Raw genomic sequence first — 57671 nt, forward strand, 5'->3', positions numbered from 1 at the left:
GGGCCTCCGCCCCCAGGCCCCCGGGGTGGGGGTGTCTGGGGTGGGTTGGCTGGTTGCGGGTGGGTGGGGGCTGGTCGCGCAGTTCCCCGCGCCCCTAAAAACCGGGCAGTCCCCCGCGGCCCTGAAAACCATCCCCGCCCGCGCAAATCCAGCCCCTTGGGGGCACCTCCCAGCGGTAGCTGGGGGAGTTTGAGGAGCGGGGTCCGGGGCGGAGCCCCGGGGATGGGACGGGTAGGGGCGGCGGGGGCGAGGAAAACCCCGTTCCCCTACAGCGTTCTGTGAGCCAGTGACAGTGTGCGGTGGGCGGAGGCCACGACGGCTGGGTCGATGAAGCAGCCGTTGGGGAGGGCCTGGGCGCCGGGCTCCTTGGCGGCGGCCTCCAGGATCTCCCTCGCCGACTCGACCTCCTCCCGCGTCGGCAGATACGCCCGTTCGATGACCGGAAGCTGACGGGGATGGATGGCGGCGCGCCCGAGGAAGCCGAGGGCGCGGCCGTGGTCGCAGGAGCGGGCCAGGCCGTCGAGGTCCCTGGTGTCCGGGTGGATCGACTGGGCGGGGGGCGGGAGGGACGCGGCCCGGGCGGCCAGGACGACCCGGGAACGGGGCCAGTCCAGGGCCGTGTCGGACCGTACCCCTAGGTCGGCCCGGAGATCCGCCTCGCCGAGGGCGATGCCCTTGAGCGCCGGATGGGAGGTGGCGACGGCGTAGGCCTGCTCCACGCCGAGGGCGGTCTCGAGAAGGGCGTAGAGGGGGATCGCTCCGCCTCCGGCGGGAGCGCACCCCTCCGCCACGCGGACGACCTCCGCCGGGGACGTCACCTTGGGCAGGCGCAGGCCCGAGAGGCCCGGGAGAGGGGCCAGGGTGGCGAGGTCCGCGGCCGCGGGCGGGGTGCTCAGGGCGTTCACGCGGACGTGGACCGGGACCGGCGGAGGCTCGGAGAGCAGGTCGGCGGTGGCCGCGCGGGCGTACTCCTTGCGGTCGGGGGCCACCGCGTCCTCCAGGTCGACGAGGACCACGTCCGCGCCGGAGGCGAGCGCCTTCGTCACCACCTCCGGGCGGTCCCCGGGAACGTACAGCCAGGTCAGGGGGATCGTGGGGGCCTCCGTCGACACAGAGGGCACAGAGGGCACAGAGGGCACAGAGGGCACAGGAGTCCTAGGGGTCACAGGGCGCCTTCCGTGCGCAGGTCGGCCAGGTCCCTGTCCGTCAGGCCGAGCTCGGCCAGAACCGCTTCCGTGTCCGCGCCGTGCGGCCGCCCCGCCCAGCGGATCGCGCCGGGTGTGGAGGACAGCCGGAAGAGGACGTTCTGCATGCGCAGGGGGCCCAGTTCGGGGTCGTCCACGGTCGTGACGGTGCCGAGGGCCTCGTACTGGGGGTCCCGCATCACGTCCCGTACGTCCTGAATGGGGGCCACCGCCGCCTCCGCCTTCTCGAAGGCCGCGACGACCTCCTCCCGGGTGCGGTCGGCGACCCACGCCCCCACCGCCTCGTCGAGGACGTCCGCGTGGCCGGCGCGGCCGGCGCCCGTCGTGAACCAGGGCTCGGTGGTCAGCTCGGGGCGGCCCACCAGTCGCATCACCCGCTCCGCCACCGACTGGGCCGAGGTCGAGATCGCGACCCAGCGGCCGTCGGCCGTGCGGTAGGTGTTGCGGGGCGCGTTGTTCTGTGTGCGGTTTCCCGTGCGGGGCTGGACGTGGCCCAGCTGGTCGTACCAGAGGGGCTGCGGGCCCAGCACCGTGAGGATCGGCTCGATGATCGCCATGTCGACCACCTGACCCTCGCCCGTGCGGTCCCGGGCGGCGAGGGCCGTCATCACCGCGTACGCCGTCGTCAGGCCCGCGATGGAGTCGGCCAGGCCGAACGGTGGGAGGGTCGGCGGGGCGTCCGGTTCGCCCGTGATCGCGGCGAAGCCGCTCATCGCCTCCGCGAGGGTGCCGAAGCCGGGGCGGCGCGCGTACGGACCGTACTGGCCAAAGGCGGTGACGCGGGCGAGGACCAGACGGGGGTTCGCGGCGTTGAGGTCGGACCAGCCCAGGCCCCACTTCTCCAGGGTTCCCGGGCGGAAGTTCTCGATGATCACGTCGGCGGTGGCGGCGAGCCTCAGCAGGGTCGTCCGTCCGCCCGGCGTGGACAGGTCGAGCGTCATCGCGCGCTTGTTGCGGCCGAGGAGCTTCCACCACAGGCCCACGCCGTCCTTCGACGGCCCGTGCCCCCGGGCCGGGTCCGGTTTGCGCGGGTGCTCGACCTTGATGACCTCCGCGCCGAAGTCGCCGAGCATCGTGGCGGCGAGAGGGCCCGCGAAGAGGGTCGCGAGGTCGAGGACGCGCAGGCCGGACAGCGGCGCGGGCGTCGCGTTCACGTCGTGCGTCGAGTTGTGCATCGAGGTGTCGTCTCCCGGAGGGTGAGCTGGGCGAGGGCGTCGAAGCCGATGCCGTTGTAGTCGGCCACGGAGGTGGCGAGCCGGTTCTTGAGGGGCCGGGTCCAGCGTTCGGGCAGGGCCGTGGGGGCGCCGGCGAGGAGGCCCGCGATACTGCCCGCCGTCGCACCGTTCGAGTCGGTGTCCCAGCCGCCCGACACCGCACGGCAGACGGAGCCGGTGAAGTCGCCGTCCGCGTGGGTGAGGGCGGCGGCGAGCAGCGCGGTGTTGGGGACGGCGTGGACCCAGTGGTAGTCGGCGTGGGTGGCGTGGAGGGTGTCCACGACCGTGTCGAAGTCCCTGTGCTTCCGCGCCAGTTGGATCGCGTGACGCACCGCCGCGGCGAGGCGGGAGCCCGGCGGGACGACCCGGAGTCCGGTGCGCAGGCAGTGGTGGACGTCGTGGGCGCCGGTGGCGGCCTCGGCGATGGTGGCGGCGGCGAACATGGCCGCGTGGACACCGTTCGCCGTGTGGGTGAGGACCGCGTCCCGGTGGGCCTGTTCGGCCGCGGTCGCCGGGTCGCCGGGGTTGGTCCAGCCATGGACGTCGGCGCGGATCAGAGCGCCGATCCACTCGCGGAACGGGTTGCGGTGGCGGGCCGTGCGCGGTGGCTCGATGCCGGTGAGGAGGTTGCGGTAGGCGACGCGTTCGGCGGTGAAGGTGCGGCCGGCGGGGAGTGCGTCGAGCCAGAGCCGGGCCACGTCGGCCGTGGTGAAGCCGGGGCCGTGGCGCCCGAGCAACAGCAGGCCCAGCAGGGGGTAGTTGAGGTCGTCGTCCTCGGGCATGCCGTCGATGTTCTCGGCGAGCGAGGTGGCGGCCGAGCGGCGGTTCCAGGGGTGGGCGGCCGCGAGGTCGGCGGGCACGCCGCGCGCGGTGAACCAGGTGCTCAGGGGCCAGTTGCCGGTGGACCGGGCGAGCTCGCGGATGGCGTGCAGCGGGAGCTTCTCCACGGGTTTGCCGAGGAGACAGCCCGCGGCCCTGCCGAGCCACGCGGCCTCCAGACGGGCGAGGTGGCCGGCGGGGACGTGGTGGTCCTGTCTGGCCGGCCACTCGGGGCACAGGGCGCGGATACGGTCGAGCTCCGTCGGCTCCGCGTCCCGCAACCCGCTGGGCAGATCGGCCAGTTCGTCCAGCAGGTCCTCGGCGAGCAGCCTCAGGTACGGCGACACGGGCTCCGGTGACGCGCCCGCGCGGTCCGGGGCCGCCGGGCCGCCCGCCGCGACCCAGCGTGCCGCGATCGCCGACGGCTCCCGGCCGTCCTGGGCGGCCTGCCGCAGTTCGTGACCGAGGAGGTCCTCCGGCTGCACCCAGGTCAGGCGCAGGGCGGTCCCCGTCACGGCGGTCACCGGCCGGCCGCCAGGGCCGCGAAGGCCTCCTCGTGCGCCCTCCGGCGGCGTACGTCCCGTGCGAAGACCTCGCGCGCCACCTCCGCGAGGACCGACGCCGGGGCGTGCAGGTCGAGGCGGCTGGCCTCGGCGACCTGCTTCGCCCAGTCGGAGGGGACGTCCGAGCCGAGCGCGCCCGCCAGGGCGCCGGACATCGTGGCGACGGAGTCGCAGTCGCGGCCGTAGTTCACCGAGCCGAGCACGGCGTGCCGGTAGTCGCCGCGCGCCACCACCAGCATGCCGAGGGCGACGGGGAGTTCCTCGATGGCGTGCAGCCGGGAGGGGCGGCGGGCACCCAGCGAGGGAGAGCGGTAGTCGGGGCCGACGGTGTCGTACGGCGTCACCGCCTCGCGCAGGGGCCCGAGCGCCGACTCGAAGTCCGCGTAGCGGGACGCCGTTTCGCAGACCGCCTCGATCGCGGCACGGGTGCCGTCCTTGGCCAGGGACAGACAGGCCGCGACCACCGAGTCCGGGGTGGCGCCCGGCGCGCACGCCGCCGCGACGGCCGCCGCGAACACCCCGGCCGCCTCCCTGCCGTACGACGACTGGTGGGCGCCCGCCACGTCGAGCGCCTCCGCGTACGCGCCGTGCGGATTGGCCGCGTTGACCAGGCCGACCGGCGCCATGTACATCGCCGCACCGCAGTTGACGATGTTGCCGGAGCCGGCCTCGCGCGGGTCCACATGGCCGTAGTGGAGGCGGGCCACCAGCCACTTCTCGGCGAGGAAGATCCGCTGCAGCGGAAGGGCGTCCGCCTCCAGCTCCGGGATCCAGCGCGGGGTCGTCATCAGGTCGGGAACGAGGTGCTCGGCGACGGAGTACGCGTCGAGGTGGTCGCGGACGGTGGCGTACACGCGGACCAGCGCGTGGGTCATGAGGGTGTCGTCGGTGACGTGCCCGTCGCCCTTGTGGTACGGGGCGAGGGGGCGGGCGGTGCGCCACTCGTCGCCGTTCCAGGGGCCGACGACGCCGTGCACGCGGCCGCCGTGGCGCTCGGCGATCTGCTCGGGGGAGTAGCCCTCGACGGGGCCGCCGAGAGCGTCTCCCACGGCCGCGCCGACCAGGGCGCCGGTGATGCGTTCGTCCAGGGTCGGGTTCTGTTCTCGTCCGTCCAATGCCAGGCCCGCTTCCCGTTCATCCGGAGTGTCCTGAGTGCATGTTGTTCCTGAAGTGCGCTTCATGTCCGAATCATTCACCTGGGGTGGCCAGTTCCGTGGCTGCGAGGAGTTCGGCGAGGTGTACGAGATCCGTACCGGTGAGGCGGGGCAGCGCACAGCCGGAGAGGGTGCGGCAGGCGTCCCGCCACGTGGCCGGGATGGCGGCGGCGCCGCCGAGGGCTCCGGTCAGGGCGCCGACGAGGGCGGGGGCGGAGTCGGCGACGCGGGACAGACAGGCGGCGGCGGGAACGGCCTCGGCGATCCTGCCGCGAGCGGCGGTGGCGAGCGCGAGGGCGACGGGGACGGTCTCGGCAGCCGCGATGCCGTAGCTGTAGACGTGGTCGACGATCTGGTGCTCGAGGAGCGGCACGAGAGCGAACGTCCCCTCGCCCGCGTGGTCCCGGGCGAGCCGCAGCGCGTGCCGGGCGTTGCGGCCGATCTCCGTCTCCTCGGGGAGCTCGGCGAGCGCCGCCGCCACACAGGCGTCCACGTCCGCGCCGTCGAGCGCGAGGGCGAGGGCGGCCCCCATGGCGCGGGCGCCGTGCACGCCGTCGCCGTCCTGCGTGTAGCGGGCGTCGAACTCGGCCAGTTCGGCGGCGAGTTGGGGGTCACCGGTGTGGGCGATGGCGAGCACACAGGCCCGTACGCAGGCCGCGTCGTCGAAGTAGTGCGGGTTGTCGTGGCCCGTGGCGGGCGGGCGCAGACCGGTGGCGAGGTTGCCGAGTCCCGCCCGTACCGAGATGCGGGCGCGCAGCGGCAGGACGGCCGACTCGACCTCGGGTGCCCGCTCGGCGGCGGCCGCGACCTCGCTGGCCACGGCGTTCCAGGACAGGTCGATCGCCGCCCGCATCCGCCGGGCGCGGCTGAGGTCGCCCAGTGCGCCGCAGTCCCCGGCCCGCAGCACGGCCTCCGCCGCGAACGCCGCCCACTCCGCGTCGTCGGAGGGGCCCAGCCTGAGGGGCTCCGGGGGCTGGTTGAGCGCGATGGGCACGGGCAGGGTGGTCGTCGCGTTCTGCTCGGCGAACGTGTCGAGTTCGCGGGTGAGGCGTCGTGTCCACTCGGGCATACGGGCGGCTCGGTGCCGTGCGGCCGGCCAGCCGGCGGCATCGCCTGCGGCGAGGCCGAGGAGGAGGCCCTCGATGTGGGTGCCTGTCGGGGGGTGCGGTGTCGTGTCGGCCTCGGCTTCGCCTTCGGCCGGGTTTGTTCTCCCACCCGCACCGCCCGTGCGGCCTTCGTCGTCGGGTGCGGGTGGCCCCTGTGGGGGCTTCTCCGCGTTGGCGGCCGCGGGTGCGAGGAGCGGTCCATGAGGGCTCACGGGCGGGCCTCCTTCTCGTCGCCGGCGAGCACGTACCCGTCCCGGCCCGGGCGTGGTCCGTCGTCCGGCGGGAGGCCCGGCAGCAGTGCGGGCGCCCACTTGGGGGACTCGTCGGGGGTCAGCAACTCCGCGATGTCCAGGACGTGGTGGCCCCGCATCGAGGGCAGGCAGCTGCCCCGCGCCGGGCCGATGGCCGCCGCCCAGGACGGCGGGATCGCCGAGGCGCCCCGGGTGGCGCCGGCCAGCGCGCCCGCGACGGCCGCCGTGGTGTCGGCGTCGCGCCCCATGTTGACGGCCGTGAGCACCGCACTTGTGAAGTCGCCGTCGGCCGCCGCGTACGCGCCGAAGGCCAGTGCGACGGCCTCCGGCGCCAGGTCCGTCCAGGGGTAGCCGCCGATCACCACGGCGGAGCGGACCGCGCGTTCGCCGAGGTGGGCGGCCGCCACCGCTCGGCGCAGGGAGCGGGCGGTCCAGGAGTCGTCCGGGACGACCGCCAGGGCCGAGGCGACCACGGCGATCGTCGGGGCGCCCGCCATCGCGGCCGCCACGCCCGCCGCGACCGCCTGGCCGCCGTAGATGCCCTCGCCGTCGTGGCTCACCGAACCGTCGACGGCGACCAGCCGGGCCGCCTCCGCCGGGCGGCCCGCCGCGAAGACACCGAAGGGCGCGGCCCGCATGGCCAGGCCGTCGCTCCACGCGTGCCGGTGCTGGGCCGAGATCGGTGCCGCGAGGCCGCGGCGCAGGTTCTCCAGCGTGCCGCGCTCGCTGAAGCCCGCGCCCCGGAACGGGCCCTCGTCGCGGTCCGCGATCCACTGGTGCCAGGCCGACTCCACGTGCCGGGCCGTGAGCGCCGACCCGTGCCGGGCCAGCAGCAGCCCGGAGAAGATCGCGTACTCGGTGTCGTCCGTACCGCAGGGGCGCTCGGTCACGTACCCCGTGATCCGGCCCCAGCGCGCACGGATCTCCGACGGCTTCATGTTCTCGGCGGGTGCGCCCAGCGCGTCCCCGACGGCGAGCCCGAGGAGTGCGCCGCGCGCCCGCTCGCGCAGGCCGGCGGCGTCCCCGGGCGCCGGGATCGAGGGAATGCAGGCGATGGCAGCCATACGATGCCTCTCTGAGGGCCTGAGCGACCCCAGGAGGGCGGGCGCGTCCCGGCGCCGCCCGGTGCGCGCCCCGCCCTCGCGAGGGCTTCGCACCCCAGGGTGGGGAGCCCTTCGCCGTACCGCCGAGGGCCCAGGTAGCTCCGCTACGAGAACCCTCGTCCGGCGCGCCGGGAGCGCGCACCGAACGACGCGGGAACGCGACCTGTGCTTCCCCGGCGCCACTCAGCTGCGAGTACTTGATCTGCTCTTCGGATCTTTGACACCGCGCGTCCCACCGGCGTCCGGAATCCCCGCCAATCACCCGGTCGACATCTGTGCGGAACCCTGTACGAATGAGCGGGGGAGGGTGCGTGGCGCCCCGAAACCACCGGGTCGCATGCTGAGACATGCTGAGACGTCGCAGGTAAGTACGGCCTTCCTTGCTGGCAGGAGTGATTTTCCGCGCGTACGTTCGAGATGTTGAGGAGAGTCGGCACCACCCGAGGGGGACCCGAACCGTGGCCATCATCGAGACCGAAGCGACGCTGCACGAAGCGCACCGGGACAACCACACGCACCGCGACGTGAACGGCGGCTGGCTGCGTCCGGCCGTCTTCGGGGCGATGGACGGGCTCGTGTCCAACCTGGCCCTCCTGACCGGTGTCGCGGGCGGGTCCGTCGGTCAGCAGTCGATCGTTCTCACCGGGCTCGCGGGGCTCGCGGCGGGGGCCTTCTCCATGGCCGCCGGCGAGTACACCTCCGTCGCCTCGCAGCGCGAACTCGTCGAGGCCGAGCTCGATGTCGAGCGCCGGGAGCTGAGAAAGCACCCGGAGGACGAGGAGCGGGAGCTCGCCGAGCTCTACGTCAGCCGCGGCGTCGAGCCCGAGCTCGCCCGGCAGGTCGCCGTGCAGTTGTCGCGCGATCCCGAGCAGGCCCTGGAGATCCACGCCCGTGAGGAGCTGGGCATCGATCCCGGCGATCTGCCCTCGCCGACCGTCGCCGCCGTCTCGTCCTTCGGCTCCTTCGCCCTGGGGGCCCTGCTCCCCGTGCTGCCCTACCTGCTCGGAGCGACGGCACTGTGGCCCGCCGTGCTGCTGGCGCTCGCCGGGCTCTTCGGATGCGGTGCCGTCGTGGCCAGGGTGACGGCGCGGACCTGGTGGTACAGCGGACTGAGGCAGCTCGCGCTCGGGGGTGCCGCCGCGGGTGTGACGTACGCCCTGGGCAGTTTGTTCGGTGCGGCCCTATGATGCATCGGCTGCCCGTATGCGAACTACCTATGCGAGGGACCGCATAAGTAATCGTTACTACGCGGTTTCGAATGCTTAACCGCTGGGCATGAGCCGTAAGCGCCGCGGGCAATGACGCCCGCTCCGCACCCGTGGTGGGCGACCACCGCACGTGGTGGGCGACCACCGCACCCGTGGTGGGCGACCTCGCCCCCTGCGCATCCCGGGTCGGCGGACATTGATCTGTCCGTCCGGCTCCCCTTGATTTCGCCGCCGCGCGCGGTATCCGCGCCGCGTGCCAGCGGCGTCCGCATGTTGGAACGAATTATCTCGGTTCCCGAGAAGCGCGCCATCATGTAATCTGCACGAAATTTTGCGCAGAGGGCCAGCGTCGTCCCTCGGCACCTGCTATATGCCACTGACGACGACGGGAGAGCCGATGCGTACGCCGCGCCAGCCGTCCCAGCACTCCGCGAATGGCCAGAACTGGTCCTTCATGGATGCTCGCCCTGCTGCGCAGGGTATGTACGACCCCCGCAACGAGCGCGACGCGTGCGGCGTCGGCTTCGTCGCGACCCTCACCGGCGAGGCGTCCCACACCCTGGTCGAACAGGCCCTCACGGTCCTGCGCAACCTGGAGCACCGCGGTGCCACCGGCTCCGAGCCCGACTCCGGCGACGGCGCCGGAATCCTCTCCCAGGTCCCCGACGCCTTCTTCCGCGAGGTGGCCGGATTCGAGCTGCCCGAGGCCGGCGCGTACGCGGTCGGCATCGCCTTCCTCCCCGAGGACGGGACCGAGAACGCCGTCTCGCAGATCGAGACCATCGCCGCAGACGAGGGCCTGACCGTCCTCGGCTGGCGCGAGGTGCCGGTCGCCCCCGAGCTCCTGGGCGCCACCGCCCGCTCGACCATGCCCGCCTTCCGCCAGGTCTTCGTGACCGACAGTGCGAGCAAGGGCATCGACCTGGACCGCAGGGCCTTCGGCCTGCGCAAGCGCGCCGAGCGCGAGGTCGGCGTGTACTTCCCGTCGCTGTCCGCGCGGACCATCGTCTACAAGGGCATGCTCACCACCGGCCAGCTGGAGCCCTTCTTCCCGGACCTGTCCGACCGCCGGTTCGCCTCCGCGATCGCGCTCGTGCACTCCCGGTTCTCCACGAACACCTTCCCGAGCTGGCCGCTCGCCCACCCGTACCGCTTCGTCGCGCACAACGGCGAGATCAACACGGTCATGGGCAACCGCAACTGGATGCGCGCCCGCGAGTCCCAGCTGGTCTCCGACCTGTTCGGCCCGTCGGAGAAGCTGGAGCGGATCTTCCCGATCTGTACGCCGGACGCGTCCGACTCGGCGACCTTCGACGAGGTCCTTGAGCTGATCCACCTCGGCGGCCGCTCGCTCCCGCACTCCGTGCTGATGATGATCCCGGAGGCGTGGGAGAACCACGACTCCATGGACCCGGCCCGGCGCGCCTTCTACCAGTACCACTCCACGATGATGGAGCCCTGGGACGGCCCGGCCTGCGTCACCTTCACCGACGGCTCCCAGGTCGGCGCCGTGCTCGACCGCAACGGTCTGCGCCCCGGCCGCTACTGGGTCACCGACGACGGCCTCGTCGTCCTCGGCTCCGAGGTCGGCGTCCTCGACATCGACCCCGCCAAGGTCGTCCGCAAGGGCCGCCTGCAGCCGGGCCGCATGTTCCTCGTCGACACCGTCGAGCACCGCATCATCGAGGACGACGAGATCAAGGCCCAGCTCGCCGCCGAGCACCCGTACGCGGAGTGGCTGGAGGCCGGCGAGATCGAGCTCTCCGATCTGCCCGAGCGCGAGCACATCGTGCACACCCACGCCTCGGTCACCCGCCGACAGCAGACCTTCGGGTACACGGAGGAGGAGCTGCGCGTCCTCCTCGCGCCCATGGCCAAGGCCGGCGCCGAGCCGATCGGCTCCATGGGCACGGACTCGCCGATCGCCGCGCTGTCCGAGCGCCCTCGGCTGCTCTTCGACTACTTCACCCAGCTGTTCGCGCAGGTCACCAACCCGCCGCTGGACGCCATCCGCGAGGAGCTCGTCACCTCGCTGCGCTCCTCGCTGGGCCCGCAGGGCAACCTGCTGGAGCCGACGGCCGCGTCCTGCCGTTCGGTCACCCTTCCCTTCCCGGTGATCGACAACGACGAGCTGGCCAAGCTCATCCACATCAACGCCGACGGCGACATGCCCGGCATGAAGGCCGCGACCCTCTCCGGCCTGTTCCGGGTCTCCGGCGGCGGTGACGCCCTCGCCGCGCGCATCGAGGAGATCTGCGCCGAGGCCGACGCGGCCATCGACAACGGTGCCCGCCTGATCGTGCTGTCGGACCGCCACTCGGACGCCGAGCACGCGCCGATCCCCTCGCTGCTGCTCACCGCGGCCGTCCACCACCACCTCATCCGCACCAAGCAGCGCACCCACGTGGGCCTGCTGGTCGAGGCCGGAGACGTCCGCGAGGTCCACCACGTCGCGCTGCTCATCGGCTACGGCGCCGCGGCCGTGAACCCGTACCTGGCGATGGAGTCCGTCGAGGACCTGGTCCGCGCGGGGACGTTCCTGTCGGACATCGAGTCCGAGCAGGCCATCCGGAACCTGATCTACGCCCTCGGCAAGGGCGTCCTGAAGGTCATGTCCAAGATGGGCATCTCCACCGTGGCCTCCTACCGCGGTGCCCAGGTCTTCGAGGCCGTCGGTCTCGACGACGCCTTCGTCGAGAAGTACTTCAACGGCACGACCACCAAGATCGGCGGTGTCGGCATCGACGTCGTCGCCAAGGAGGTCGCCGCCCGCCACGCCAAGGCCTACCCCGCCTCCGGCATCGCCCCGGCGCACCGCGCGCTGGAGATAGGCGGCGAGTACCAGTGGCGCCGCGAGGGCGAGCCGCACCTGTTCGACCCGGAGACGGTCTTCCGCCTCCAGCACTCCACGCGCTCGGGCCGCTACGACATCTTCAAGAAGTACACCGAGCGCGTGAACGAGCAGTCCGAGCGCCTGATGACCCTCCGCGGCCTGTTCGGGTTCAAGAGCGGTACCGAGGGCCGCCGGCCGATCTCCATCGACGAGGTCGAGCCGGCCTCCGAGATCGTCAAGCGGTTCTCGACCGGCGCCATGTCGTACGGCTCGATCTCCCGCGAGGCGCACGAGACGCTCGCCATCGCCATGAACCAGCTGGGCGGCAAGTCCAACACCGGTGAGGGCGGCGAGGACGCCGAGCGCCTGTACGACCCGGCGCGCCGGTCGAGCATCAAGCAGGTGGCGTCCGGCCGCTTCGGCGTGACGAGTGAATACCTCGTCAACGCGGACGACATCCAGATCAAGATGGCCCAGGGCGCCAAGCCCGGCGAGGGCGGCCAGCTGCCCGGCCACAAGGTGTACCCGTGGGTGGCGAAGACCCGGCACTCGACGCCGGGTGTGGGGCTCATCTCCCCGCCGCCGCACCACGACATCTACTCCATCGAGGACCTGGCCCAGCTGATCCACGACCTCAAGAACGCCAACCCGCAGGCCCGCATCCACGTGAAGCTGGTCTCCGAGGTCGGCGTCGGCACGGTCGCCGCGGGTGTGTCGAAGGCGCACGCGGACGTGGTGCTCATCTCCGGCCACGACGGCGGTACGGGTGCCTCCCCGCTGACCTCGCTGAAGCACGCGGGCGGTCCTTGGGAGCTGGGCCTGGCGGAGACCCAGCAGACCTTGCTTCTGAATGGTCTGCGGGACCGCATCGTCGTGCAGACCGACGGTCAGCTGAAGACCGGCCGTGACGTCGTCATCGCCGCGCTGCTCGGCGCCGAGGAGTTCGGTTTCGCGACCGCGCCGCTCGTCGTCTCCGGCTGCGTCATGATGCGCGTCTGCCACCTGGACACCTGCCCGGTCGGCATCGCCACCCAGAACCCGGTCCTCAGGGACCGGTTCACGGGCAAGGCCGAGTACGTCGTGAACTTCTTCCAGTTCATCGCCGAAGAGGTCCGCGAGATCCTCGCCGAGCTGGGCTTCCGCTCCATCGAGGAGGCCGTCGGCCACGCCGAGACGCTCGACGTGACCCGCGCGGTCAACCACTGGAAGGCGCAGGGCCTGGACCTGGAGCCGCTGTTCCACGTGCCCGGGCTGCCCGAGGGCGCGGTGCGCCACCAGCTGATCGCGCAGGACCACGGCCTGGAGAAGGCGCTCGACAACGAGCTGATCAAGCTCGCCGCCGACGCGCTGGCCGCTTCCGACGCGACGGACGCCCAGCCGGTGCGCGCCCAGGTCAAGGTTCGCAACATCAACCGCACGGTCGGCACGATGCTCGGCCACGAGGTGACGAAGAAGTTCGGCGGGGCCGGTCTGCCCGACGACACCATCGACATCACCTTCACGGGTTCGGCGGGCCAGTCCTTCGGGGCGTTCCTGCCGCGCGGTGTGACGCTGCGTCTGGAGGGCGACGCCAACGACTACGTCGGCAAGGGACTCTCCGGCGGCCGGGTGATCGTCCGTCCCGACCGGGGCGCCGACCACCTCGCCGAGTTCTCGACGATCGCGGGCAACACCATCGCCTACGGCGCGACCGGCGGCGAGCTGTTCCTGCGCGGCCGCACGGGTGAGCGGTTCTGCGTCCGCAACTCCGGCGCGACGGTGGTGTCCGAGGGCGTGGGCGACCACGGCTGCGAGTACATGACCGGCGGCCACGCGGTGGTCCTGGGCGAGACGGGCCGCAACTTCGCGGCCGGCATGTCCGGTGGCATCGCGTACGTCATCGACCTGAACCGCGACAACGTCAACGCCGGCAACGTGAGTGCCGTCGAGGATCTCGACGACACCGACAAGCAGTGGCTGCACGACGTGGTGCGCCGCCACGCCGAGGAGACCGGCTCGACGGTGGCCGAGAAGCTCCTCGCGGAGTGGTCCGTGGCCGTGGACCGCTTCAGCAAGATCATCCCCAGCACGTACAAGGCAGTGCTCGCCGCCAAGGACGCCGCCGAGCGAGACGGTCTCTCCGAGTCCGAGACGCACGAGAAGATGATGGAGGCGGCGATCAATGGCTGACCCGAAGGGCTTTCTGAACCACGGCCGCGAGGTCGCCGAGTCCCGCCCCGTCCCGGAGCGCGTCAAGGACTGGAACGAGGTCTACGTCCCCGGCTCCCTGCTGCCGATCATCAGCAAGCAGGCCAGCCGTTGCATGGACTGCGGCATCCCGTTCTGCCACAACGGCTGCCCGCTGGGGAACCTGATCCCCGAGTGGAACGACTACGCCTACCGCGAGGACTGGACCGAGGCGTCCGAGCGCCTGCACGCCACGAACAACTTCCCGGAGTTCACGGGCCGTCTGTGCCCCGCTCCGTGTGAGGCGGCGTGCGTGCTCGGCATCAACCAGCCGCCGGTCACCATCAAGAACGTCGAGGTCTCGATCATCGACAAGGCGTGGGACAGCGGTGACGTCAAGCCGCAGGCGCCCGAGCGCCTGTCCGGCAAGACGGTCGCGGTCGTGGGGTCCGGTCCCGCCGGTCTCGCCGCGGCCCAGCAGCTGACCCGGGCCGGCCACACGGTCGCGGTGTACGAGCGCGCGGACCGCATCGGCGGCCTGCTCCGCTACGGCATCCCCGAGTTCAAGATGGAGAAGCGGCACATCAACCGCCGTATCGAGCAGATGCGCGCGGAGGGCACCCGCTTCCGTACGGGCATCGAGATCGGCCACGACCTCAAGGCGACGGACCTGCGCAAGCGGTACGACGCGGTCGTGATCGCCGCCGGCGCCACGACGGCCCGTGACCTCCCGGTCCCCGGCCGCGAGCTCAAGGGCGTCTACCAGGCGATGGAGTACCTGCCCCTGGCGAACAAGGTGCAGGAGGGCGACTACGTGGCCCCGCCGATCTCGGCCGAGGGCAAGCACGTGGTGGTCATCGGCGGCGGTGACACGGGCGCGGACTGCGTGGGCACGGCCCACCGCCAGGGCGCGGCCTCGGTGACCCAGCTGGAGATCATGCCGAAGCCGGGCGAGGAGCGTGTCGCCGGCCAGCCGTGGCCGACCTTCCCGATGCTCTACAAGGTCACCTCGGCCCACGAGGAGGGCGGCGAGCGCGTCTACTCCGTCTCGACCACCCACTTCGAGGGCGACGAGGACGGCAACGTCCAGTGGCTGCACCTCATCGAGGTCGAGTTCGTCGACGGCAAGCTGACCCAGAAGCCGGGCACGGAGCGGAAGATCCCCGCCCAGCTGGTGACGCTGGCGATGGGCTTCACGGGCACGGACCGCGAGAACGGTCTCGTCGACCAGTTCGGCCTGGACCTCGACGAGCGCGGCAACGTCGCCCGCGACGCCGACTTCCAGACCAACGTGCCGGGTGTCTTCGTGGCGGGTGACGCCGGCCGCGGCCAGTCGCTCATCGTCTGGGCGATCGCGGAGGGCCGTTCGGCCGCCCGCGGGGTGGACCGCTTCCTCACGGGCGCGAGCGACCTTCCGGCCCCGATCCGGCCCACGGACCGGTCGCTGGTGGTCTGAGGGTCCGCAGATCCGCACGAGAACGGTGACCTGACGGTCACCCCATGAACGTCCCGTACAACGGCGTACGGAACACAGATGGCGCCTGCCCGCCAGTCCCCGACCGGACGACTGGGCAGGCGCCGTCGCATGTGCGCGGCCCACAGCGCTACTTGCTGGGAGCGATCCACGTGACGATGACGGCGGCGGCCACGGCGAGGACACCAAGGAGGGCGAGCCAGCGGGCCCATTCCACCTGGGCCCAGATACGCGGGATCCGCTCCGCCTCGTAGTCGAGCAGACTGATCGCGTCGTTCGGTATGCGTTCTCCCGGGCGGCCGTTCGCCGCGAGCACCCCCAGCCACGAGGCCACCACGAGCGCCAGGAATCCTGTGCAGAGCAGGGCGATGACCGCTGTGCGCGGACACCCCGTCAGTTTGCTCAGGTCTTCCTGGCCCTTGAGGACGAACACGGCCGTGAGCAGACCGGTCAGGGTGGAGAGGAAGTTCCGGTAGCCCTCCGCCTGCCGCAGAGCTGTTTGCAGCTGTGCGCCGGACGACGACATCTCCGCGAGGCGCCGGTCGGCGTCGTCCAGTTCCTCGCGCGGATACCCCGTCACGGTGTGCCGCCGGTCGACCATCGTGTGACCGTGATGCGTGCCCCGCAGCCCACGGTCACGCCGGTCGGGCGGCCGGTGTGCTGGGTCGTGCACTTGCACTTCACGCTCACCGGGCGCGAGCCGGACTCCTTGCGGCGCCGTTCGAAGAAACCGCCCTTGGCCTGTGGCGGCTGGGTGTCCTTGATCTGCACGGTCATCGTGCAGCCGCACACCGGGCACGCACCCGTACCCGTGCGGCGCACTTGGCCGCCCGCCGCGTTCTCCACCGCCCACTGGAAGGGAACGGGGTTGGTGGCGTGGGGCGTTTCGTCGTACTCGATGGGGGCCGGGCTCACTGAGGTTGCTCCTCGGGTTCTTCCAGTTCCCCGCTCTGTGGGGACGCGTCCTGTGGGTATTCGTCCGGGTCGGAGGCCGTCACGCGGAAACCGAAGAGGTCCGCGTATCCGGCGAGGCGTATCCGGACCGCCCGTTCGGTCAGATCCGTCTCCTCGGCGCACAGCGCGATGTGGTCCGCCGGCACCTCTCCGCACAGGGCGGGCGCGCGACCCGTGAGCTGCTCGGTGAGGACGACGACATCACGCCAGTCCGGCCTCACCGCGCCTTCGCGCTCGTCCGGTCGGCGAACCGTGACGCGGAGTCCGAGACAGCGGAAGGGCGCGTAGCGGTCGTACACCTTCGCGAGCGTCCAGCCGAACCTGCCTGCAACGAGGACGAGTTCGAGGGGGCCGAGAGTGCCGGGGCCCAGGAGGCCGGCGTCGAAGGCGGCGAGGTCGAAGTGGTTGGGGACGAACTGCCGGAGTGCCTCCGCGTCAGGGCCGGTGAGGTCGCCGGGAGGAGCCGGGGCGCCGAGCACGCTGAAGGCGGCGAGACGGACGAGGGAGTCGCCCAGGGGCAGACCGCTGTCGCGGGAGTGGGTGAGAAGGTGCTGGATGGTCAGTTCGGACCGGAACACGCCGGGGTCGTCCTCCCGGTCGCCGTTGTACAGAGCGGCCAGGTCCGTCTCCGTCGCGCGCAGGTGCCCTGCTCCGGGTGGTGGCGGCACGATGCCGAGAGGGAGGTGCCGGGTTGCCGCGCGCAGCCGCCGCTGCACCTGCTCCAGCGTCTCCCCGTTCACGGTGAGGGACAGTGTGAAGGAGAGCGTGGCGCCTTCCTTGTCGAAGAGCGGTCGGTAATCGCTGAAACCCAACAGGGCGTAGAGGTCCTCGTCCATCGCCTGACGCAACATGGGCTCCGCCGCGCACGCGGGATCGTCGGCCAGCAGACCGCAGGCCTCGAGCGGGCCCCACGCCTCCTTGAAATCCTCGGCGTCACCGCTGTATGCCGCGAACAGAGTGACCAGTTCCCAAGGGCCGTAGGGAGCCGCGAGATCGCTGTGGTCGTCCGGGTCGGTGGCGGTCCACCGGGGAGGCGTCCAGCCCGCGGCAGCCTCGGGTACCTGGGGGGCTGTCACTCCGGTGAGCGGCGCGGCCTCGTGCACCAGCTCCGCCATCATGCCCAGGGGTGTCCCGAGCTGGTGAGCGGCTGACACCAGCTGCCGCATGGACATGGTTCCCGTCCGCCACGGACTCGATCCGCCGTACGTCGGCCTCAGGAGCAGCAGCTCCCCTTCGGTGAGCTCACGCCATCCACTGTCCTCGTCCTGCCACGGCGCCCGGAACTCGAAGCCGAGGGGGCTCATCCGCAGGACCCGACGGACCACCTCCTCGAACGGCGGTGACGCACCGGAAAGGCGGGAACCGAGGCGCCACAGGAGCTGGATGCGTGTGAGCGTCCCCTGGAGCAGCCGCCCGGTGGGGAACCACTCGATGGAGAGGTCGGTCGTCAGGACACCCGCTTCCTCGAAGCCGACGACCGTGCCGCTCAGTTCCTCGTCGAGACGCGGTGGCAGGGGCAGTGCGTCGTCCAGGGTGCGCAACGTGTCCAGAAGGTCGACGCACTCCCGGAGCGGGATCTCACGGCAGGCGGACACCCAGACCATCGGAGCGTGCCGTGCGCTCTCGCCCTTCTGGGCGTCACGGTAGAGGACGTACAGATCGGCCGCCGCGGCGGTGGGGCGGACGTCAGCGAGTGCTCGCACGTCGCTGACAGCCGGTACGCGGGCTCCCGCGATGGCGTAGCGGCGCAGCGCCCGCACGGTGTCGCGAAGGGGAACTCCGGCAGCCTCGGCCGTGCGAAGGGCAGGGCCCCACTCCAACTCGGTATCGGGGTCGAACAGGAACAGCAGCGCGTCCAGGCCGGTCGGGTCGGGGTAGCCGGTGGGCAGGAACTCCCGGCCGCGTGACCTGGTGATCCGCAGTCGGCTCAGCCGCCAGTCGGTGAACAGTCTCTCCTCGTGTGTGCGTGTCCCCGCGCCGAAAAGGCGCGTCGTGGAATGCGGGTTGACCCGTACCTCGTCCATGGGGAGGCAGCCCACCTCGGCCAGCGGCATCCGCCCCCGCAGCAGCCTCCCGTCGTCCGTCGCCGGCTCCAGCACCGCCATGGCGTCCTTCGGCAGGGCGTCGAGCACCGCCACGGCCAGCCTGGGCGCAGCCATCGCCAGGCGCCACAGTCGTCGCAGCGACACCTCCTGCCACTGCACCGCACACTGCCCGGCCGACTTCAGAACCTCCTCCAGGACGAGTCCCTCTTTGTACGACAGCAGCTTGTTGCGGTCCACGCTCGGTTCGGGCCGGTGCCGCTCCCGCAGATTGGCGACGTAGCCGTGCACCGCCTGGGCACTCTTGATCACCACCCCGTCGAGCAGTAGTCGTCCCTCGCCCTGCACCAGCCACACGTCGGTTCCGTCGATGTGCGCCGCGTCCCCGTGCCAGTCTTCCTCCCCGCGCAGCTCACCCGGGAGCCATACGGTGGGCGGCCGCTTCCGCGGCGGGTCCTCCCGGCCCAGCTCGACCGCCTCCACCCTGTAGTCGCTCACCCACAACAGCGAGGTGAGCGTCTCCACGAGGGACGGCGGCTGTTCCCTCTCCGCGGCGGCGACGTACAGCCGGACGCGGGTGCCGCCGCCCGCCGGGGCGTCCTTGGCCGGGGTGATGCGCAGCAGACCTGAGCCCGACTGGATGTCGGCCTCGGAGAACTGGTCCCGGGCCAGCGGATTGCCGTACCGGTCCACCGGGGCGGTCTTGACCACGACCTCGTCCGCCAGCATGAAGTAGCTGAACACGCCGATGCCGAAACGCGAGTTGAGATCGGGAGGGGTGAGGCCCGCGCGCCGCCAGTCGCGGCGTTCCTGCACGAAGTCCGGATCCTGCTCGTAGCGCTTGCCGGCGCGCGCGAACATCGAGGTGAGCTTGGCACGGCTCATCCCCGTGCCGTTGTCCTGGCACTCGATGTAGAGGCGGCCCTGCTCGTCCCATCCCTGGACGAAGGTGATCACACCCTGCCAGTCGTCATCGCTCCGCTCGCCCCGGGCCTGACCGTACCGGTTGCGGATGTCACGGAGGCGGCAGGCGTCGAGCGCGTTCTGGTACAGCTCGCGGATGGCCAGCATGCGGTCCCCGTACAACTGGGTGCCCATCAGGAGGGGGCGGATCTCGTCCTCCGCCAGCCGGAAGCGCTCGATCGGGAGGGTGTACCGGCCGGGCTCCGGGCGCAGTTGACCGGTTGTGACGCGGCGGGGCAGGCCCCGGGTCAGTTCGCCGGTTCCTCTGGCGCGGATCGCGGCGATCGCCCCATCGGCTCGGGCGGCCAGCTCCTCCATGGCCACGTGCAGGGCGGGGTGCGGGCAGACGAAACGGATGTCCAGGTGGTAGGCGCCCGTGGCGCGGTCGTCGTCGACCGCGGAGAGGTCGTACTCCCCGGAGAGGGCCGTCACGACCGTGTGGGGCGAGAGCCTCTCGTGCGCACCGAGGTGGTCGACGAGCACGCTCGGCATCCGGCGCGGATCGGCGGCCAGGAGGCCCGCCGTCCAGATCAGCTGGGCGAGTTGCCGGCCGCGCCAGCGGCTGCCCGCGACCGGTGGGTAGTCGTGGTCCCACTGCTCGTCCCAGCCGAGGACGTTGATCCGCGGCCGGTCACCGGGCTCGACGGTCAGATGGCCGAGAACCTGGCGCACCTGACCGTCGATGCGGCGCAGTGTCAGGTCGGTCGGCCGGGACGGGCTTCTGCCCTCCGCGGAGGCGACGACGGCCGCGACGACCATCGATATCAGCGTATCGACCGGCTGATACGCCCCGGGCCCCTCCCACAGCCTGTCCCAGTCCGCGACGAACGTATGCCGAAGCCAGTGCTCTGCGGCCGTCGCCTCTTCGCCGAGGCCCCGGTCCTCCAGGGTCTTGAGGGTGCTCTGTACGTGGGCGTGGGCGCGGCGCACGTCGTCCATGGCGGCGGCGACCTCGGTGTCGTGGTCGTCGAGCTCGTCCGCCGCCGCTCGGGCGGTGACCTGGCGCAGATCCTCCAGGGCGATGGCGGTCACTGCCTCGTGCACCAGCGGCGCCGCGAGCAGGACCGCCGTCTCGGCCGGGGACAGCCGCTCCTCGCGGTCGTCGGGGCGGGCACGTTCCACCAGGGCGGCTATCCTGCGCTCGAAGCGGCTCGGGTAGTTGTCGTCGTGCCACGGGTCGTCGTGATGGGCGCCCGCGCCCGCGTGGATCCGCGTCACATGGTCGGCGAGCGTGGCCAGTGCGTCCTTCACCCGGGAGCGCGCCGTCTCGCTTCCGCCGGTGTGCTCCCACAGGGCCGACTCCGTCACGAGCGTTGCCCGGGGCAACTGCTCCTGTAGCCCCTGGCACAGTTCCAGCGAGCCGGGGACCTGGCCGTGCATCACGTACGTCTCGACGCTCGGTGTGTCCACGTCGTGACCGTCCGCGAGGTCCTGCGTCCCGCGTTCCGCGTGCTTGACGACCGTGCCGAGCGTGGTCGGTGGCTGCTGTGGGTCGAGGGCGTCCGCGAGGGATCTGCCGAACCAGCTGCCCTCCGCGGCGTCGGCGTAGGAGCGCTGGCCCCGGCCGCAGCTGTAGACCCAGACGACGTCCCGGGGCGGGCTCCACACGCCGCTCGTCGTCATCTCGCGTGGCCTGGGGGCCTCGACGCGGCAGATGTCCAGGAAGATCACGACGTTCACACCGCGTTGCAGCTGGTGCAACTGCATCCCGTCCGGGTCGGCGCCGATCAGTGAGCCGACGTCGAGGACGCGGCTGCCGTCCGCCGGATCCTCCATGTACTGGGCGTCCGCGGGCAGGAGGTAGTCCCGATCGGCCAGCGTCGCACCGTGGCAGGAGACGTACACCAACGCGGTGTCCCCCGGGCGGCAGGCCGCGAAGAACCGGCGCAGCTCGCCCTGGAGAGCCGCCTGGCCCAGGCGAAGCGCCTCACAGCACTCCGCGTGGCGCTCGATCGTGTCGTAGCCGGATGCCCTCAGGGCCGTGGCGACCAGGGAGACGTCCTTGGGCGCGGACGTCAGGGGGGTGAACTCGGCGGCGAGATCGGGATCGTCGTCCAGGAGCGAGGTGGTGCTCACCCCGATCAGCAGCGCACGTCGCACACCGTCCCCCTTCGGCCATACCCGCACAGCCACAACAGGATCGCAGAAGTGGCAGGTGGAGGAGGAGGGGTGAGGGTGTTTCAGACGAGGAGGAGTGAGAGCGTCTCACGGATGTCGACTCGCCAGGGTCACGGCACCCGGAAGGTCTCTCCGTACACCCGCCACACCAGCGGCGTCCTCAGATCCAGGTTCCCGTCGTACAGGAAGCGCCGCTGGGCCGTGTCGATGCGGGTGGTGTCGATGCCGGCCTTCCTGGACTTCATCGCCTTGCGGCGGATGTCCAGGAAGATGTCCAGGTACGACTTCTCGGAGCCGCCCTCCGACGGGAGGCTCGCCTCCTGCATGGCCCTTTCGCGCAGGCCGTAGAAGCTGTTCGCTCCGGTGCCGGGGCCGTGGAAGACCATCGCGTCGTAGTAGACGAACTGGCCGAGTGGGCCGAGGCCGTCGAGCTTGGCGAGGCGGACCGCGGGGTCGAAGTAGACGCGGTCGCGTTCGGTGTCCTGGGCCTCACGGAAGGCCGGGACCTTCGCCTCGGCCCGCCAGGCCTTGGTGAAGCCGGGATCGAGGCCCTCGTGGGAGTCCGTGCCGTCGACCTCGCGCAAGGCGGGGAGATAGTCGGCCAGGCCGTTGCCGGGGTGGGCCTTGGTGTAGTGCTCGACCAGGGTGAGCAGGTCGTGGGTGCCGGTGCAGAAGCCGATGATGCCCGCCGTGTAGCCCTGGCCGTCGCCGATGTCCTCGATGTAGCCGTACGCGGTGCGCCAGTCGAGGGTCGAGTTCTCGGCGCTGGCCACCAGCTTCTGGGCCAGTTCCTTCTTGTCGGGAGCGGCCAGGCCCGGCGGTGCCTCGGCGATCACCTTCTCGTCCGCGGCACGCTCGGCCTCGGCCCGTGCCTTGGCGTCCTGGCGGGCCTGCTGGGACGCGGAGACCCGGCTCCCGGGGGTGTCCGGGGCCGAGGACTCGGGTGTGAAGAGGTAGACCGCCGCCGTGATGACGAGCGGGGCGGCGGCGAACAGGAGGCAACCGGCGCGTTTCACTTCAGGCCGCCGTCCCGTTCCGCAGCGCCGACGCCATCCCCACCGCCAGCAGCACCAGCACGGCCAGCACCACCACGCACGCCCCCGCCTGCACCAGCGCGCGGCGGCCGTCGCGGGGCGCGTACGCGAAGGCCAGGGCCACCGCCGCGCCCGTCAGCAGGCCGCCCAGGTGGCCCTGCCAGGAGGTGATCGCCGCGGAGACGACCAGCCACAGGAGCAGACCCGCCATGAAACGGTTGACGCTCCCCGGGTCGGCGCCGAGACGGCGGGCCAGGACGTAGTACGCGGCGCTCACGCCGAAGAGCGCCCCCGACGCCCCCACCGTGATCGTGGTCGGTGCCAGCAGGAGCACCACGACGGAGCCGCCCAGCGCGGACAGCAGGTACAGGGCGAGGTAGCGGGTGCGGCCGAGCTGCGCCTCCACCACCCGGCCGACGTTCCACAAGGTGACCATGTTCATCACGATGTGCAGGATCCCGAACGTCCCCTGCGTGGGCGGGAGGTGCAGGAACGCGCCGGTGAGCAGGCGGTACCACTCGCCGTCCACGATGCCTTCGGGCGCGTAGCCGGCGGGGTAGGCGTCCTGCCAGACGTAGTGACCGCCGTCCGGGCCCGTCAGTCCCGCGCCCAGCATCGAGAACCGTTCCAGGGTCTCCGGGCGGAGGACCTCGGCCAGATAGGCGAGGACGTTCAGGGCGATGAGGGTGTACGTCACGAGCGGCGTCGTGGTGATGCGCCCGCCGAACGTCGTGCGCGCCTCCCGGACCGACCGGGCGCCCTCCCGTACGCACTCCACGCACTGGTGCCCTACGGCGGCCTCCCGCATGCAGTCCGGGCAGATGTACCGGTCGCACCGGGTGCAGCGGACGTGGGACTCCACCTTGGGGTGGCGGTAACAGCTGGTGACGGCGGACTCGGACGGCGAGTCGGGTTCCACTGCCGGCTCCTTGTGGGGTGCGGTCTGATGGTGAGCCGGTGGGGACGGCGGCGAACAAGATACGGCGGCGAACAAAATAGCGAACACCGGTGACGGGAGGGGAGGAAGGGGGGCGTGACGGTAGCCTCGGCGTCCCGTCCCGTCCCGCCCCGCCCCGGACCCGGAGGAGCACGCATGGCCGCGATCAGCCTCAGCAAGGTGGAGGAGACCGCGCCCGCGCTCGTCAGCCTCTACAAGACCGCGGGGGTCTCCCTCACCAAGCACGGGCTAGACGGGCAACGAGCCGCGGTGTATCTCGTGGTCGACTACAGCGGTTCCATGAAGCCGTACTACAAGGACGGCAGCGTGCAGGCGCTCGCCGACCGTGTGCTCGGGCTGTCCGCGCACTTCGACGACGACGGGACCGTACCCGTGGTGTTCTTCTCCACGGACGTCGACGCCGTCACCGACATCGCCCTCGCCGACCACCGGGGCCGCATCGAGCGCATCGTGGCCGGGCTCGGCCACATGGGGAAGACCAGCTACCACCTGGCCATGGACGCCGTCATCGACCACTACCTCGACAGCGGCTCGCGGGACCCCGCTCTCGTCGTCTTCCAGACCGACGGTGGGCCGATCAACAAGCTCGCCGCGGAACGGTATCTGTGCAAGGCGGCCCGGCTGCCGCTGTTCTGGCAGTTCATCGGCTTCGGAGACGCGGGCAGCAAGCAGTTCGACTTCCTGCGCAAGCTCGACGAGCTGGCGGTGCCGGGCCGCCGCGTCGTCGACAACGCCGGGTTCTTCCACGCGGGTTCGGACCCCGGGCGGGTCTCCGACGGGGAGCTCTACGACCGGTTGCTCGGCGAGTTCCCGAAGTGGCTGGTGGCGGCGCGGGCACAGGGAATCATTGGCTGAAACGGGGAGCATACCCCGTTTACATGGTGCGGCTCGCGTGCCACCCTGAGGGCAGCCGACGGGAGGGGCGGGCGACGCATGGACGGCGCGCGATCGGTCGACAAGGGGCGCGAGGGCACCCGGAGAGACAGTGGCGGCGGGGAACGGCTCGCGGACTGGGCCGACGGGCGTCTGGGCATCTATACGCTGGCCAAGGCCAACCTGCGCAAGGTGTTCCCGGACCACTGGTCCTTCATGCTCGGCGAGGTCTGCCTCTACAGCTTCCTCGTCCTGATCCTCACAGGCGTCTACCTCACACTCTTCTTCGAGCCGAGCGGCGTCGAGGTCGTCTACAACGGCTCGTACGAGCCGCTGAACGGCGTCCTCATGACCAGGGCGTACGAGTCCGCGCTGGAGATCAGCTTCGATGTGCGCGGTGGCCTGCTGATCCGGCAGATCCACCACTGGGCCGCGCTCGTGTTCGTCGCCGGGATGCTGGTGCACATGATGCGGGTGTTCTTCACCGGCGCGTACCGGAAGCCTCGCGAGGTCAACTGGCTGTTCGGCTGGACCCTGTTGATGCTCGGCCTCATCACCGGCCTGACCGGCTACTCGCTCCCCGACGACCTGCTCTCCGGCACCGGCGTCCGGTTCGCGCAGGGCGCCATCCTGTCCATCCCGGTCGTGGGGACGTACATCTCCTTCTTCCTCTTCGGAGGGGAGTTCCCCGGGCACGACATCATCTCGCGGTTCTTCCCGATCCACGTGCTGCTGCTGCCCGGGATCATGCTGGGCCTGGTCGTGGCCCACCTGATCCTGGTCTTCTACCACAAGCACACCCAGTACCCCGGGCCCGGACGGGACCAGAAGTCCGTGGTCGGCATGCCGTTCATGCCGGTCTACATGGCCAAGGCCGGCGGCTTCTTCTTCCTCGTCTTCGGCGTGCTGTCGCTGATGGGGGCGATCGCGACCATCAACCCCGTGTGGGCCTTCGGACCGTACCGGCCGGACCTGGTGACGACCGGCGCCCAGCCCGACTGGTACCTCGGCTTCTCCGAGGGGCTGATCCGGGTGATGCCGGGATGGGAGATCAACGCCTTCGGCCACACGCTGGTCCTGGGCGTCTTGATCCCCTTCTCGCTCTTCCCGCTGATCATGCTGGCCATCGCCGTGTACCCCTTCGTCGAGGCGTGGATCACCGGCGACAAACGCGAGCACCACATCCTGGACCGGCCGCGCAACGTCCCCGTGCGCACCGCGCTGGGCGTGGCCTGGCTCAGTCTCTACGGGGTGCTGCTGATCGGCGGCGGCAACGACATCGTGGCCACCCATCTGCACCTGTCGATCAACTCCATCACCTGGTTCGTGCGCATCGGTTTCTTCGTGGTGCCGGTGCTCGCCTTCGTCGTCACCAAGCGGATCTGCCTGGGCCTGCAGCGCCGGGACCGGGACAAGGTGTTGCACGGGCGGGAGACCGGCGTGATCAAACGGCTCCCGCACGGCGAGTACGTCGAGGTCCACGCGCCGCTCTCGCAGGAACAACTGCACACACTCACGCAGCATGAGCAGGCACCGCCGTACGAGACCGGACCGCGCGTCGACGCGAACGGCGTCACCCGCCGGGTCAAGGGCTCCCAGCGACTGCGCGCACGGCTCGCCCGTGCCATGTACGGGCCCGACAGCCACATCCCGAAGCCGACGGCCGAGGAGTACCGCGAGCTCACGAGCGGCGAGCACCACCACTGACAGCACTGACCACCACCTCCCGGCACTCGCCCGGCGTGCCCCACGCCGTGCGCAGGGCACGGGCCTTGGTGAGCCAGAGCGAGAGGTCGTACTCGGCCGTGTAGCCGATCGCGCCGTGCAGTTGCAGGGCCGTGCGGGCGGTGGCGTACGCGGCCTCGCAGGCGGTGACCTTGGCGGCGGCCACGTCGGCCGGGTCCAGCGTGACCGCCGCACCGAGCACCAGCGGGCGCGCGAACTCCAGGGCCACCTTCGCGTCGGCGAGCCGGTGCTTCACGACCTGGAACGAGCCTATGGGCGCGCCGAACTGGGTCCGCTGCCGCACATACGCCACCGTCCTGTCGAGCAGTGCGAGCCCGACCCCGAGCGCCTGTGCGGCGGTGGCGAGCCGGGCCCAGAGGAGGGCCTGGGCGAAGGGCGGTGCGGTGGCGAGGAGTTCGCCGCCGGGGTGCAGGAGTGTGAGGCGCCGGGCCGGATCCAGGGAGGGGCGGACGGGTCCGTGCCCGGGGGCGAGACGCAGTTCGCCGTCGGCGGTCAGGGACAGACGGGTCGTGGCCACGTCCCCGTCCAGCGCGTACGACCCGGCACGCGCGACGGTCGCCGTCGACTCGCCCGTCACCAGCGCCGGGAGCAGGCGCTTGGCGGGACCCGGGTCGTCCAGCCCGGCGAGCAGAACGGTCGCCGACACCGTCTCCACCAGCGGGCCCGGCACCGCCTGACGCCCCAACTCCACGAAGGCGACCGCGAGTTCGATCGGAAGTGGGCCCACTCCGTCGTACGCCTCCGGCGCGGCCAGCGCGAAGACCCCCGCGTCCGCGACACGGCGCCACAGCGTGCGCCCCGCCGCGTGATCACCGCGGCTCCAGTCCCTCACGGCCGACGGGATGTCCGCGGCCGTCAGCATCGCGTCCAGCGAGTGAGCGAAGGCCCGCTGTTCGGTGTCGAGGAGGAAGTCCATCAGCGGCGGCCCTTCGGGAGGCCGAGCAGGCGCTCGGCGATGATGTCGCGCTGGATCTCGTTCGTGCCGGCGTAGATGGGGCCCGCCAGGGAGAACACGTAGCTCTCCGACCAGTCCGTGTCCGCCCGCTCGCCCTCCTCGCCCAGGAGATCGAGGGCGGTCTCGCGCAGGGCGATGTCGTACTCGGACCAGAAGACCTTGTTCAGGCTGGACTCCGGGCCGAGCCGCTCACCCACCGCGGCGCGGGAGGCGGCGGCGTACGTGAAGAGCTGGTAGGCGCGGGCCCCGATCAGGGCGTCGGCCACGCGGTCACGGACAAGGGGGTCCTGGCCGCGCTCCCGCCAGAGCGCGGCCAGGCGGTCGGCGGCGGCGAGGAAGCGGCCGGGGGAGCGGAGAGTGAGCCCGCGCTCCTCGGTGGTCGTCGACATGGCGATGCGCCAGCCTTCGCCCGGCTCGCCGATCACGTCCTCGTCGGGAACGAAGACCTCGTCCAGGAACAGCTCGGCGAAGGCGGGCTTGCCGTCGAGGCGGCCGATGGGGCGGACCGTGACGCCCGGCGCACGCAGGTCGAACATCACGTACGTCAGCCCCTGGTGGGGCTTCGGCAGACCCGGTTCGCTGCGGAACAGGCCGAACGCCCGGTCCGCGAACGCCGCCCGCGACGACCACGTCTTCTGCCCGCTCAGGAGCCAGCCGCCGTCGGTGCGCGCCGCGCGCGAGGTGAGCGAGGCCAGGTCGGAACCGGCCTCCGGCTCCGACCACGCCTGTGCCCAGACCATCTCGCCGGTCGCCATCGGCGGGAGCACCCGCGCGCGTTGCTCCTCGGTGCCGTGGTCGAAGAGCGTGGGGGCGAGGAGGCTGATGCCGTTCTGCCCGACCCGGCCAGGGGCGCCCGCCGCGTGGTACTCCTCCTCGAAAACCAGCCAGCGGACGATGCCGGCCCCCCGGCCCCCGTACTCCTCGGGCCAGGACACCACCGACCAGCGGTCCGCCGCGAGCTCGGCCTCCCAGGCGCGGTGGGCCGCGAAGCCCTCCTCGGTCTCCAGGGAGGGCAGCGGCTCGGTCGGCACGTGGGAGCCGAGCCAGGCGCGGGCCTCGGCGCGGAACGCCTCGTCGGCAGGGGAGAGCGTGAGGTCCACCGGTCACCGTCCTTCCGTCCTTCGCCGGTATGCGTCGTTCTTCGTCGGCATGCGTCGGCCGCCGTTCTGGGCCGCCGTTCTTCCCTAACAAGTGTTTGGTAGGTTAGCGTGGCCCTATGACAGACGTCGAGAGTCCGGCGTACGTGCCCGGTCACGGACTGTTGCGAGGGCGCACGGCGGTCGTGACCGCGGCCGCGGGCGCCGGGATCGGCGGGGCCACCGCGCGCCGGTTCCTTCAGGAGGGCGCGCGCGTCCTGATCAGCGACGCGCACACCCGGCGGCTCAAGGAGTACGAGGAGGAGCTGGCCGGGGAGTTCGGTGAGCACGCCGTCGGCGCCCAGCCGTGCGACGTCACCGACGAGCCCCAGGTCCAGGCGCTCTTCGACGCGGCCCGGAGCCGGCACGGCGGCCTCGACATCGTGGTCAACAACGCGGGACTCGGCGGTACCGCTCCGCTCGTCGACATGACCGACGAGCAGTGGTCGCGGGTGCTGGACGTGACGCTGAACGGCACGTTCCGCTGCGTCCGGGCCGCCCTGCGGGCCTTCCGTGAGTCCGGCGTGAGCGGCCGCGGCGGCGTGATCGTGAACAACGCCTCGGTGATCGGCTGGCGCGCCCAGACCGGGCAGGCCCACTACGCGGCCGCGAAGGCGGGCGTCATGGCGCTGACCCGGTGCGCGGCCCTGGAGGCCGCCGAGTACGGGGTGCGGGTCAACGCGGTCTCGCCGAGCCTCGCCATGCACCCGCACCTCGTGAAGGTGACGACACCCGACCTGCTCGCCGAGCTGACGGCGCGGGAGGCCTTCGGCCGGTACGCCGAACCCTGGGAGGTGGCCAACGTGATCGTCTTCCTGGCCTCCGGCTACTCGTCCTACATGACCGGCGAGGTCGTCGCCGTGAGCAGTCAACACCCCTAGGACCACAATGTGTCCGTGCCTACGAAGAAGAAGCCCCAGGTGACCGCCGTACCGGAACGGCGGCGCGAACTCCTCGACACCGCCGCCGAGGTCTTCGCCGAGCAGGGCTACAACGCCACCACCGTCCGCAAGATCGCCGATCACGCGGGGATGCTCGCAGGCAGCCTCTACTACCACTTCGACTCCAAGGAGTCGATGCTGGAGGAGATCCTGCGGACCTTCCTCGACGAGCTCTGGGACGGCTACGACGCGGTCCTGGACGCCGGACTCGGCCCCCGGGAGACCCTTCAGGCCCTGGTCACCGAGTCCTTCCGGGAGATCGACCGGCACCGCGCCGCCGTCGCCATCTACCAGAAGGAGTCCAAACAGCTCGCCCCGCAGGAGCGCTTCGCGTTCCTCGCCGAGTCACAGCGCAAGTTCGAGAAGGCATGGCTGTCCACGCTGGAGCGCGGGGTCGCCGCCAAGGTGTTCCGGGCCGATCTCGACATCCGGCTCACCTACCGGTTCGTGCGCGACACGGTGTGGGTCGCCGCCTCCTGGTACCGGCCCGGCGGACAGCACAGCCCGGAGGAGATCGCCCGCCAGTACCTGTCGATGGTGCTGGACGGAATCGCCGTACGCGAATAGTTGTTTCCGCTGCTGAAACCAGGGAGCCGACATGGCCGAGGCCTACATCGTCGAAGCGGTCCGCACGCCCGTCGGGCGGCGCGGGGGAGGCCTGGCCGGGGTCCACCCGGCCGACCTCGGGGCGCACGTCCTCAAGGAACTGGTCACCCGCTCCGGGATCGACCCGTCCGCCGTCGAGGACGTGGTCTTCGGCTGCCTGGACACGGTCGGGCCCCAGGCCGGCGACATCGCCCGCACCTGCTGGCTCGCCGCCGGACTGCCCGAGGAGGTACCGGGCGTGACCGTCGACCGTCAGTGCGGCTCCTCCCAGCAGGCCGTGCACTTCGCCGCGCAGGCCGTCCTGTCCGGCACCCAGGACCTGGTCGTCGCGGGCGGCGTCCAGAACATGTCGATGGTCCCCATCGCCTTCGCCTCCCGCCAGGCCGCCGTACCGCTCGGCCTCACCGAGGGACCCTTCGCGGGCAGTGAGGGCTGGCGCGCCCGCTACGGGGAGAAGCCCGTGAACCAGTTCGCCGGCGCCGAGATGATCGCCGCCAAGTGGGGCATCAGCCGCCGCGACCAGGAGGATTTCGCCCTGCGCTCCCACCAGCGGGCGGCCCGGGCCATCGACGAAGGCCGCTTCGAGCGCGAGACCGTCCCGTACGGAGACGTCACGACCGACGAGGGTCCGCGCCGCGACACCTCACTGGAGAAGATGGCCGCCCTGAAGCCGGTGATCGACGGCGGCACGATCACCGCCGCATGCTCCTCCCAGGTCTCCGACGGCGCCGCCGCGCTGCTCCTCGCCTCCGAACGGGCCGTGCGGGAACACGCGCTGACCCCGCGCGCCCGCGTCCACCACCTCTCCGTACGCGGCGAGGACCCCATCCGCATGCTCACCGCCCCCATACCGGCGACCGCGCACGCCCTGAAGAAGACCGGACTCTCCCTCGACGCCATCGACCTCGTCGAGATCAACGAGGCCTTCGCGCCCGTCGTCCTGGCCTGGCTGAAGGAGACCGGCGCCGACCCCGACAAGGTCAACGTCAACGGCGGCGCGATCGCCCTCGGCCACCCGCTGGGCGCCACCGGCGCCAAGCTGATGACGACCCTCCTCCACGAGCTCGAGCGCACCGGCGCCCGCTACGGGCTCCAGACGATGTGCGAGGGCGGAGGCCAGGCGAACGTGACGATCATCGAGCGGCTGTGACGCGGCTTCCGCTGTGACGCGGCTTCCGCTGTGACGCGGCTACGGCTGTGACACGGCTTCCGCTGTGACGCGGCTGAAGCCGCGCACGGCAGCTCAGCTGGTGGCGCCGAGCGCCTCCAGGGACTTCAGCGCCTCCTCCGCCTCCGCCATGACCCGCTCCACCAGCTCCGCGCACGACGGCAGGTCGTCGATCACCCCGGCGACCTGCCCCGACGCCATCACCCCGAGATCCGCACGGCCCTCCACCATCGACGCCTTGAGCAGCATCGGCGTGTTCGCGGCGAGGAGGACCTGGCTCCAGGAGAGGTCCTTGCCGTGTCGCATGGCTCGTCCGTCGCGGATCATGCCCCGCCAGGTCAGCCCCGACAGCCGGCGGAAGCCGGCCGCCCGCCGGACGGCCCGCACCAGCGCCCGCGCACGCCCCGCCCGCTCCAGCGAGTCCACGAACTCCGTCCGCAGCATGCGATGCGGCAGCCCGTCCACGGCCGTGGTGACCGTGACGTCCCGGACGGTCGCCGCGAGGTACTTCGCCTTCACCGCGTCGGGAACCGTCGAGTCCGAGGTCAGCAGGAACCGCGTGCCCATGGCGATCCCCGTCGCGCCGAAGGCCAGCGCCGCCACCAGTCCCCGTCCGTCATGGAACCCGCCCGCCGCCACGACCGGTATGTCCACGGCGTCGACCACCTGGGGAAGCAGCACCGTCGTCGCCACCTCCCCGGTGTGCCCGCCGCCCTCGCCGCCCTGCACGATCACCGCGTCAGCGCCCCACGCGGCCACCTTCTCCGCGTGCCGGCGGGCGCCTATGGAGGGGATGACGACCACACCAGCGTCCTTGAGCTCGGCGATCAGCTCCCTGGACGGCGCCAGCGCGAACGACGCCACGCGCACACCCTCCTCGATGATGATCCGCACCCGGTCGGGGGCGTCCCCCGCGTCGGCCCGCAGGTTCACCCCGAACGGCGCGTCCGTGCGGGACCTCACCTCCCTCGTGGCGTCCCGGAGCTGGTCGAGGGTCATGGTCGCGGACGCCAGGATGCCGAGCGCCCCCGCGTTCGCCGTGGCGGCGACCAGGCGGGGGCCCGCCACCCAGCCCATACCGGTCTGCACGACGGGATGACGGACGCCGACGAGCCGGGTGAGCGCGGTGTCCATCAGCGGCCCGCCCCTCCGGCCGTCGCGGGGTCCGGAACCTCCCGCTCCCGGGTGCCCTTCGGATCCAGCACCTCGCGGATCAACCGCAGCTCCTCCGGCGCCGGTTCACGAGTCCGTGGAAGGTCCTCGGCAACGGTCAGCTCGAATCCCGTCGCCTCCTCCACCTGCTCCACGGTCACCCCCGGGTGCAGCGAGGCCAGGCGCATCGAACGGTCCGGAGTGGCGAAGTCGAAGACCCCGAGATCGGACACCACACGGGGGATGCGGTGGAAGCGGCCGGTGACCGGGTGCTCGGCCGCACGGTCGTACCCCACCCCGCACACCATGTCGACCTTCTCGACGAAGACCCGCCGGGAGTGCCTCGGTATCCAGTAACTGGTCGGATTGTTCAGCGTGTTGACCGGCGCACCCCTCACCCCGAGCAACTGGCGGCGGGGCCTGGCCCAGTCGCCTATGCAGGAGATGTTCTGGTTGCCGTACCGGTCGATCTGGCTCGCGCCCATCATCACGTGCCGTCTGCCGCCGGTGACGAGGGTCAGGTGCCTGCGGTACGGCAGCCAGCCCTCAGGTGTCCCGTCCGGCCGGACGAGCATCGCCTCACCGTCGGTCAGCAGCAGATCCGGGGCGAAGGTCAGCCGGGCCAGCCGGGCCCCCACGGACGGGACCAGGCCCATGGGGCTCGCGAGGATCTCCCCGGCGCCCCGCCATGCCTCGGCACAGGCGATCACGCAGTACTCGGCGCGGGTCACGGCCGTCATGCCCCCTCCTTCCCCTCACGCTCGTCCTCGCGCTTGTCCTCGTGCTCCTTGCGCCAGGTCAGAACGGCGCGCTGGTAGTCCTGCTCGCCCCCGGCGAGGAACCGCTCGGCGAACTCCGGCCAGGGCGTGCTCGCGTAGTGCTTCTGGAAGGCCTCGTCCCGGCCGTGGTCGGGCGCGCACGACGTGAAGTGGGCGCCGTTCGGCGCTTCGACGACTCCCGCCACCGTATGCCGCCCCACCAGCAGCGTCTGGGGTGCCGCCTCCTTCGTCAGCTCCGCCGTGTCCACGATGCGCTCGCAGGAGACGTACGCGCGGTCGGCGGCCTCGCAGAAGAGGTCGTCGAAGTACGGATCCGGGCCCAGGTACTGCCCGTTGCCGAGCCGGTCGGCGCGGTTCAGGTGGACGAACGCCGCGTCCATCCGCAGGGCAGGCATGGCGACGAGCGTCTCCCCGTCCTCGTAGGGCGACCGGACCGTCCGTAACCCCGGATTGACCCGCATCACGTCCGAGCCGACGCCCGCGCGCACCGGTATGAACGGAAGCCGGTTCGCGGCCGCGTGCAGGCCCCACATGAACATCGCCTCGTCGACCTCCGTCAGCTCGAAGGCCCCGCGCTCGCGGGCCGCGCGGTAGTGCGGTTCGAGCGGGATCGAGTCGAGGGTCGTGAACGCGGCGACCAGCTTCCGTATGCGCCCGGCGGCCGCGAGCATGCCCACGTCGGGGCCGCCGTACGAGACGACGGTGAGATCCGTGACGTCCGAGCGCAGCAGTGCACGCACCAGAGCCATCGGTTTACGGCGCGACCCCCAGCCGCCGATGCCGAGGGTCATGCCGCTCTCCAGTCGGGAGACGACCTCGTCGGCGGTCATCGTCTTGTCAGCCATGGTCACCCACCTGTGCCCCCTGCACCTGCGTCCCCCGCACCTGCGCCCCCTGTTCCCCCTGTGTCCCGAAGGTGTCCCGGACCCGGTCGCCCACCCCGCTGAGGCTCGCCTCGAAGGTGAAGCCCTGCTCGAAGCGGTAGCTGCGGCGGACGTCGACGGGGTCGATGCCGTTGATGGCGGCCTTGGCGAGCCGGATCAGCCGGCCGTCCTTGGCGGCTATCTCGCGGGCCAAATCCATTGCGGCAGAACGCAGTTCGGCGCGCGGCACGACCCGCCACACCGACCCGTGGGTGTGCAGCTCGGCCGCCGTCGCCGTGCGCGACGTGTAGTACAGGGCGCGCATCAGGTGCTGCGGGACCAGCCGCGCCAGGTGCGTGGCCGCGCCGAGCGCGCCGCGGTCCAGCTCGGGCAGGCCGAACGTGGCGTCGTCGCTCGCCACGATCGCGTCCGCGTTCCCCACGAGGCCTATCCCGCCGCCCAGACAGAAGCCGTGCACCTGAGCGACCACGGGCACCTCGCACTCGTACACCGCGGCGAAGGCCTCCGCACAGCCCTGGTTGGCGCCCGCCAGGGCCGGGCCGCCCTGCGCCTGTATCTCCTTGATGTCCACCCCCGCGTTGAACCCGCGTCCCTCGGCCGCCAGCACCACACAGCGGACGTCGGCATCGCGGCCGGCCGCGCGCACGGCCCCGGCCAGCTCGAACCAGCCGCGCACCGGCAGTGCGTTCACGGGCGGGAAGTCGACCGTGACGACGGAAATCCCCTTTTCCGGGGACGAGGTGGAGACACCCATCAGCTCATCAGCTACCTTTCCACCAAACGTTTGTTAGGTTCGATGTCGAAGGTAGCAGCGAACACGAGCCCGCGGGAGAGCCTGTGGAAAACTCCGCACAGCGACCCGAGCCGCCGTCCGGCACGGGGGCGAAGGGGAAACTCGTCGTCGTCACCGGCGGCACCCGTGGCGTCGGCGCCGGAATCGCGCGGGCCTTCGCCGAGGCGGGCGCCGACACAGTGATCTGTGCGCGCAGACCGCCCGAAGAGCCGGTGAGGGGGACGGAGTTCGTCCCGGTGGACGTCCGGGACCCCGATGCCGTACACCGCCTGTTCGACGGCCTGCCCCGCGTCGACGTCCTCGTCAACAACGTGGGCGGCTCCCCCTACCGCCCCCTGGCCGACGGCCCCGGCGCCACCGACGCCCGACGCCACGCCCGCGTGATCGAGCTCAACCTCACCGCACCGCTGACCGTCTCGCTCGCCGCGTACGAGCACCTCAGAAGGGCCAGAGGCGCCATCGTGATGATCGGCAGCGTGAGCGGGGCCCGCCCCTCGCCCGGGACGGCGGCCTACGGCGCGGCCAAGGCGGGACTGGACCACCTGGCCCGCTCCATGGCCGTGGAATGGGCCCCGGACATCCGCGTCAACACGCTCGTCCTCGGCATGGTCCGCACCGAGCTGTCCCACCTGCACTACGGCGACGAGGAGGGTGTCGCGGCGGTCGCCCGCACGGTCCCGCTCGGCAGGCTGGCCGAGCCCTCCGACGTCGGCGAGGCCGCCGTCTTCCTCGCCTCGGACGCCGCCGCGTACATCACCGGGGCCTCGCTCCTCGTCCACGGCGGCGGCGAACGACCGGCCTTCCTCGACGCCGCGACCGCCAACCACAGGACCGGAAAAGGAGAACCGGGATGAGCGCACGCCGGATCTGTGAGGGGCGCGTTGTCGTCATCACCGGCGCGGGGCGCGGTCTGGGGCGCGCCCACGCCCTCGCGTACGCCGCCGAGGGCGCCCGTGTCGTCGTCAACGACCTGGGGGTCGGCCTCGACGGCACGCCGGGGCCGGACGGCCCGGCATCCCGGGTCGCCGACGACATCCGCGCGGCCGGCGGCGAGGCGGTCGCCCACGGCGGCGACATCGCCACGACCGAGGGTGCCGCGTCCCTCGTACGCACCGCCCTGGAGGCGTACGGCCGGCTCGACACCCTCGTCAACAACGCCGGGTTCCTGCGCGATCGCATGCTCGTCAACCTCGACGAGGACGACTGGGACGCCGTGCTGCGCGTCCATCTGAAGGGCCACTTCCTGCCGCTGAAGCACGCGGCCGCGCACTGGCGGGCCGAGGCCAAGGCGGGGCGGCCACCCGTGGCCCGCGTCGTCAACACCAGCAGCGGGGCGGGCCTGCTGGGCTCAATCGGTCAGGGCAACTACAGCGCGGCGAAGGCCGGGATCGTCGGGCTGACCCTGGTCGCGGCGTCCGAACTCGGTCGCTACGGGGTCCAGGTGAACGCCATCGCTCCCGCGGCACGCACGCGTATGACGGAACACGCCTTCGCCGAGACGATGACGGCACCCGACCGCGGCTTCGACGCCATGGCCCCGGAGAACGTCTCGCCCCTGGTCGTGTGGCTGGGCTCGGCGGCGAGCGCGGGCGTCACCGGGCGGGTCTTCGAGGCCGAGGGCGGCCGCATCACGGTCATGGAGGGCTGGCGACCGGGACCGACCGCCGACAAGGGGGCCCGCTGGACCCCGGCCGAGGCGGGCGACGCGGCCCTCGAGCTCCTGGCGGAGGCGGAGCTTCCGAGGCCGGTGTACGGGGCCGGGTGACGTGGCCGTCGTGCGGCTCTCGGTGGGGCGTTCACCATTCGGGCGGTGTGTCCGGAAGATCGCCAGTGCTCTCGGGAAGCGGAGGACCGGACCACCACTGCCCACCACCATCAGCAGCCGGACCGGTCGCCGCTGAAGGCCCTTCGTCCGGGGCGGCCAGAGGACGGTCGCAGGCCTCGTCGACCCGGGCCCACTCCAGCAGCCGCACGATCTCCGCGTGCCCGGTCTGCTGGTCGTTGCCCGCCACCGTCCGGTCACCGGTGCGGAGTTCGACCACGACGGTGATGCCGCCGTCCTCCGGGACGCGGTGGGTCGTCACCTCGTGGCCCGGTCCGTACGTCCGCTCCAGGCCGGCGCGCAGCTCCGACGCCACGTCGACCGTCAGCCAGCGGCGAGCCTCCGCCATGGCCTCCGCGCGCGCGTGGGCGCCGTGTTCCAGGAGCGCGCGCACGCAGGACGGGGAGCCCCGGCGGGCCGCCGCCACGAGCGGGGGTTCGCCCGTCGGGGTGGGGCGGTTCGGGTCCGCGCCGTGCTCCAGGAGCGCCGCCACGATGTCGGCGTTGCCCCGCTGCACTGCCCAGGCCAGCGCGGTGAAGCCCAGCTCCTCCTCCAGGTCGGGGCTCGCCCCCGCGGCCAGGAGAGCGCGGACGACCGCCGTGTGGCCGCCGCAGGCCGCGCCGCACAGCGGGGAGTCCGTGCCCGCGCTGAGTCGGTCCGGGTCGGCACCCGCCGCCAGCAGCAGGCGCGCGATGCCGGGCACGTCGCTGACCGCCGTCAGGTACAGGACCGACTGGCCGTCCTCGTCCGTCGCCTCCGGGCTCACGCCGGCACGCAGCAGTCGTACGACCGCGTCCTCGTCACTCTCGTACACCGCCGTGAAGAGACCTGGTCCCGTTGGCGGCTCGTGCTCGTTCATACCTTCAGAGCCTCGCGCGCCCGGCATGCTTTCGCCAAAGGCTCACGGTATGACGTCGTTCACCGGCGGCGCGGATCTCAACCGGCGGCGCGGGTCTCACGTGTCGCACTCCAGCACCGTCCGACACAACCCACAGCGGGCGCGGACCCTGCCCCGGACGGGAACCCTGATGCGCTGGTGGCAAGTGGGGCAGGGAAAGGAGACACGCAGCGGGCCCCGGCCGTCGGGTGTGAACGCGTACGGGACGCCCGGCTGCGCGCCCGGCGCGCGGTCGTCCTGGGCGGTCCGGGCGTTCCGGGCGTCCTGGGAGGCCCGGTGGTCCTGCGCGACCCCGTGGTCCTGGGCGGACCCGAGGGCCTGTGCGGAGCGCCGGTCCTTGGCGTACCGGCGGCGGCCCGCCCACCCGGCGGCGGTCAGCGGCGGCTGCTGCTCGTCGCGGCGGGCCTGGGCCGCGCCCCTGGTGTACGCGGTGTACGCCTGCGGGCTGGTGAACCAGATCGAGGGGTCCTCGCCGAACAGCGCCGCCCGCTTGGCGAGCACGTAACCGAACTCCTCCGGGGTGAGGTAGCCCAGCTTCTGCGAGGAGTCCCGGTCCTCCCGGAAGGCGTCCAGCAGGAGCCAGCCCGCGCCCAGATAGGTCGTCGCCGTGTCCGTGAGGATCTCGTTGTCGCGGGTGCCGGGGAACGACAGGCCCAGACGGTGCAGGTAGACGTGCATCACCTCGTGGGCGAGGGCGGCGCCGATGTCCCTGCGGTGGGTGCGGAAGCGGTCGTTGAGCTCGATGAAGTACTCGGGGCCCGCGGTCAGCTCGACGTTCGCCGCGTGGGTCATCTCGCGGAAGCTGATGATGATCCGGGTGTCGGGCAGCCCGTAGTGCCGGACGATCTCGCGGGCGACGCGCTGGGCGCCCAGGTGGAGGTCGTCGGTGTCGCAGAAGGCCACGTCGACGGGGGCCACACTGGTGGCGAAGCTGTGGATCGTGTCGTACGAGAGGCGCTTGTACAGCGCCGTGATGGACTCCCGCACGGTGTCCAGGTGCGGGTAGCCGTGCTCGACAGGTCCGCCGTTCGCCACGTCAGTACCCCCACGACGCCTCGATACGCCTCCACTCTAAGTCGACGCCCGTGGGCGCCGGAGGGTTGGCGCGCGCCCCGTGGCAGCGCGTGCGGTGGCGCGATTCCGCCCCTTGTGGCCGGTGGAGCGGATCTTCATACTTCACACAACGTTCTGACAGGTACCTGACTGCCCGCCCCTGTGGAACGGCATGTCATGGACCTGCCATGCGTGATCCACCCCCCACGAAAGGACAGTCCGTTGAAGAAGCTGTTCACCTTCCTCAAGAGAACCGCGGTGGCCGGAGCCGCCGCCCTCGCCGTCGTCAGCCTCCAGCCGGTCAGTGCGAGCGCCGCGCCCAACCCGGTCGTGGGCGGAACCCGCGCCGCACAGGGCGAGTTCCCGTTCATGGTCCGGCTCTCCATGGGCTGTGGAGGCGCCCTCTACACCCAGCAGATCGTGCTGACCGCCGCGCACTGTGTGAGCGGTTCCGGCAACAACACCAGCATCACCGCGACCGCCGGTGTCGTGGACCTGCAGTCCACCAGCGGCCGAGTCCAGGTCAAGTCCACCAAGGTCCTCCAGGCGCCCGGCTACAACGGCACCGGCAAGGACTGGGCGCTCATCAAGCTCGCCCAGCCGATCAACCTGCCGACCCTGAAGATCGCCACGACCTCGCAGTACAACACCGGTGACTTCACCGTCGCCGGATGGGGCGCGGCGCGCGAGGGCGGCGCCCAGCAGCGCTACATGCTCAAGGCCACCGTGCCGTTCATCAGCGACGCCACCTGCAAGGCCTACGGCGGCCTCTACAACGGCCTCGTCGCCGGCGAGGAGATCTGCGCCGGCTTCCAGCGGGGCGGTGTCGACACCTGCCAGGGCGACTCCGGCGGTCCCATGTTCCGCAAGGACAACGCCGGTGCCTGGATCCAGGTCGGCATCGTCAGCTGGGGCGACGGCTGCGCCCGGGCCAACGCCCCCGGTGTCTACACCGAGGTGTCCACCTTCGCGTCGGCGATAGCCCAGGCGGCGTCCACGCTGTGACGCGCGGCGTCCGCCACCGCTGTGGCGGACGCCCTCCAAGGACCGGCCACCCGCCCCCCCCGGAGGGAGCCGGTGGCCGGCTTCCGTCGTACGAGCGAGAAAATGCGTCGGCAAGAGTCGGCACCCGTTGCGACACTCACCCCATGACCACCGAACAGCACCCCGCTCCCACCGCGTCCCTGCAGGTCGGCGGCCAGGACGACGAGCTGGAGCAGCGGCTCGACCACGAGCTCACCGCCTTCAACACCGACGCGACCGCAACCGCCCGGCCGGACGAGTTCTCCGTCCGGCTGACCGACGCGGACGGAGAACTGGCCGGCGGGCTCACCGGCTGGATCTGGGGCACCCTGTGCGCCGTCGAGATGCTGTGGGTGCGCGAGGACCAGCGGCACAGGGGCTGGGGCGCCGAGCTCTTGAAGGCGGCGGAGGAGGAGGGCGCGCGGCGCGGCTGCACCGACGCGATGGTCTCCTCGTACACCTTCCAGGCGCCGGGCTTCTACCGCAGACAGGGCTACCGCGAGACCGGCCGCATCACGGGCGTCCCCGGAGGGCACGAAGACGTGTACTTCCACAAGTCACTGGTGGCCTCCTGAAGCTCCAGCACCCACAGGTCGTTCACGCCCTCGCGCAGCACCGGACCGGGCACGTACAGCTCGTCCTGCGGCCCCACGGACCAGTAACGGCCCAGGTTGAAGCCGTTGACCCAGACGAAGCCCCGCGTCCAGCCCGGGAGCCTCAGCAGCGCGTCCCCGGCCCCGCGCACCTCGAACGTGCCGCGGTACAACCCCGGGGCGCCCTCCTCGGGCAGCTCCTCGAACGGCACGCCCTCGACGTCGTCCAGCGCGTCGAGGCGCAGTCCACGCGCGCGTACGCCGTGCACGAACGCCCGCTCGTGCAGGACACCCCCGGTGATGCCCTTCGGCTCGCCGAGCCGGGGCCCGTAATTGGCCCTCCCCAGGGACTCCACCCACAGCTCCACGCGCGCGTGCCCCGCGACGGGCTCCTTCAGCTGGGGCTCGTCCTCGGTGAGCACCCCGGCACGCTCCCCGCCGACGTACACCACGGCGAGATCCCGAAGCCCGCGGGCGAGAAGCGGATACGGCTCCCTGGGGCCGGGGATCTCCACGGAGTAGCGCACCAGGCCGCGGTCGACGTCCAGTTCCTCGAAGGTGGGCGGCATCGGTGCCTCGACCGCCGGGCCGCCGCGCGCCCGAAGAACGTCCTCCAGAGGCGCCCAGGCGGTGATGCGTGCCGTGGTGGCCTCGCTCAGGGACGCGGGCGCGGGCGGGACGTCCGGCAGAGGGCCGTCGGCGTACTCCGCGAGGATCTCCCTGAAGCGCCAGAACTTCTCGGTGGGGCGCCCGTACTCGTCGATCGGCGCGTCGTAGTCGTACGACGTGACGTCCGGGTGCAGCGTCCCGGCGTGCAGGGTGCCGCCGCCCCGGTTCGCGCCCGCCCAGCCCGCGAAGTTCGTACCGCCGTGCGCCATGTAGAGGTTCACCGAGGCGCCGTGCTCCAGGATCTCGCGCAGCGACCGCGCGGCGTCCTCGGCGTCACGTGCCGCCGGCTCGCCGCCCCAGTAGGTGAACCAGCCGCACCACCACTCCATGCACATCAGCGGGCCCGTGGGACGGTGCCTGCGCAGCACGTCGAACGCCTCCCGCGCGCGGGAGCCGAAGGTGACCGTCGCGAGCAGCCCCGGGATCGAGCCGCCGGTGAGCATGTGGTCCTCCGGACCGTCCGTGGTGCACAGCGGCACGGTGACGCCCTCGGCGCGCAACAGGTCGGTCAGCCGGCGCAGGTACACCTGGTCGGTGCCGTAGCTGCCGTACTCGTTCTCGACCTGCACCATGATCACCGGCCCGCCCCGGTCGATCTGCCGGGGCACGACCTCGCCCAGCAGATGCCGGAACCAGCGCTCCACCGGCTGAAGGAAGAGCTCGTCCCGCGTGCGCAGCTGTCCCGTCACCCAGTGCGGCAGCCCGCCGTTCTCCCACTCCGCGCAGATGTACGGCCCCGGGCGCACGATCGCCCACAGTCCCGCCTCCCGGGCCGCGTCCAGGAACCGGCCGAGCTGTCCCACCTCGTGGAACTCGCCGGGGCGCGGCTCGTGGAAGTTCCACGGGACGTACGTCTCCACGCAGTTGAGGCCCATCGCGCGCAGCATCGCCAGGCGGTGGCCCCAGTGCGACTCGTGCACCCGGAAGTAGTGCAGCGCGCCCGACAGCAGCCGCACCGGGCGCCCGTCCAGCAGGAAGTCGCTGTCTCCGACACTGAATTCGCCGTTCCCGACCCTGGATTCGCTCATGACCTCAACCCTCGCCCCTGGCGGTGACCGGAGTCCATGGACAAAGATCGACGACGCTTGGACGAAAGTGAGGGCACCGTGGACGGAAGGAAGCGCGCCTGCCACACCTGGATGCGGTACTTCACGCCCGGCCCGGCCCTCCACCGGCTCGGCCTCGCCTGCCTGGGCGTCGGACTGCAGCACGGCGAGCTGCCCACGGTCGGGCCACGCACTCTCGACCACCACGTGGCCGTCGTGATCGGTGCGGGCGGCGGCTGGTTCCGGGCCGGCGACGGGCCCCGCGTCGAGGTCACGGCGCCCGTCCTGCTCTGGCTCACGCCGGGCGTCACGCACCACTACGGGCCCGACCCGCACTGGGACGAGAGCTGGGTCGCCTTCACCGGGTCCGCGACGGAGGCGTACACCGAACTCGGCTGCATCGAACCGGACCGGCCCGTGGTGCCCCTCTCCGACGCGTCCGGCGCCCGCGCGGTCATCGGCCGCATCGCCCGCACCGTCCAGCGCGACACGTCCCTGCCCGAGGTGAGGGCGGGCGCCGCCCTGCACGAGCTCCTCGTGACCCTGCGCGGCGCCCGCGCCGACCTCGCGCCGGACGGTGACCGGATCCTGCAGGCCCTCGCCCGCGACGCCTGCCGGCCCCTGTCGGTCGCCGAGCACGCCGCCCGGCTCGGCATGACCACCGCCGAACTGCGCACCGCCGTCCGGCGCGGTGCCGGATGCAGCCCCAAGGACTACCTCCTGCGTGTCCGCCTGGACCGCGCCAAGGAACTGCTCGCCTCGACCGACCTGCCCGTCGCCGCCGTGGCGCGGCGTGTCGGGTACGACGACCCGGCGTACTTCTCGCGTCTGTTCACCCGCCGCGTCGGCGTGGCCCCCGTCCGCTTCCGCACCCAGGAGAGCCGCCCGATGATCGAACAACCGCACGCCCCGTAGGGTGACGCCCATGACCTCCAGCAACACCGGCACCGGGGAAGTCGACCCCGCCGTCCGAGCCGAGCTCGTCCGGCTGCGCGAGAGTATCGACAACATCGACGCCGCCGTCGTCCACATGCTCGCCGAGCGGTTCAAGTGCACCCAGCAGGTAGGCCACCTCAAGGCCGAGCACCGGCTGCCGCCCGCCGACCCGGCGCGTGAGGCCCAGCAGATCGCCCGGCTGCGCCACCTCGCCGAGAACGCCAACCTGGACCCGGCGTTCGCCGAGAAGCTCCTGAACTTCATCATCGCCGAGGTCATCCGCCATCACGAGCGCATCGCGGACGACGCGGTGAACGGCGCGTCCGGCACGGGGGAGTGACACCGCGCCCGCCACAAGGCATCCTGCGTGAGCACTCCTTGTGGAGATCTCGGGTACATGCGGTGAGGTACCCGGTCCTCCATCTGATGTGTCCGAGCGAGGGGACGTCGGGCCATGCCGTCGGATGCCAGGATCCTTATCGTCGACGACCATGAGGACACGCTGTACGCCCTGGAGAGCGCCCTGGCCCCGTTGGGCTGCCGGCTGACGCGTGCCACCAGCGGCGACGCGGCACTCAAGGAGGTCCTGCGCGGCCAGGTCGGACTGCTGCTCCTCGACGTCCGCATGCCCGGCGTCAGCGGCCTCGACGTCGTGCGCTACCTGCGGCGCCTGGAGCAGACCCAGAACATCCCCGTCATCCTGCTCACCGGCTTCGGCCCCGACGCCGAACTGGCCTCCACCGCCTACGCGCTGGGGGTCGCCGACCTCGTCATGAAGCCCGTCGACCCCTGGGCGCTGCGCACCAAGGTCCGCTTCCTGTACGACGCCCACCAGCGCAGCCACGCCCTGCAGCGCGAGGTGCGGGAGCTGCGCACCCGTCTGGAGGACCTCACCTCGCAGCAGGGCCCCGCGCTGCCGCACCCGGACGGGCGGGTACCCGGGCAGCGCGAGGGGCGCGGCGCCCGCGACGCGTCGAGCGCCGCCCGCGACGCGGAGGACGGCGCCCGGGACACGGCAAGCGGCGCCCGGGATACGGCGAGCGGCGCCCGCGACGCCGAGAACGGCGCCCGGGGCGAGGCGGGCGGCGCCCGGAACGAGAGGGGCGAGGAGAAGCCCGCGGAGGGCCGCACGCAGGCCTGAGACGGTCGGACACGGCTCGCGGGGGCGCACGGGGGAGGCCGGCGGACAAATGCCGTGTACCGGCCCGCCCCTGTGCCATGTCAGTGGCATCAGGCAGCATGTCCTGCATGTCCGTACTGACGCGCGACGAAGCGCAGACACGTTCCAGGCTCCTCGACGTCCTCCGCTACGAGATCGACCTCGATCTGACGCGTGGCGACGAGCTGTTCGACTCCCGCACCGTCATCCACTTCACGGTACGCGGGGACCGACAAGCCACGGACACCTTCGTCGAGCTCAAGCCCGAAGAGCTGCGCAAGGCCGTCCTCGACGGACACGCCCTCGACCTGGACACGTTCGACGAGAACCGGCTGCCCCTCAAGGGCCTCGCCGCCGGTGAGCACGAGCTGCGCATCGACGCCGTCATGCGCTACTCGCGCACCGGCGAGGGCATGCACCGCTTCACCGACCCCACCGACGGCGAGACCTACGTCTACACGCAGCTCGCCCTGGACGACTGCAAGCGCGTCTTCCCCGCCTTCGACCAGCCCGACCTCAAGGCCGTCTTCGAGCTGACGGTGAAGGCCCCCGAGGACTGGACGGTCATCACCAACGGCATCACCGAGCAGCAGGAGGACGGCACGTGGCGGGCCGCCCCCACGCCGTTGATCTCCACCTACCTGGTCGCCGTCGCCGCCGGACCCTGGCACTCCGTGCGCACCGAGCACCGTGGGCTGCCCTTCGGCCTCCACTGCCGCCGCTCCCTCGCACCCCACCTGGACGTCGACGCCGACGAGATCCTCGACATCACGCGCGCGTGCTTCGACCGCTACCACGAGAAGTTCGAGGAGCCGTACCCCTTCGACTCCTACGACCAGGCGTTCGTCCCCGAGTTCAACTTCGGGGCGATGGAGAACCCCGGCCTCGTCACCTTCCGCGACGAGTTCGTCTACCGCTCCGCCGTCACCGACACCGAGCGGCAGACCCGCGCCATGGTCATCGCCCACGAGATGGCCCACATGTGGTTCGGCGACCTCGTCACCCTCAAGTGGTGGGACGACATCTGGCTGAACGAGTCCTTCGCCGAGTACATGGGCTACCAGACCCTCACCGAGGCCACCGGCTTCACCGACACCTGGGTCGACTTCGGCGTCGCCCGCAAGGCCTGGGGGTACGACGCCGACCAGCGCCCCTCCACCCACCCGGTCGCCCCCGAGGCCGTCGACGACACCGCCTCCGCGCTGCTCAACTTCGACGGCATCTCCTACGCCAAGGGCGCCTCCGCGCTACGGCAACTCGTGGCCTGGCTCGGCGAGAAGGACTTCCTCGCCGGCATCAACACCCACTTCGCCCGCCACCGCTTCGGCAACGCCACGCTCGCCGACTTCATCGACTCCCTCACCGACGCCACCGAGCGCGACGTACACGCCTGGGCCGACTCCTGGCTGCGCACCACGGGCGTCGACACCCTCACGCCGAAGGTCGCCCGCACCGACGACGGCACGTACACGCTGACCGTTCAGCACGACGGCAGCCGCCCGCACCGCATCGCCGTCGGCCTCTACGACCCGGACCCCGGTGACAACGGCCGCCTGGTCCTGCGCGCCCGCCCCGAACTCGACGTACCCCAGGAAGCGGCCAGGCCCATCGGCAAGCGGCCCGCGCTGCTCCTGCTCAACGACGGCGACCTCACCTACGCCAAGGTCCGCTTCGACTCCGACTCCTTCGCCGCGGTCCGCGACAACCTGTCCGCGCTGCCCGACCCGCTGACCCGCGCCGTCGTCTGGAACGCCCTGCGGGACGCGGTTCGCGACGGCGAACTGCCCCCCACCGCCTACCTGGAGGCCGCACGCGCCCATCTGCCGCGCGAGACCGACCTGGCGCTGGTCCAGGGCGTCCTGTCGTTCGCGTCGGCCCAGATCGCGGGCCGCTACCTCGCGGACGAAGACCGGCCCGCCGCCCTGTCGAGCCTCACCTCCCTGTGTCACGACCTGATCCGCCGCACGGAGGACGGCTCGAACCCCGGCCTGCGCCTCACGGCCGTACGGCACTTCATCGACGTCGCGGCCCACCCCGACACGATCGCCGAATGGCTCGCCGACGGCACCGTGCCCGGCGGTCCCGAGCTCGATCCCGAGCTGCGCTGGCGCATCCTGGGCCGCCTAGCGGTCCTCGGCGCGACCGACGAGGCCGCGATCGCCGCCGAGGCGCAGCGCGACCGGAGCGCCACCGGCCAGGAGGGCGCCGCCCGCTGCCGGGCCGCGCTGCCCGACCCGGAGTCCAAGCGCACGGCCTGGGAGGCCATGTTCGCCACCGACGACCTCACTGATCTGTCCAATTACCTGTTCACAGCAACCGCCCAGGGCTTCTGGCAGCCCGAACAGGCCGAGCTGCTGAACGAGTACGTGGAGCGGTACTTCACCGACGCGGTCGCCCTCGCCGCCCGCCGCGGCCCCGCCATCGCCGACGCCGCCGGCCGCTGGGCCTTCCCCGCGTACGCCGTCGACGCCGAGACCCTCCGCCTCGGCAGGAAGTGCCTCAAGAAGTCCGACCCGATCCCGTCCCTGCGCCGCAAGCTGGTGGACCAACTGGACGACTTGGGGCGGGCGTTGAGGGCGCGGGAGGCGTACAGCGAGGGGGAGTAGCGGGAGGTGGGGCGCGTAGGGGGCGCTCCATAAGGGGCGCGGGGAACTGCGCGACCAGCCACACACAACCCGCAGTCTCCCACCAGCACATACCTCAACGGCGCTCTGGTCGTTGTGGACAACATGAGCACGCCACCCCTCGCCTCGGGAGCCGGAGGCCTACTCCGACCGTTGCTCCACACGGTGCTCAACGCCCTCCGAGAGGGCGCCCAAGCACGAGGCGGCCCCCTTCCAAAGGGCGGGCCCCAGGCCGTCACCGCACGCGTCCGGGCCGCCGTCGGCGAGGTCCTCCCTCGCCGGGGCGACCCGGACGCCCTGCACGCCCTCGTCCGCGCCTTCGCGGCCGGAGCCGCCGATCCCGCCGACCCGCTGTGCGCGGCCCACCTCCACTGCCCGCCCCTGGCTGTCGCGGCCGCCGCCGACCTGGCCGCCTCCGTCCTCAACCCCTCCCTGGACTCGTGGGACCAGGCGCCGGCGGCCTCGGCGCTGGAGGCGCTCGTCACCAGGGCGCTCGCCGACGAGGTGCACGCGGGCGGCCCGGGGGGCGACGCCCTGGTCACCACCGGGGGCACCGAGTCCAACCAGCTCGCCCTCCTCCTGGCCCGCGAAACCGCAGAAGCCCTCCGCCCCCTCCAACTCGTCTGCGGCGCCAACGCCCACCACTCCCTGCACCGCGCCGCCTGGCTGCTCGGCCTCCCCGAACCCGTCGTCATCCCGACCCCGGCCGGCGTCCTCGCTCCGGCCGCCCTCGACGAGGCCCTCACCCGGCTGAACCGTCCGGTCCTGGTCACCGCCACCGCCGGCACCACCGACGCCGGGCTCATCGACCCGCTGGCCGACCTCGCCGACCTGTGCGCGGCCCGCGGCGCCCGGCTGCACGTGGACGCCGCCTACGGCGGGGGGCTCCTCTTCAGCGACCGGCACCGCGCCCGGCTGCACGGCCTCGACCGCGCCCACACCGTCACCCTCGACCTGCACAAACTCGGCTGGCAGCCCGTCGCCGCCGGGCTCCTCGCCGTACGCGACGCCGCCGACCTCGCCGTACTGACCCACCGCGCCGACTACCTCAACGCCGACGACGACACCGCGGCCGGACTGCCCGACCTGCTCGGCCGGTCCCTGCGGACCACCCGGCGCCCCGATGTCCTCAAGATCGCCGTCACTCTCAGGAGCCTCGGACGCGAGGGGCTCGGCGCGCTCGTCGACCGGGTCTGTGCCCTCGCCGGGGAGTTCGCCGCTCTCGTGGACGCGCACCCCGGCTTCGAGCTGTACGCACCTCCCACGATCAGCACCGTCCTGTTCCGGCCCGCCCAAGCGACAGACGCGGCCGTCGTGGAGGTCCGACGGCGGCTCCTCCACGAGGGCCGGGCCGTCCTCGGGAGAGCCGCACCCGACGGACGCCTCTGGCTCAAGGCCACCCTGCTCAACCCGCACACCAGGCCGGGCGACCTGGCCGCCCTCCTGGGACTCGTGCAACTCGTGGAACCCGTGGCACCCGTGGACCCCGTGGAAGGAAACACCCCCGCATGAGCACACCCCCACCCCACGAGCCCGAAGCCCCCCGCGGCCTGGTGGGCATCGGCATCGGCCCGTTCAACCTCTCCCTCGCGGCCCTCGCCCACCCGCTCGCGGAACTCGACGCGGTCTTCTACGACCAGCACCCCGCCTTCCACTGGCACCCGGGCCTGCTCATCGAGGGCACCACCCTCCAAGTCCCGTTCCTGGCCGACCTGGTGACCCTCGCCGACCCCACCAGCCGCTGGTCGTTCCCCAACTTCCTCAAGTCCCGCGACCGGCTGTTCCCCTTCTACTTCGCCGAGCGCTTCCACATCCGGCGCGCCGAGTACGACGCCTACTGCCGCTGGGTCAGCGAGAACCTCCCCGGACTGCACTTCGGTCACCAGGTCGACGCGGTCCGCTGGAACCCCGAACGCGGCCTGTTCGAGGTCGACTTCACCCGGCTCGACGGCGACGGGGAGGCCGAGTCCCAGGGCCGCACGTACACCCGGAACGTCGTCCTCGGCATCGGCACCGCCCCGCACGTGCCCGAGCCCCTCAGGCCGCTCGTCGACGCCCCGGGCGTGCCCGTCATCCACGCCGCGGACTACCTCGACGAGCGCGACCGCCTCCTCGCCGCCGGTCACGTCACGGTCATCGGCGCGGGCCAGTCCGGTGCCGAGATCTTCCTCGACCTGCTCCGGGCCCGGCCGGCGGGGCGCGAGCGGATCCACTGGCTGGCGCGCACCGACGCGTTCGCGCCCATGGAGTACTCCAAGCTCGGTCTGGAGCACTTCACGCCCGACTACGCCCGCTACTTCCACGCCCTCACCGAACCGACCCGCGACCGGCTCGTCGCCGCCCAGTGGCAGCTCCACCGTGGCATCGCCGCCCCCACCCTGGCCGCCATCCACGAGGAGCTCTACCGCCGCACCCTGCGGGGCGGCTGGCCCGACGCGGTCCTCACCCCCGGCGTCCTGGTCCGCACGGCCGGCCGACTCTCCGCCGGCAAGGTCGAGCTCCACCTGGAGCACCTCCAGCAGGGCACCCGCTCCCGCCTCGCCACCGACGCCGTCGTCCTCGCCACCGGCTACCGCGAACGCCCCCTCGACAGCCTCCTCGCCGGTCTCGACCCGTACCTGCGCCGCGACAGCTCCGAGCGGCCCCGCGTCGACGACCGGTTCCGCCTCGTCCTCGACCCCTCGGTCACCGCCTCGGGCGGCCACGTCTACGTACAGAACGCGGCACTCCACGCCCACGGCGTCGGCACCCCCGACCTCGGGCTCGCCGCCTGGCGCAGCGCCACCATCCTGAACGCCATCACCGGCAAGGAGCCGTACCCGCTGCCGGACCGCACGGCCTTCACCACCTTCGGTCTCGGACCGCGGCGGCCAGGGGTCCCGCCCGCGCAACGGGACCGGACACTCACCCCGCTCGTCGACCGCAGGTAACCGAACGGCAAAGAAGTGAGGCGGAACAGGTGACGGCAGTAAGGAAAGTGCCTACCTTTCGCCCATGACCACCACATGGATCGCCGCCCACCGCGCCGCTGTCGTCAACCCGCACGAGGGTTTCAAGCTCTTCGAGGTCCGGGGCTTCGCCGACCAGACCGTACGCCAGGCCATACGCCCGGCCGGCGGCGGCGACGCCCTCCGGATACACCTGAGCAACCGCTACGGCACCGCGCCCCTGGAGATCGGCGGGGCCCACCTCGCCAGGCGTACCGGGGGCAGCGGCATCGACCCGGCGACGGACACCGTCCTGCTCTTCGGCGGCGACGCCCGCGTCACCGTCCCGCCCGGCGAGGAGATCGTGAGCGACCCCGTCGTCCGGACCGTGACCGCGGGCGAGGAACTCGTCCTCAGCCTCTACCTGCCCGGCGACACGGGCCTGAGCACGTACTCCGCCATCCCGTACGACATCGGGTACGCGGTCCCCGGCGACCAGCTCGGCGCCGAGGCCCTCCACGACGCCCAGGAGCTGCCGACCGGTCACTTCGTCACCGGAATCGACGTACGGGCCCCGGAGGGCACCCGCATCGCCGTCGCGTTCGGTGACTCCTGGATCGAGGGCATGAACACCACCCCCGGCACCGGCAGCAGCTTCCCCGCCCAGCTGAACGGCCGCCTCACCCGCGGCTGGATCGTCAACCAGGGCATCTCCGCCAACCGCCTGCTCACCGACGAGATCGGCGACCACCTGCTCGCCCGCGTCGAACGCGACGTCCTCGGCGTGCCCGGCGTCAGCCACGTGCTGATCCACATCGGCCTCAACGACCTCGGCCTGCCCGGCGCCATCGCCTTCCCCGAGCCCGGCAAGCCGCCCACCGCCGAGGACCTGATCGCCGGCCTCACCGCGCTCGCCGACCGCCTCCACTCCGCCGGCCTCACCGTCATCGGCTCGACCGTCGGCCCGTACGCCGGCACGGTCTACCCCGGTTACGACACCGAGGAGGGCCAGGCGGTACGGCAGCGCGTCAACGAATGGCTCGCGGGCGACGACCACCCCTTCGACGCGGTCGTCGACCTGGCCGCCGCCGTCGCCGACCCGGACCAGCCGGCCCGGATCCGTGAGGAGTTCAACAGCGGCGACGGCCTCCACGTCAACGACGCCGGCGCGAAGGCCCTCGCCGACGCCGTCGACCTCACTCTGCTGAAGCTTTAGCGGGCCTGGAAGACCGGCGTGCCCTCGCGCGTCAGCTTCCAGTCCACCGCCGCGAACTCGGCCGGGTCGATGGACCTCTTCGCCTTCACCCAGGCGATCATGGTGTTGCGGATCTCGTCCGAGTTCGACCACAGCAGCTGGGCCGAGGCGACGTGCGGGAAGTTGCCGCCGCCGTTGGCCCGGTAGTTGTTCACCGCGAACACGAACTTCGCGTCGTCCGCGAGCGGAGCGCCCTCGAACCGCACGTTCGTGACCCGTGACCCGGCCGCCTTCGCGATGTCGATCTCGTACGTCAGTCCGCTGACCACGTCGTAGTTGTAGTCCGGAGTGCCGTTCGCGTTCGTCAGCTTCTCCGGGTCCACCTCGGCGCCCGCGGGCGTCTGGACGTAGTAGTTCGCCGAGTACTCCAGGTACGCCTTCATCTGGGCGCCCGTCATCAGACGCGCCTCCAGGGTGTTCTCGAAGACGTACAGCCCCGCCACGTCCCGGATCGTCACCTCGCCGCCCGGGATCACGGCGCTGCGCGAGAAGCACGCGGCCTGCGACAGCACCGGCAGCGCCGCGTACTCGGTGCCCGCCAGCGCCTGCTTCACCGTGTCGGCCTGGATGTGGTTGATCAGATCGATGATCGGCACGTCCTTGTAGGGCGCCTCGGTCGAGGTCATCTCGGCGGTGTTGGTGCCGATGACCTGGTTGACGTACGCGACGACCTTCTCGTGCTCGTCGGAGAGCAGCTTCGTGATCTTCGGGTCCTCCTCCACGGTGTTGGAGTCGAGGACCTTCGCGCCCACCTTCTCGACCTTCCAGCAGCCCTTCTCCCAGACCAGCTCGAAGTCGAACAGCGTCAGCCGCTGGCCCCACTTCAGCGGCTCGGAGAGCACGACCTGCTTGCCGGTCTCCTTGTTGGTGACGAGGTACTCGGGGATCTCCGTGTGCGCGTGGCCGACCAGGATCGCGTCGATGCCCGGCACCTGCTCGGCCACCAGGCCGGCCGCGTTCTCGATGTACGGCAGCTGGTCACCGTACGACGAAGTCCCCGACGAACCGCTGTGCGCGGAGACGATGACGACGTCCGCGCCCATCGAGCGCAGCCTCGGCACCCACTTCGCGGCCTGCTCCTCCAGGCCGGGGAACGTCATCTTCCCCTGCACGTTCGCCTTGTCCCAGATCGCGATGCCCGGGTTGGTGAGGCCCAGCACGGCCACCTTCACGTCACGGCCGTGCGGAGTGCGCAGCCGGTGCATGCTGTACGGCGCGAAGGCGGGCCGCAGCGTCTTCGCGTCCAGCGCGTTGGCGCCGAGCAACGGGAAGCGGCACTGCTCCTCGAACTTCCGCAGTACCGGGATGCCGTAGTTGAACTCGTGGTTGCCGAGCGCCGCCGCGTCGTACCCGATGGCGTTCATGGCCTGCGCCATGGGGTGCACCGGACCGCCCTTGGCGGTGATCGGGTCGACCTTGGCGTAGTAGTACGACAGCTGGGTGCCCTGGATGGTGTCGCCGGCGTCGATGAGGAGGGTGTTGCGGCGGCCCTTCTCGGCGCGCACCTGGTTCACCAGGGTGGAGATCTTCGCGAGGCCGACGTCGTTGTGGGCCTTGTCGTCGAACTCCTTGTCCGTGAAGTAGTCCCAGTTGAAGACGTTGCCGTGCAGGTCGGTCGTGCCCAGCACGGTGAACGCGTACCGCTTCGGCCGCCTTCCCGCGCCTCTCTCCTCCGCCGCCTGCGCGCTCGGCGTCGCGACCGCGCCGGTCAGCGCGACACCCGCGCCGGTCACGGCGGACTTCCTCAGGAACTTCCGGCGGTTCAACGGCATGTCTGGTACCCCTCGGGCGAATGGTCAACAACGCGCGTAGATAACGCGCGTAGATTCTGACCCGGTCATGACCGGTGGCAACAGGGTCCGCAGGTTTCGATCTGGTGACCCATTCCGTGAACCTCAAGCCCTCAACCAGGAAAGACCTGACAGAGTGGGGCGTATGACCTCGCCCGCTGAACCTCCCGCCGAACCCCACGTCCCCTACGGCACTCCCGACGCGCCTCGCATCGCCGTCCGCGGGGAGGCCCAGCTCGAAGTCGACCCCGAGATCGCCCGCATCGGCGTCACGGTCGGCGCCCGCGGCAAGGACCGGCGCTCGGCCCTCGACGACCTCACCCGCCGCAACGCCTCTGTGCTCGACCTCGTCAAGGGGTACGGGGACGCGGTGGAGCGGGTGGAGACCGGCGCCTTCTCCATCACGCCCGAGCTGACCAAGCACGGCCGCGGCGAACGCGTCCACGCCTACCACGGCCGCGTCCGCATCACCGCCGAGCTCACCGACTTCACCGCGCTCGGCGAACTCACCACCCGCCTCGCCGACCTGGAGCTCACCAGCGTCGACGGCCCCTGGTGGGCGCTGCGCCCCGCCTCGCCCGCCCATCGCCGGGCCCGCCAGCAGGCGGTCCGTGAGGCCGTCCTGCGGGCCCGCGAGTACGCGGAGGCACTCGGCACGACCCTCGCGGCCCTCGTCGAGCTCGCCGACATCGGCGCGGAGGACGCCCAGCCGTACGCGTCTCCTCCAGGGCGCATGCGGTCCATGGCGTACGCCGCGGACGCCGGTGACGAGGCCGCCCCTCTCGACCTCGAACCGCAGCGGCAGCGCGTCCACGCCCAGGTCAACGCCCGCTTCACGATGGCGCCACCCCGGCTGTGAGGAGCGCCGGGGCATGTCCCCGGGGGCCCGGGGTGCTCATCAGAGCACCCCGGCGCACACTTCAACCCTTGTCAACCACCCTTCATACAAAGGTTGTTGAGTCGTCATGACGGGCCAATTCCCTACCTGCCGGTAAGGTCTAGGCTCGACTCATGCGCCGAGCAAAGATCGTCTGTACTCTGGGGCCCGCCACCGACTCGTACGACCAGATCAAGGACCTGGTCGAGGCCGGAATGGACGTCGCCCGCTTCAACCTCAGCCACGGCGGCTACGCCGAGCACGAGGAGCGTTACCAGCGCGTGCGAAAGGCCTCCGACGAGATCGGCCGGAGCGTCGGCCTCCTCGCCGACCTTCAGGGCCCGAAGATCCGGCTCGGCCGCTTCACCGAAGGCCCCGTACTCCTTGAACGCGGCGACACCTTCACCATCTCCGTCGAGGAGGGCGTCGAGGGCGACCACACCACCTGCGGGACGACGTACGGCGGACTGGCCGACGACGTCACCGCCGGCGAGCGCATCCTCGTCGACGACGGCAAGGTCTGCCTGGAAGTCACCGAGGTCGACGGCCCCCGGGTGCGCACCACGGTCGTCGAGGGCGGCATGATCTCCGACCACAAGGGCCTGAACCTGCCCGGCGTCGCCGTCTCCGTCCCCGCCCTCTCCGAGAAGGACGAGGCGGACCTGCGCTGGGCGCTGCGCACCGGCTTCGACGTCATCGCCCTCTCCTTCGTCCGCAGCGGACGCGACATCGACGACGTCCACCGCATCATGGACGAGGAGGGCCACCGCCTCCCGGTCATCGCCAAGATCGAGAAGCCGCAGGCCGTGGAGAACATCGAGGACATCGTCCTCGCCTTCGACGGCCTCATGGTCGCCCGAGGAGACCTCGGCGTCGAGATGCCGCTGGAGAAGGTCCCGGTCGTCCAGAAGCGCGCCGTCAAGCTCGCCAAACGCAACGCCAAGCCGGTCATAGTGGCCACGCAGATGCTGGACTCGATGATCGACCACTCGCGTCCGACGCGCGCGGAGGCCTCGGACGTGGCCAACGCGATCATCGACGGCACGGACGCGGTCATGCTCTCCGGCGAGACGAGCGTCGGCAAGTACGCCGTCGAGACGGTCAGGACCATGTCCCGCATCGTCGCGGCGGCGGAGGAGGACATCCTCGCCAAGGGCCTGCCGCCCCTGACGGACCACAACAAGCCCCGCACCCACGGCGGGGCGGTGGCCCGCGCGGCCGCCGAGATGGGCGACTTCCTGGGCGCGAAGTTCCTGGTGGCGTTCACGCAGAGCGGCGACACGGTCCGCAGGCTCTCGCGCTACAGGTCCCCGATTCCGCTGCTCGCCTTCACCCCGGACCCGGCCACCCGCTCCCAACTCACCCTCACCTGGGGCGTGGAGGCGTTCATGGGGCCGTACGCGAGCTCGACGGACGCGATAGTGGACCAGGTCGACGAACTGCTGCTGGAGTCCGGCAGCTGCAAGAAGGGCGACATGGTGGTGATCACGGCGGGCTCGCCGCCGGGGGTCTCCGGGACGACGAACATGGTGCGGGTGCACCACGTCGGGGAGGACGACAGTCCCAAGTAGCGGGTACCGGCTAGTACTTGGGGCCTACGTGGGTGTCCATGAGGGCTACGGAGGCTTTGCGGGCGATGGAGATGTTGTTTGTGTTCGCTTGTTTCCAGTCGACCCCGGCCTTGTCGAGCGTTGCCGTGAAGAGACGGATGATGTCGGCGGACTTGTTGGTGAAGAAGTACCGGGGGTACTCGTAGCGTTTTTGTGCTCCGCGTACGAGCCGGGTCGTCCAGTTAGTGATGCGGCATCCGTCGGAGTGGATGAGCCCTCGGATGAACTCCCATGGGTGGGCATCGACGATTTCCTGCTGCCAGGGTTCCAGGGCGATCTGGCGGTTGTGCTTCGTACCGGGCCCGTGCTGAGGGAAGAGGCAGGGCCAGTGCTTGCTCGAGCCGGTGACCGCGACGCAGCCCTGTTTCTTGACGCGGTAGACGCTGTTGTCTGGGCGCACGGAGCGCATCGCGGTCTCACACGCATTGATAATGCCGGGCCACGCATTGTCGAGGGCGATGCGCATGAAGTACACGCCTCGCCGGTGAGCGTTGATGCAGCCGTCGCCGAGATATAGGCCCAGCAAGTAAGCGTACGCGGCCGGGTCCTCGGGCGGTCCGGGGATGTCCCGGCATCGGGGGCACGGGATGCCGGAGCGCATGAGCGGCTCGATGCGAACTTGCCAGGAGCGGATGGCGGCCCGCGAGATGCCTGTCTCCATGCTCACCGAGTTCAGGCTGCGCCCTTGGGCGACCAGGGCCAGAGCTCGCTTGCGTGTGCTCACGTCGTACATGTGAACACCTTGTGCGACCACTCGTGACTCTGCGCAGCGAAAGGCGGAGGTTCACGAGAAGGTGAGCCTCCGCTTGCTTTATGTGACCTTGGAATCGAAGGAAAAGTGCCCCGGGTCGGACTCGAACCGACACTGTACGGGTTTTGAATCCGTTGCCTGCTGCCAATTGGGCTACCGGGGCTCGCAGAATCCAAGGTTTCCCTTGACCCTCCGCGCGTCCACCATACCGTAGCTAGGTACGCTCTTGGGAGCAGTACCTGCCTGCCCTGCAACAAGGAGCTCACGTGACCGCGCCCGAGTCGCCCCAGCCCGTCGAAGACGACGACAAGTCGCACGTGCCTCCGCTGACGACCCGTGTCGTCATTGCCGAGGACGAGGCGCTGATCCGCCTCGACCTCAGGGAGATGCTCGAAGAAGAGGGCTACTCCGTCGTCGGCGAGGCGGGTGACGGTGAGCAGGCTGTCGAGCTCGCCCGGGAGCACCGGCCCGACCTCGTCATCCTCGATGTGAAGATGCCGAAGCTCGACGGTATCTCGGCCGCCGAGAAGATCGCCGAGGAGTCCATCGCGCCCGTTCTCATGCTGACCGCGTTCTCCCAGCGTGACCTCGTGGAGCGTGCCCGGGACGCCGGGGCCATGGCGTACCTCGTCAAGCCGTTCAGCAAGAGTGACGTCGTTCCGGCCATTGAGATGGCGGTGTCCCGTTTCAACGAGCTGCGGCAGCTGGAGGAGGAGGTCGCCGACCTCACCCAGCGTCTGGAGACCCGTAAGCTCGTCGACCGGGCCAAGTCGGTGCTGCAGACCGAGTACGGGCTGACCGAGCCGGCCGCGTTCCGCTGGATCCAGAAGACGTCGATGGACCGTCGTATGTCCATGCAGCAGGTCGCGGAGGCCGTCATCCAGGACGCGGAGGAGAAGAAGGCCGCCAAGGGCTGACCCACCCGCACCGCACGTACGACGAGGCCCGCGCCCCCCGGAGAAGGAGGGGCGCGGGCCTCGTCGTGTGGGTGGTCGGTCCTCGCCGGGAGCCGGAGCCGTCAGTCCTCGCCGAGGTACGCCTTGCGCACCGACTCGTCGTGCAGCAGGTGCTGGCCCGTACCGGAGAGCACGATCTTGCCGATCTCCATGACGTGGCCGTGGTCGGCGAGCGAGAGCGCGGCCTGGGCGTTCTGCTCGACCAGGAGGATCGTCGTGCCCTGCGACTTGAGCTCGGCGATCGTGGACATGATCTTCTGCATCATGATCGGCGACAGCCCCATGGAGGGCTCGTCGAGCATCAGCAGCTTGGGCTGGGACATCAGTGCGCGGCCCATGGCGAGCATCTGCTGCTCACCGCCGGACAGCGTGCCCGCCGCCTGCTTGCGGCGCTCCCCGAGGATGGGGAACAGGTCGTAGGCGCGCTGGATGTCCTTCTCGATGCCCGGCTTGTCGTTGCGCAGGAACGCACCGAGGCGCAGGTTGTCCTCGATCGTCATGCGGGGGAAGATGTGCCGCCCCTCGGGGGAGTGGGCGAGCCCCAGCGACACGATGTTGTGCGCGGGGATCTTCTTCAGCGACTTGCCGTCGAACTTGATCTGCCCGCCGACCGGCTTGAGCAGGCCCGACAGTGTGCGCAGCGTGGTGGTCTTGCCGGCGCCGTTGGTGCCGATGAGCGTGACCACCTCGCCGGCGTCGACCTTGAACGAGATGCCCTTGACGGCTTCGATCTTGCCGTAGGCGACCCGGAGGTCCTCGACTTCGAGCAGTGCGGTCATCGGTCGTTCTCCTTGCCGGGCGCGGCGTCCGTCGTGGGCCCGGCGGCAGCCTCGGCGGCCTCGACCTCCGCGACCTCCTCCTTGCCGGGTGCGTCTTCGAAGGGCTCGCCCAGGTACGCGGCGATGACGCGCTCGTCGCCCTGCACCGTCGCGCTGTCGCCCTCGACGAGCTTCTCGCCCTGCACCAGGACGGCGACCCGGTCGCAGAGGTTGAAGATGAACCGCATGTCGTGCTCGATGACGAGCACCGCGATGCCCTGGTCGCGGATCGCGAAGACGAGTTCCTCGGTGGCCCGTGTCTCCTGCGGGTTCATACCGGCGGTGGGCTCGTCGAGGAGCAGCAGGCCCGGCTCGCTGGCCAGTGCCCGCGCGATCTCCAGCTTGCGCTGCTCGCCGTAGGGGAGGTTGCGGGCCAGGTGCTCGGCCTTGGCGGCGAGGCCCACGAACTCCAGCAGTTCCATGGCGCGTGCGCGGGAGGCGGCCTCGGCCTTGTGGAAGCCGGGGCCGCGCAGCAGCGCCGACCACAGGCCCTCCTTGGTCCGGGTGTGGCGGCCCACCAGCACGTTCTCCAGGACCGTCATGTTGGCGAACAGACGGATGTTCTGGAAGGTGCGGGCGATGCCGGCCGCGGTGACCTTGAAGGACTTGGGCGGCAGGACGTTGCCCTTGAAGCGGACCTCGCCCTCGGTGGGGATGTAGAGGCCG

At 71.4% G+C, this 57671-nt stretch carries 45 protein-coding genes, 1 tRNA gene and 1 pseudogene (1 of these 47 running past the window's edge); 22 read left to right on the plus strand and 25 right to left on the minus strand.

The window, feature by feature from the left end; translation table 11 throughout:
• Positions 1-266: 266 nt before the first annotated feature.
• From AB0959_RS01945 to AB0959_RS01970, 6 genes are all read right to left on the minus strand, one after another.
• Positions 267-1112 carry a CoA ester lyase gene (locus AB0959_RS01945; protein WP_366824273.1) on the minus strand — a complete coding sequence of 282 codons (846 nt, stop codon included), beginning with the start codon at positions 1110-1112 and terminating at the stop codon, positions 267-269.
• 50 nt (positions 1113-1162) lie between these two features.
• Positions 1163-2380, minus strand: a complete 1218-nt coding sequence (locus tag AB0959_RS01950; RefSeq protein ID WP_366824274.1) for a CoA transferase — start codon at positions 2378-2380, stop codon at positions 1163-1165.
• Positions 2356-3753 carry an ADP-ribosylglycohydrolase family protein gene (locus AB0959_RS01955; protein WP_366824275.1) on the minus strand — a complete coding sequence of 466 codons (1398 nt, stop codon included), beginning with the start codon at positions 3751-3753 and terminating at the stop codon, positions 2356-2358. Before AB0959_RS01955 ends, AB0959_RS01950 begins: the two co-directional genes overlap by 25 nt.
• 5 nt (positions 3754-3758) lie before the next feature.
• On the minus strand, positions 3759-4916 hold the full coding sequence (locus tag AB0959_RS01960) for an ADP-ribosylglycohydrolase family protein (protein WP_366824276.1): 1158 nt from the start codon (positions 4914-4916) through the stop codon (positions 3759-3761).
• 73 nt (positions 4917-4989) lie between these two features.
• Entirely contained in the window at positions 4990-6273 is a 1284-nt protein-coding gene (locus AB0959_RS01965) for an ADP-ribosylglycohydrolase family protein (protein ID WP_366824277.1), read from the minus strand.
• Entirely contained in the window at positions 6270-7376 is a 1107-nt protein-coding gene (locus tag AB0959_RS01970) for an ADP-ribosylglycohydrolase family protein (RefSeq protein ID WP_366824278.1), read from the minus strand. Before AB0959_RS01970 ends, AB0959_RS01965 begins: the two co-directional genes overlap by 4 nt.
• A gap of 497 nt (positions 7377-7873) precedes the next feature.
• On the opposite strand from AB0959_RS01970, the gene AB0959_RS01975 reads away from it, so the two are divergent.
• From AB0959_RS01975 to AB0959_RS01985, 3 genes are all read left to right on the plus strand, one after another.
• Complete coding sequence (locus AB0959_RS01975) at positions 7874-8602, plus strand: VIT1/CCC1 transporter family protein (RefSeq protein WP_366824279.1); 729 nt, start codon at positions 7874-7876, stop codon at positions 8600-8602.
• A gap of 418 nt (positions 8603-9020) precedes the next feature.
• Positions 9021-13625, plus strand: a complete 4605-nt coding sequence (gene gltB, locus AB0959_RS01980) for a glutamate synthase large subunit (protein ID WP_366824280.1) — start codon at positions 9021-9023, stop codon at positions 13623-13625.
• Entirely contained in the window at positions 13618-15078 is a 1461-nt protein-coding gene (locus AB0959_RS01985; protein ID WP_366824281.1) for a glutamate synthase subunit beta, read from the plus strand. The genes gltB and AB0959_RS01985 overlap by 8 nt, the downstream gene beginning before the upstream one ends.
• A gap of 148 nt (positions 15079-15226) precedes the next feature.
• On the opposite strand, the gene AB0959_RS01990 is transcribed toward AB0959_RS01985, so the two are convergent.
• From AB0959_RS01990 to AB0959_RS02010, 5 genes are all read right to left on the minus strand, one after another.
• On the minus strand, positions 15227-15697 hold the full coding sequence (locus AB0959_RS01990; RefSeq protein WP_366824282.1) for a hypothetical protein: 471 nt from the start codon (positions 15695-15697) through the stop codon (positions 15227-15229).
• On the minus strand, positions 15673-16011 hold the full coding sequence (locus AB0959_RS01995) for a hypothetical protein (RefSeq protein WP_366824283.1): 339 nt from the start codon (positions 16009-16011) through the stop codon (positions 15673-15675). The genes AB0959_RS01990 and AB0959_RS01995 overlap by 25 nt, the downstream gene beginning before the upstream one ends.
• Entirely contained in the window at positions 16008-21155 is a 5148-nt protein-coding gene (locus AB0959_RS02000) for a caspase family protein (RefSeq protein ID WP_366824284.1), read from the minus strand. The genes AB0959_RS01995 and AB0959_RS02000 overlap by 4 nt, the downstream gene beginning before the upstream one ends.
• 128 nt (positions 21156-21283) lie before the next feature.
• A complete protein-coding gene (locus AB0959_RS02005; protein ID WP_366824285.1) occupies positions 21284-22189 on the minus strand; it encodes a chitosanase in 906 nt (301 codons plus the stop codon).
• A 1-nt stretch (position 22190) separates the two neighbouring features.
• A complete protein-coding gene (locus AB0959_RS02010) occupies positions 22191-23126 on the minus strand; it encodes a rhomboid family intramembrane serine protease (RefSeq protein ID WP_366824286.1) in 936 nt (311 codons plus the stop codon).
• 174 nt (positions 23127-23300) lie between these two features.
• Between AB0959_RS02010 and AB0959_RS02015 the strand changes: the two genes are divergently transcribed.
• Positions 23301-24020: a VWA domain-containing protein gene (locus AB0959_RS02015; protein ID WP_366824287.1), complete on the plus strand. Its 720-nt coding sequence runs from the start codon at positions 23301-23303 to the stop codon at positions 24018-24020.
• A 78-nt stretch (positions 24021-24098) separates the two neighbouring features.
• A complete protein-coding gene (locus tag AB0959_RS02020) occupies positions 24099-25745 on the plus strand; it encodes a cytochrome bc complex cytochrome b subunit (RefSeq protein WP_366824288.1) in 1647 nt (548 codons plus the stop codon).
• On the opposite strand, the gene AB0959_RS02025 is transcribed toward AB0959_RS02020, so the two are convergent.
• Together AB0959_RS02025 and AB0959_RS02030 are read right to left on the minus strand one after the other, a co-directional pair.
• Positions 25720-26700 (minus strand): acyl-CoA dehydrogenase family protein, encoded by a 981-nt coding sequence (locus AB0959_RS02025; RefSeq protein ID WP_366824289.1) that lies wholly within the window; start codon positions 26698-26700, stop codon positions 25720-25722. The genes AB0959_RS02020 and AB0959_RS02025 overlap by 26 nt on opposite strands.
• A complete protein-coding gene (locus tag AB0959_RS02030) occupies positions 26700-27839 on the minus strand; it encodes an acyl-CoA dehydrogenase family protein (protein WP_366824290.1) in 1140 nt (379 codons plus the stop codon). The genes AB0959_RS02025 and AB0959_RS02030 overlap by 1 nt, the downstream gene beginning before the upstream one ends.
• 116 nt (positions 27840-27955) lie before the next feature.
• Between AB0959_RS02030 and AB0959_RS02035 the strand changes: the two genes are divergently transcribed.
• Genes AB0959_RS02035 through AB0959_RS02045 form a run of 3 tightly spaced genes read left to right on the plus strand, consistent with a single transcriptional unit; the run spans position 27956 to position 30572 of the window.
• Complete coding sequence (locus AB0959_RS02035; protein ID WP_366824291.1) at positions 27956-28756, plus strand: SDR family oxidoreductase; 801 nt, start codon at positions 27956-27958, stop codon at positions 28754-28756.
• Positions 28757-28771: 15 nt separating this feature from the next.
• On the plus strand, positions 28772-29383 hold the full coding sequence (locus tag AB0959_RS02040) for a TetR/AcrR family transcriptional regulator (RefSeq protein ID WP_366824292.1): 612 nt from the start codon (positions 28772-28774) through the stop codon (positions 29381-29383).
• A gap of 31 nt (positions 29384-29414) precedes the next feature.
• Positions 29415-30572: an acetyl-CoA C-acetyltransferase gene (locus AB0959_RS02045; protein ID WP_366824293.1), complete on the plus strand. Its 1158-nt coding sequence runs from the start codon at positions 29415-29417 to the stop codon at positions 30570-30572.
• Positions 30573-30665: 93 nt separating this feature from the next.
• On the opposite strand, the gene AB0959_RS02050 is transcribed toward AB0959_RS02045, so the two are convergent.
• From AB0959_RS02050 to AB0959_RS02065, 4 genes are read right to left on the minus strand one after another with little or no spacing between them, the layout of a single operon-like run.
• A complete protein-coding gene (locus tag AB0959_RS02050; protein WP_366824294.1) occupies positions 30666-31724 on the minus strand; it encodes a nitronate monooxygenase in 1059 nt (352 codons plus the stop codon).
• Entirely contained in the window at positions 31724-32482 is a 759-nt protein-coding gene (locus AB0959_RS02055) for a CoA-transferase (RefSeq protein WP_366824295.1), read from the minus strand. Before AB0959_RS02055 ends, AB0959_RS02050 begins: the two co-directional genes overlap by 1 nt.
• Positions 32479-33366: a CoA-transferase gene (locus AB0959_RS02060; protein WP_366824296.1), complete on the minus strand. Its 888-nt coding sequence runs from the start codon at positions 33364-33366 to the stop codon at positions 32479-32481. The genes AB0959_RS02055 and AB0959_RS02060 overlap by 4 nt, the downstream gene beginning before the upstream one ends.
• A complete protein-coding gene (locus AB0959_RS02065) occupies positions 33359-34159 on the minus strand; it encodes an enoyl-CoA hydratase family protein (RefSeq protein WP_366824297.1) in 801 nt (266 codons plus the stop codon). Before AB0959_RS02065 ends, AB0959_RS02060 begins: the two co-directional genes overlap by 8 nt.
• Positions 34160-34242: 83 nt before the next feature.
• Between AB0959_RS02065 and AB0959_RS02070 the strand changes: the two genes are divergently transcribed.
• Positions 34243-35052 (plus strand): SDR family oxidoreductase, encoded by an 810-nt coding sequence (locus tag AB0959_RS02070; RefSeq protein ID WP_366824298.1) that lies wholly within the window; start codon positions 34243-34245, stop codon positions 35050-35052.
• Positions 35049-35963: an SDR family oxidoreductase gene (locus AB0959_RS02075; RefSeq protein ID WP_366824299.1), complete on the plus strand. Its 915-nt coding sequence runs from the start codon at positions 35049-35051 to the stop codon at positions 35961-35963. The genes AB0959_RS02070 and AB0959_RS02075 overlap by 4 nt, the downstream gene beginning before the upstream one ends.
• A gap of 31 nt (positions 35964-35994) precedes the next feature.
• Here AB0959_RS02075 and AB0959_RS02080 read toward each other — a convergent pair whose 3' ends face one another.
• Both AB0959_RS02080 and AB0959_RS02085 read right to left on the minus strand, forming a co-directional pair.
• On the minus strand, positions 35995-36879 hold the full coding sequence (locus tag AB0959_RS02080) for an ankyrin repeat domain-containing protein (protein WP_366824300.1): 885 nt from the start codon (positions 36877-36879) through the stop codon (positions 35995-35997).
• A 96-nt stretch (positions 36880-36975) separates the two neighbouring features.
• Positions 36976-37953 carry a hypothetical protein gene (locus tag AB0959_RS02085; protein ID WP_366824301.1) on the minus strand — a complete coding sequence of 326 codons (978 nt, stop codon included), beginning with the start codon at positions 37951-37953 and terminating at the stop codon, positions 36976-36978.
• A gap of 240 nt (positions 37954-38193) precedes the next feature.
• Here AB0959_RS02085 and AB0959_RS02090 point away from each other — a divergent pair, with 240 nt between their 5' ends.
• Entirely contained in the window at positions 38194-38976 is a 783-nt protein-coding gene (locus tag AB0959_RS02090; protein WP_366824302.1) for a serine protease, read from the plus strand.
• A 143-nt stretch (positions 38977-39119) separates the two neighbouring features.
• Positions 39120-39569: a GNAT family N-acetyltransferase gene (locus AB0959_RS02095; protein ID WP_366824303.1), complete on the plus strand. Its 450-nt coding sequence runs from the start codon at positions 39120-39122 to the stop codon at positions 39567-39569.
• Here the strand turns inward: AB0959_RS02095 and AB0959_RS02100 are convergent.
• Positions 39488-41284: a beta-galactosidase family protein gene (locus AB0959_RS02100; RefSeq protein ID WP_366824304.1), complete on the minus strand. Its 1797-nt coding sequence runs from the start codon at positions 41282-41284 to the stop codon at positions 39488-39490. The genes AB0959_RS02095 and AB0959_RS02100 overlap by 82 nt on opposite strands.
• Before the next feature lie 111 nt (positions 41285-41395).
• Between AB0959_RS02100 and AB0959_RS02105 the strand changes: the two genes are divergently transcribed.
• The 7 genes and pseudogenes from AB0959_RS02105 to AB0959_RS02135 all read left to right on the plus strand — a co-directional run bounded on the left by AB0959_RS02105 (position 41396) and on the right by AB0959_RS02135 (position 50164).
• Positions 41396-42217 (plus strand): AraC family transcriptional regulator, encoded by an 822-nt coding sequence (locus AB0959_RS02105; protein WP_366824595.1) that lies wholly within the window; start codon positions 41396-41398, stop codon positions 42215-42217.
• A gap of 10 nt (positions 42218-42227) precedes the next feature.
• A complete protein-coding gene (locus AB0959_RS02110; RefSeq protein WP_366824305.1) occupies positions 42228-42578 on the plus strand; it encodes a chorismate mutase in 351 nt (116 codons plus the stop codon).
• Between the two features lie 114 nt (positions 42579-42692).
• Positions 42693-43127: pseudogene (locus AB0959_RS02115) on the plus strand (response regulator); the annotation flags it as partial.
• Positions 43128-43477: 350 nt separating this feature from the next.
• Positions 43478-46003, plus strand: a complete 2526-nt coding sequence (pepN, locus tag AB0959_RS02120; RefSeq protein WP_366824306.1) for an aminopeptidase N — start codon at positions 43478-43480, stop codon at positions 46001-46003.
• A 123-nt stretch (positions 46004-46126) separates the two neighbouring features.
• Complete coding sequence (locus AB0959_RS02125) at positions 46127-47533, plus strand: aminotransferase class V-fold PLP-dependent enzyme (RefSeq protein WP_366824307.1); 1407 nt, start codon at positions 46127-46129, stop codon at positions 47531-47533.
• Complete coding sequence (locus tag AB0959_RS02130; protein ID WP_366824308.1) at positions 47530-48951, plus strand: SidA/IucD/PvdA family monooxygenase; 1422 nt, start codon at positions 47530-47532, stop codon at positions 48949-48951. Before AB0959_RS02125 ends, AB0959_RS02130 begins: the two co-directional genes overlap by 4 nt.
• A gap of 64 nt (positions 48952-49015) precedes the next feature.
• Complete coding sequence (locus AB0959_RS02135; protein WP_366824309.1) at positions 49016-50164, plus strand: GDSL-type esterase/lipase family protein; 1149 nt, start codon at positions 49016-49018, stop codon at positions 50162-50164.
• On the opposite strand, the gene AB0959_RS02140 is transcribed toward AB0959_RS02135, so the two are convergent.
• Positions 50161-51975, minus strand: a complete 1815-nt coding sequence (locus AB0959_RS02140) for a 5'-nucleotidase C-terminal domain-containing protein (RefSeq protein WP_366824310.1) — start codon at positions 51973-51975, stop codon at positions 50161-50163. The genes AB0959_RS02135 and AB0959_RS02140 overlap by 4 nt on opposite strands.
• 163 nt (positions 51976-52138) lie before the next feature.
• Here AB0959_RS02140 and AB0959_RS02145 point away from each other — a divergent pair, with 163 nt between their 5' ends.
• Together AB0959_RS02145 and pyk are read left to right on the plus strand one after the other, a co-directional pair.
• Positions 52139-52852, plus strand: coding sequence for an SIMPL domain-containing protein (locus tag AB0959_RS02145; protein ID WP_366824311.1), 714 nt, complete (start codon positions 52139-52141; stop codon positions 52850-52852).
• A 152-nt stretch (positions 52853-53004) separates the two neighbouring features.
• Positions 53005-54441: a pyruvate kinase gene (gene pyk, locus AB0959_RS02150; RefSeq protein ID WP_366824312.1), complete on the plus strand. Its 1437-nt coding sequence runs from the start codon at positions 53005-53007 to the stop codon at positions 54439-54441.
• A gap of 10 nt (positions 54442-54451) precedes the next feature.
• Here pyk and AB0959_RS02155 read toward each other — a convergent pair whose 3' ends face one another.
• Together AB0959_RS02155 and AB0959_RS02160 are read right to left on the minus strand one after the other, a co-directional pair.
• Positions 54452-55213 (minus strand): transcriptional regulator, encoded by a 762-nt coding sequence (locus AB0959_RS02155; RefSeq protein WP_366824313.1) that lies wholly within the window; start codon positions 55211-55213, stop codon positions 54452-54454.
• Between the two features lie 106 nt (positions 55214-55319).
• Positions 55320-55394 (minus strand) — tRNA-Leu (locus AB0959_RS02160).
• Between the two features lie 103 nt (positions 55395-55497).
• On the opposite strand from AB0959_RS02160, the gene AB0959_RS02165 reads away from it, so the two are divergent.
• Entirely contained in the window at positions 55498-56148 is a 651-nt protein-coding gene (locus AB0959_RS02165; RefSeq protein ID WP_366824314.1) for a response regulator, read from the plus strand.
• A 101-nt stretch (positions 56149-56249) separates the two neighbouring features.
• Here AB0959_RS02165 and AB0959_RS02170 read toward each other — a convergent pair whose 3' ends face one another.
• Positions 56250-56966, minus strand: a complete 717-nt coding sequence (locus AB0959_RS02170) for an ABC transporter ATP-binding protein (protein ID WP_366824315.1) — start codon at positions 56964-56966, stop codon at positions 56250-56252.
• Positions 56963-57671, minus strand: partial view of an ABC transporter ATP-binding protein gene (locus AB0959_RS02175; protein ID WP_366824316.1) — the 3' portion only. 203 nt of this gene lie beyond the right edge of the window; 709 of the gene's 912 nt are visible here — the last part of the coding sequence; its start codon lies off the right edge, out of view — the gene reads right to left on this strand; the stop codon is at positions 56963-56965. The genes AB0959_RS02170 and AB0959_RS02175 overlap by 4 nt, the downstream gene beginning before the upstream one ends.

Source organism: Streptomyces sp. NPDC046862, assembly GCF_040704615.1.
Lineage (GTDB): Bacteria > Actinomycetota > Actinomycetes > Streptomycetales > Streptomycetaceae > Streptomyces.

Coding starts and splice junctions, on each gene's coding strand:
- pyk (WP_366824312.1), top strand. CDS start 53,005: ATGCGCCGAGCAAAGATCGTCTGTACTCTGGGGCCCGCCACCGACTCG.
- AB0959_RS02045 (WP_366824293.1), top strand. CDS start 29,415: ATGGCCGAGGCCTACATCGTCGAAGCGGTCCGCACGCCCGTCGGGCGG.
- AB0959_RS02135 (WP_366824309.1), top strand. CDS start 49,016: ATGACCACCACATGGATCGCCGCCCACCGCGCCGCTGTCGTCAACCCG.
- AB0959_RS02075 (WP_366824299.1), top strand. CDS start 35,049: ATGAGCGCACGCCGGATCTGTGAGGGGCGCGTTGTCGTCATCACCGGC.
- gltB (WP_366824280.1), top strand. CDS start 9,021: ATGCGTACGCCGCGCCAGCCGTCCCAGCACTCCGCGAATGGCCAGAAC.
- AB0959_RS02015 (WP_366824287.1), top strand. CDS start 23,301: ATGGCCGCGATCAGCCTCAGCAAGGTGGAGGAGACCGCGCCCGCGCTC.
- AB0959_RS02100 (WP_366824304.1), bottom strand. CDS start 41,284: ATGAGCGAATCCAGGGTCGGGAACGGCGAATTCAGTGTCGGAGACAGC.
- AB0959_RS02080 (WP_366824300.1), bottom strand. CDS start 36,879: ATGAACGAGCACGAGCCGCCAACGGGACCAGGTCTCTTCACGGCGGTG.
- AB0959_RS01970 (WP_366824278.1), bottom strand. CDS start 7,376: ATGGCTGCCATCGCCTGCATTCCCTCGATCCCGGCGCCCGGGGACGCC.
- AB0959_RS01950 (WP_366824274.1), bottom strand. CDS start 2,380: ATGCACAACTCGACGCACGACGTGAACGCGACGCCCGCGCCGCTGTCC.
- AB0959_RS02055 (WP_366824295.1), bottom strand. CDS start 32,482: ATGACGGCCGTGACCCGCGCCGAGTACTGCGTGATCGCCTGTGCCGAG.
- AB0959_RS02025 (WP_366824289.1), bottom strand. CDS start 26,700: ATGGACTTCCTCCTCGACACCGAACAGCGGGCCTTCGCTCACTCGCTG.
- AB0959_RS01985 (WP_366824281.1), top strand. CDS start 13,618: ATGGCTGACCCGAAGGGCTTTCTGAACCACGGCCGCGAGGTCGCCGAG.
- AB0959_RS02050 (WP_366824294.1), bottom strand. CDS start 31,724: ATGGACACCGCGCTCACCCGGCTCGTCGGCGTCCGTCATCCCGTCGTG.
- AB0959_RS02130 (WP_366824308.1), top strand. CDS start 47,530: ATGAGCACACCCCCACCCCACGAGCCCGAAGCCCCCCGCGGCCTGGTG.
- AB0959_RS02155 (WP_366824313.1), bottom strand. CDS start 55,213: ATGTACGACGTGAGCACACGCAAGCGAGCTCTGGCCCTGGTCGCCCAA.
- pepN (WP_366824306.1), top strand. CDS start 43,478: ATGTCCTGCATGTCCGTACTGACGCGCGACGAAGCGCAGACACGTTCC.
- AB0959_RS02125 (WP_366824307.1), top strand. CDS start 46,127: ATGAGCACGCCACCCCTCGCCTCGGGAGCCGGAGGCCTACTCCGACCG.
- AB0959_RS02145 (WP_366824311.1), top strand. CDS start 52,139: ATGACCTCGCCCGCTGAACCTCCCGCCGAACCCCACGTCCCCTACGGC.
- AB0959_RS02060 (WP_366824296.1), bottom strand. CDS start 33,366: ATGGCTGACAAGACGATGACCGCCGACGAGGTCGTCTCCCGACTGGAG.
- AB0959_RS02170 (WP_366824315.1), bottom strand. CDS start 56,966: ATGACCGCACTGCTCGAAGTCGAGGACCTCCGGGTCGCCTACGGCAAG.
- AB0959_RS01990 (WP_366824282.1), bottom strand. CDS start 15,697: ATGGTCGACCGGCGGCACACCGTGACGGGGTATCCGCGCGAGGAACTG.
- AB0959_RS02140 (WP_366824310.1), bottom strand. CDS start 51,975: ATGCCGTTGAACCGCCGGAAGTTCCTGAGGAAGTCCGCCGTGACCGGC.
- AB0959_RS02110 (WP_366824305.1), top strand. CDS start 42,228: ATGACCTCCAGCAACACCGGCACCGGGGAAGTCGACCCCGCCGTCCGA.
- AB0959_RS02105 (WP_366824595.1), top strand. CDS start 41,396: ATGCGGTACTTCACGCCCGGCCCGGCCCTCCACCGGCTCGGCCTCGCC.
- AB0959_RS02035 (WP_366824291.1), top strand. CDS start 27,956: ATGACAGACGTCGAGAGTCCGGCGTACGTGCCCGGTCACGGACTGTTG.
- AB0959_RS02095 (WP_366824303.1), top strand. CDS start 39,120: ATGACCACCGAACAGCACCCCGCTCCCACCGCGTCCCTGCAGGTCGGC.
- AB0959_RS02065 (WP_366824297.1), bottom strand. CDS start 34,159: ATGGGTGTCTCCACCTCGTCCCCGGAAAAGGGGATTTCCGTCGTCACG.
- AB0959_RS02020 (WP_366824288.1), top strand. CDS start 24,099: ATGGACGGCGCGCGATCGGTCGACAAGGGGCGCGAGGGCACCCGGAGA.